This window comes from Rhizobium sp. RU36D (assembly GCF_900176345.1).
GTDB lineage: Bacteria > Pseudomonadota > Alphaproteobacteria > Rhizobiales > Rhizobiaceae > Allorhizobium.
Genome location: NZ_FWXU01000008.1, coordinates 1 through 57,671, shown reverse-complemented (window position 1 = coordinate 57,671; position 57,671 = coordinate 1). Strand labels below are relative to the sequence as shown.

At 63.2% G+C, this 57,671-nt stretch carries 48 protein-coding genes (1 of these 48 running past the window's edge); 27 read left to right on the top strand and 21 right to left on the bottom strand.

Features of this window, described 5'->3' with window-relative positions:
• Positions 1-59 carry the start of a LacI family DNA-binding transcriptional regulator gene (locus B9A97_RS12085; protein ID WP_084365595.1) on the bottom strand. Its footprint begins 967 nt before the window's first position, so 59 of the gene's 1,026 nt are visible here — the first part of the coding sequence; its start codon is at positions 57-59; the stop codon falls past the left edge of the window.
• A 334-nt stretch (positions 60-393) separates the two neighbouring features.
• On the opposite strand from B9A97_RS12085, the gene B9A97_RS12080 reads away from it, so the two are divergent.
• From B9A97_RS12080 to B9A97_RS30135, 8 genes are all read left to right on the top strand, one after another.
• Entirely contained in the window at positions 394-1,752 is a 1,359-nt protein-coding gene (locus B9A97_RS12080; protein ID WP_084365594.1) for an ABC transporter substrate-binding protein, read from the top strand.
• A 129-nt stretch (positions 1,753-1,881) separates the two neighbouring features.
• Entirely contained in the window at positions 1,882-2,892 is a 1,011-nt protein-coding gene (locus tag B9A97_RS12075; RefSeq protein WP_084365593.1) for a carbohydrate ABC transporter permease, read from the top strand.
• 1 nt (position 2,893) lies between these two features.
• Positions 2,894-4,039 (top strand): carbohydrate ABC transporter permease, encoded by a 1,146-nt coding sequence (locus tag B9A97_RS12070; protein ID WP_084365592.1) that lies wholly within the window; start codon positions 2,894-2,896, stop codon positions 4,037-4,039.
• Positions 4,040-4,078: 39 nt separating this feature from the next.
• Positions 4,079-5,740, top strand: a complete 1,662-nt coding sequence (locus B9A97_RS12065) for a beta-galactosidase BglA (protein ID WP_084365591.1) — start codon at positions 4,079-4,081, stop codon at positions 5,738-5,740.
• An 18-nt stretch (positions 5,741-5,758) separates the two neighbouring features.
• On the top strand, positions 5,759-6,850 hold the full coding sequence (gene ugpC / locus B9A97_RS12060; RefSeq protein ID WP_084365590.1) for an ABC transporter ATP-binding protein: 1,092 nt from the start codon (positions 5,759-5,761) through the stop codon (positions 6,848-6,850).
• Between the two features lie 185 nt (positions 6,851-7,035).
• Complete coding sequence (locus B9A97_RS12055) at positions 7,036-7,392, top strand: hypothetical protein (protein ID WP_084365774.1); 357 nt, start codon at positions 7,036-7,038, stop codon at positions 7,390-7,392.
• Positions 7,393-7,540: 148 nt separating this feature from the next.
• Complete coding sequence (locus B9A97_RS12050; RefSeq protein WP_084365773.1) at positions 7,541-8,245, top strand: SDR family oxidoreductase; 705 nt, start codon at positions 7,541-7,543, stop codon at positions 8,243-8,245.
• Between the two features lie 204 nt (positions 8,246-8,449).
• Positions 8,450-9,844 carry a tlde1 domain-containing protein gene (locus B9A97_RS30135; RefSeq protein ID WP_244564196.1) on the top strand — a complete coding sequence of 465 codons (1,395 nt, stop codon included), beginning with the start codon at positions 8,450-8,452 and terminating at the stop codon, positions 9,842-9,844.
• Positions 9,845-9,846: 2 nt separating this feature from the next.
• Here B9A97_RS30135 and B9A97_RS12040 read toward each other — a convergent pair whose 3' ends face one another.
• Positions 9,847-10,290 carry a hypothetical protein gene (locus B9A97_RS12040; RefSeq protein ID WP_084365588.1) on the bottom strand — a complete coding sequence of 148 codons (444 nt, stop codon included), beginning with the start codon at positions 10,288-10,290 and terminating at the stop codon, positions 9,847-9,849.
• Positions 10,291-11,051: 761 nt separating this feature from the next.
• On the opposite strand from B9A97_RS12040, the gene B9A97_RS12035 reads away from it, so the two are divergent.
• A complete protein-coding gene (locus B9A97_RS12035) occupies positions 11,052-11,441 on the top strand; it encodes a hypothetical protein (protein WP_084365587.1) in 390 nt (129 codons plus the stop codon).
• Here the strand turns inward: B9A97_RS12035 and B9A97_RS12030 are convergent.
• A complete protein-coding gene (locus B9A97_RS12030; protein ID WP_084365772.1) occupies positions 11,428-11,928 on the bottom strand; it encodes a winged helix-turn-helix transcriptional regulator in 501 nt (166 codons plus the stop codon). The genes B9A97_RS12035 and B9A97_RS12030 overlap by 14 nt on opposite strands.
• A 224-nt stretch (positions 11,929-12,152) precedes the next feature.
• Here B9A97_RS12030 and B9A97_RS12025 point away from each other — a divergent pair, with 224 nt between their 5' ends.
• Entirely contained in the window at positions 12,153-13,391 is a 1,239-nt protein-coding gene (locus B9A97_RS12025) for an MFS transporter (protein WP_084365586.1), read from the top strand.
• A 186-nt stretch (positions 13,392-13,577) separates the two neighbouring features.
• On the opposite strand, the gene B9A97_RS12020 is transcribed toward B9A97_RS12025, so the two are convergent.
• From B9A97_RS12020 to B9A97_RS12010, 3 genes are read right to left on the bottom strand one after another with little or no spacing between them, the layout of a single operon-like run.
• Positions 13,578-15,833 (bottom strand): xanthine dehydrogenase family protein molybdopterin-binding subunit, encoded by a 2,256-nt coding sequence (locus B9A97_RS12020; RefSeq protein ID WP_084365585.1) that lies wholly within the window; start codon positions 15,831-15,833, stop codon positions 13,578-13,580.
• Positions 15,823-16,881 carry an FAD binding domain-containing protein gene (locus B9A97_RS12015; protein ID WP_084365584.1) on the bottom strand — a complete coding sequence of 353 codons (1,059 nt, stop codon included), beginning with the start codon at positions 16,879-16,881 and terminating at the stop codon, positions 15,823-15,825. The genes B9A97_RS12020 and B9A97_RS12015 overlap by 11 nt, the downstream gene beginning before the upstream one ends.
• Positions 16,878-17,390 carry a (2Fe-2S)-binding protein gene (locus B9A97_RS12010; RefSeq protein ID WP_084365583.1) on the bottom strand — a complete coding sequence of 171 codons (513 nt, stop codon included), beginning with the start codon at positions 17,388-17,390 and terminating at the stop codon, positions 16,878-16,880. The genes B9A97_RS12015 and B9A97_RS12010 overlap by 4 nt, the downstream gene beginning before the upstream one ends.
• 188 nt (positions 17,391-17,578) lie before the next feature.
• Here B9A97_RS12010 and B9A97_RS12005 point away from each other — a divergent pair, with 188 nt between their 5' ends.
• Positions 17,579-18,157, top strand: a complete 579-nt coding sequence (locus B9A97_RS12005) for a TetR/AcrR family transcriptional regulator (RefSeq protein WP_084365582.1) — start codon at positions 17,579-17,581, stop codon at positions 18,155-18,157.
• Between the two features lie 512 nt (positions 18,158-18,669).
• Here the strand turns inward: B9A97_RS12005 and B9A97_RS12000 are convergent.
• Both B9A97_RS12000 and B9A97_RS11995 read right to left on the bottom strand, forming a co-directional pair.
• Positions 18,670-19,302, bottom strand: coding sequence for a TetR/AcrR family transcriptional regulator (locus B9A97_RS12000; RefSeq protein ID WP_084365581.1), 633 nt, complete (start codon positions 19,300-19,302; stop codon positions 18,670-18,672).
• Positions 19,286-20,722: an amidase gene (locus B9A97_RS11995; RefSeq protein WP_084365580.1), complete on the bottom strand. Its 1,437-nt coding sequence runs from the start codon at positions 20,720-20,722 to the stop codon at positions 19,286-19,288. The genes B9A97_RS12000 and B9A97_RS11995 overlap by 17 nt, the downstream gene beginning before the upstream one ends.
• Positions 20,723-21,008: 286 nt before the next feature.
• Between B9A97_RS11995 and B9A97_RS11990 the strand changes: the two genes are divergently transcribed.
• Entirely contained in the window at positions 21,009-22,361 is a 1,353-nt protein-coding gene (locus tag B9A97_RS11990; protein ID WP_084365579.1) for a cytochrome ubiquinol oxidase subunit I, read from the top strand.
• Positions 22,362-22,372: 11 nt separating this feature from the next.
• Entirely contained in the window at positions 22,373-23,380 is a 1,008-nt protein-coding gene (locus tag B9A97_RS11985; RefSeq protein ID WP_084365578.1) for a cytochrome d ubiquinol oxidase subunit II, read from the top strand.
• 119 nt (positions 23,381-23,499) lie between these two features.
• On the opposite strand, the gene B9A97_RS11980 is transcribed toward B9A97_RS11985, so the two are convergent.
• Positions 23,500-24,855, bottom strand: coding sequence for a metallophosphoesterase (locus B9A97_RS11980; protein WP_084365577.1), 1,356 nt, complete (start codon positions 24,853-24,855; stop codon positions 23,500-23,502).
• A 295-nt stretch (positions 24,856-25,150) separates the two neighbouring features.
• Here B9A97_RS11980 and B9A97_RS11975 point away from each other — a divergent pair, with 295 nt between their 5' ends.
• The gene (locus B9A97_RS11975) at positions 25,151-28,081 is read left to right on the top strand and encodes a pentapeptide repeat-containing protein (protein ID WP_084365576.1); all 2,931 of its coding nucleotides are present in this window, start codon (positions 25,151-25,153) and stop codon (positions 28,079-28,081) included.
• Here B9A97_RS11975 and edd read toward each other — a convergent pair.
• The 5 genes from edd to B9A97_RS11950 all read right to left on the bottom strand — a co-directional run bounded on the left by edd (position 28,075) and on the right by B9A97_RS11950 (position 35,154).
• Complete coding sequence (gene edd, locus B9A97_RS11970) at positions 28,075-29,892, bottom strand: phosphogluconate dehydratase (RefSeq protein WP_084365771.1); 1,818 nt, start codon at positions 29,890-29,892, stop codon at positions 28,075-28,077. The two genes, B9A97_RS11975 and edd, sit on opposite strands and share 7 nt — an antisense overlap.
• Before the next feature lie 245 nt (positions 29,893-30,137).
• Positions 30,138-30,836, bottom strand: coding sequence for a 6-phosphogluconolactonase (gene pgl, locus B9A97_RS11965; protein ID WP_084365575.1), 699 nt, complete (start codon positions 30,834-30,836; stop codon positions 30,138-30,140).
• 5 nt (positions 30,837-30,841) lie between these two features.
• Positions 30,842-32,320, bottom strand: coding sequence for a glucose-6-phosphate dehydrogenase (gene zwf / locus B9A97_RS11960; protein WP_084365574.1), 1,479 nt, complete (start codon positions 32,318-32,320; stop codon positions 30,842-30,844).
• Between the two features lie 100 nt (positions 32,321-32,420).
• Positions 32,421-33,707 (bottom strand): NAD(P)/FAD-dependent oxidoreductase, encoded by a 1,287-nt coding sequence (locus B9A97_RS11955; protein WP_084365573.1) that lies wholly within the window; start codon positions 33,705-33,707, stop codon positions 32,421-32,423.
• 10 nt (positions 33,708-33,717) lie between these two features.
• A complete protein-coding gene (locus B9A97_RS11950) occupies positions 33,718-35,154 on the bottom strand; it encodes a glutamine synthetase family protein (protein WP_084365572.1) in 1,437 nt (478 codons plus the stop codon).
• Positions 35,155-35,283: 129 nt separating this feature from the next.
• Between B9A97_RS11950 and B9A97_RS11945 the strand changes: the two genes are divergently transcribed.
• Both B9A97_RS11945 and B9A97_RS29780 read left to right on the top strand, forming a co-directional pair.
• On the top strand, positions 35,284-36,465 hold the full coding sequence (locus tag B9A97_RS11945) for a BaiN/RdsA family NAD(P)/FAD-dependent oxidoreductase (RefSeq protein ID WP_280164081.1): 1,182 nt from the start codon (positions 35,284-35,286) through the stop codon (positions 36,463-36,465).
• A 150-nt stretch (positions 36,466-36,615) separates the two neighbouring features.
• Positions 36,616-36,759, top strand: coding sequence for a hypothetical protein (locus tag B9A97_RS29780; protein ID WP_179145276.1), 144 nt, complete (start codon positions 36,616-36,618; stop codon positions 36,757-36,759).
• Positions 36,760-36,789: 30 nt separating this feature from the next.
• Here the strand turns inward: B9A97_RS29780 and B9A97_RS11940 are convergent, their stop codons facing one another.
• On the bottom strand, positions 36,790-37,131 hold the full coding sequence (locus B9A97_RS11940) for a hypothetical protein (protein WP_084365571.1): 342 nt from the start codon (positions 37,129-37,131) through the stop codon (positions 36,790-36,792).
• Between the two features lie 88 nt (positions 37,132-37,219).
• Here B9A97_RS11940 and B9A97_RS11935 point away from each other — a divergent pair, with 88 nt between their 5' ends.
• Entirely contained in the window at positions 37,220-38,092 is an 873-nt protein-coding gene (locus B9A97_RS11935) for a LysR family transcriptional regulator (RefSeq protein WP_084365570.1), read from the top strand.
• On the opposite strand, the gene B9A97_RS11930 is transcribed toward B9A97_RS11935, so the two are convergent.
• The 3 genes from B9A97_RS11930 to aceA all read right to left on the bottom strand — a co-directional run bounded on the left by B9A97_RS11930 (position 38,060) and on the right by aceA (position 41,196).
• Positions 38,060-38,914, bottom strand: coding sequence for a CPBP family intramembrane glutamic endopeptidase (locus B9A97_RS11930; protein ID WP_084365569.1), 855 nt, complete (start codon positions 38,912-38,914; stop codon positions 38,060-38,062). The genes B9A97_RS11935 and B9A97_RS11930 overlap by 33 nt on opposite strands.
• 433 nt (positions 38,915-39,347) lie before the next feature.
• On the bottom strand, positions 39,348-39,596 hold the full coding sequence (locus B9A97_RS11925; protein WP_084365568.1) for an SMc00767 family acetate metabolism repressor: 249 nt from the start codon (positions 39,594-39,596) through the stop codon (positions 39,348-39,350).
• Between the two features lie 310 nt (positions 39,597-39,906).
• On the bottom strand, positions 39,907-41,196 hold the full coding sequence (gene aceA, locus B9A97_RS11920) for an isocitrate lyase (RefSeq protein WP_084365567.1): 1,290 nt from the start codon (positions 41,194-41,196) through the stop codon (positions 39,907-39,909).
• 238 nt (positions 41,197-41,434) lie between these two features.
• On the opposite strand from aceA, the gene B9A97_RS11915 reads away from it, so the two are divergent.
• The 5 genes from B9A97_RS11915 (at position 41,435) to B9A97_RS11895 (ending at position 47,123) form a co-directional block, all read left to right on the top strand.
• On the top strand, positions 41,435-42,862 hold the full coding sequence (locus B9A97_RS11915) for a helix-turn-helix domain-containing protein (RefSeq protein WP_084365566.1): 1,428 nt from the start codon (positions 41,435-41,437) through the stop codon (positions 42,860-42,862).
• 146 nt (positions 42,863-43,008) lie between these two features.
• Entirely contained in the window at positions 43,009-44,109 is a 1,101-nt protein-coding gene (locus B9A97_RS11910; protein WP_084365565.1) for a polyamine ABC transporter substrate-binding protein, read from the top strand.
• 86 nt (positions 44,110-44,195) lie between these two features.
• Positions 44,196-45,350, top strand: a complete 1,155-nt coding sequence (locus tag B9A97_RS11905; protein ID WP_084365564.1) for an ABC transporter ATP-binding protein — start codon at positions 44,196-44,198, stop codon at positions 45,348-45,350.
• Between the two features lie 12 nt (positions 45,351-45,362).
• Positions 45,363-46,301: an ABC transporter permease subunit gene (locus tag B9A97_RS11900; protein WP_084365563.1), complete on the top strand. Its 939-nt coding sequence runs from the start codon at positions 45,363-45,365 to the stop codon at positions 46,299-46,301.
• A 9-nt stretch (positions 46,302-46,310) separates the two neighbouring features.
• On the top strand, positions 46,311-47,123 hold the full coding sequence (locus tag B9A97_RS11895) for an ABC transporter permease (protein WP_084365562.1): 813 nt from the start codon (positions 46,311-46,313) through the stop codon (positions 47,121-47,123).
• A 119-nt stretch (positions 47,124-47,242) separates the two neighbouring features.
• Here the strand turns inward: B9A97_RS11895 and B9A97_RS11890 are convergent, their stop codons facing one another.
• Both B9A97_RS11890 and B9A97_RS11885 read right to left on the bottom strand, forming a co-directional pair.
• On the bottom strand, positions 47,243-47,689 hold the full coding sequence (locus B9A97_RS11890; protein ID WP_143530426.1) for a hypothetical protein: 447 nt from the start codon (positions 47,687-47,689) through the stop codon (positions 47,243-47,245).
• A 144-nt stretch (positions 47,690-47,833) separates the two neighbouring features.
• Positions 47,834-49,717, bottom strand: a complete 1,884-nt coding sequence (locus B9A97_RS11885) for an AsmA family protein (RefSeq protein WP_084365560.1) — start codon at positions 49,715-49,717, stop codon at positions 47,834-47,836.
• A 161-nt stretch (positions 49,718-49,878) separates the two neighbouring features.
• Between B9A97_RS11885 and B9A97_RS11880 the strand changes: the two genes are divergently transcribed.
• The gene (locus B9A97_RS11880; RefSeq protein ID WP_084365769.1) at positions 49,879-51,831 is read left to right on the top strand and encodes an acetoacetate--CoA ligase; all 1,953 of its coding nucleotides are present in this window, start codon (positions 49,879-49,881) and stop codon (positions 51,829-51,831) included.
• Between the two features lie 218 nt (positions 51,832-52,049).
• On the opposite strand, the gene B9A97_RS11875 is transcribed toward B9A97_RS11880, so the two are convergent.
• Positions 52,050-53,723, bottom strand: a complete 1,674-nt coding sequence (locus B9A97_RS11875; protein WP_084365559.1) for an ABC transporter permease — start codon at positions 53,721-53,723, stop codon at positions 52,050-52,052.
• 371 nt (positions 53,724-54,094) lie between these two features.
• Here B9A97_RS11875 and B9A97_RS11870 point away from each other — a divergent pair, with 371 nt between their 5' ends.
• The 4 genes from B9A97_RS11870 to B9A97_RS30010 form a co-directional block, all read left to right on the top strand.
• Complete coding sequence (locus tag B9A97_RS11870) at positions 54,095-55,585, top strand: DUF4153 domain-containing protein (protein WP_179145275.1); 1,491 nt, start codon at positions 54,095-54,097, stop codon at positions 55,583-55,585.
• A 79-nt stretch (positions 55,586-55,664) separates the two neighbouring features.
• On the top strand, positions 55,665-56,369 hold the full coding sequence (locus tag B9A97_RS11865; RefSeq protein WP_084365557.1) for a response regulator transcription factor: 705 nt from the start codon (positions 55,665-55,667) through the stop codon (positions 56,367-56,369).
• Complete coding sequence (locus tag B9A97_RS11860) at positions 56,366-57,379, top strand: sensor histidine kinase (RefSeq protein WP_084365556.1); 1,014 nt, start codon at positions 56,366-56,368, stop codon at positions 57,377-57,379. Before B9A97_RS11865 ends, B9A97_RS11860 begins: the two co-directional genes overlap by 4 nt.
• Before the next feature lie 111 nt (positions 57,380-57,490).
• Positions 57,491-57,671 (top strand): hypothetical protein (locus tag B9A97_RS30010; RefSeq protein WP_210189698.1); only part of this gene is annotated, 181 nt, incomplete at its 3' end.

Here is a 57,671-nt window from a genome sequence, read left to right as displayed (position 1 = left end):
GCTCGGCTGATCGTCGTTTGCGACAGCCCGAGCAACTGCGATAACTGTTTGAGATTCACTTTGCCTACATCCTCCGCGCTTCCCGGACCTCCAGTCCTAGCTGTTCCTCGCGGCCCCCAAAGCGCTTGGAATATTTACCAACCGCAACGGGGCTGACAACGAAAAACTTGAATCCGGGACACAAATGCGTGGGCTGATCGACCGCGATTTTTGACGTGAGTCAAGCCCACTCTGGCCCCGAAGCGGCCTTCTGTGACGCAAATATAAAAGTGCTTGACTCTCTTTCGTCTGGGATGAAATGAGTAGGGAGCCAAAGCGCTTTGAGTTCTTGCCGCTTTCTTTCGTGCAACGAACTGTTAAGATCGCCACAGATTGTGATGGGAGGTAAATCACATGAAGAAATCTCTGCTACTGTCCGCCGCCGCATTCGCCCTTCTTGCCGGCACGGCAAGTGCTGCCGATTTGAAGTTCCCGATCGGCCAGGACAAGAAGTTCAACTGGGCCAGCCTTGAAGAATTCAAGAAGGCCAACGACTTGAAGGGTCAGACGCTGACGATCTTCGGGCCGTGGCGCGGCGAAGACCAGGCGCTGTTTGAAAGCGTATTTGCCTATTTCGAAGATGCCACGGGCGTCGACATCAAGTATTCGTCCTCTGAAAACTACGAGCAGCAGATCGTCATCGACACCCAGGCCGGCAGCCCGCCCGATGTCGCGATCCTGCCGCAGCCCGGCCTGATCGCCGACCTCGCCTCCAAGGGCCACCTCGTGCCGCTCGGCGACGACGTGAAGAGCTGGCTGCTGGAAAACTATGCCGCCGGCCAGTCCTGGGTCGATCTGTCGACCTACAAGGGCAAGGACGGCAAGGAAGCGATCTATGCCTTCCCCTACAAGATCGACGTGAAGTCGCTGGTCTGGTACGTGCCGGAAAACTTCGAGGATGCCGGCTACGAAGTGCCCAAGACCATGGAAGAGCTGAAGGCGCTGACCGAGAAGATCGTTGCTGACGGCGGCACGCCCTGGTGCATCGGCCTCGGTTCTGGCGGCGCGACCGGCTGGCCGGCGACCGACTGGGTCGAAGACATGATGCTGCGCACGCAGACCCCGGAAACCTATGACAAGTGGGTCTCCAACGAGATCAAGTTCACCGATCCGGCCGTTCTCGGCGCGATCGACGAGTTCGGCTACTTCGCCAAGAACGACAAGTTCGTCGATGGCGGTGCCGCAGCCGTCGCTTCCACCGACTTCCGCGACAGCCCGAAGGGTCTCTTTGCATCTCCGCCGAAGTGCTACCTGCACCACCAGGCTTCGTTCGTTCCGTCCTTCTTCCCGGAAGGCACGGTCGTTGGCGAAGATGCCGACTTCTTCTACATGCCGCCTTATGCCTCCAAGCCGGAACTCGGCAGCCCGGTTCTCGGCGCCGGCACGCTGGCCATGATCACCAAGGACACGCCGGCTGCCCGTGCTTTCCTCTCCTGGCTCAAGACCCCGATCGCCCATGAAGTCTGGATGGCACAGTCCAGCTTCCTGACGCCGTTCAAGAGCGCCAACAAGGAAGCCTATGCCAATGCTCCGATGAGCAAGCAGGGCGACATCCTGCTCGGCGCCACCACCTTCCGCTTCGACGCATCCGACCTGATGCCCGGCAAGATCGGTGCTGGCGCATTCTGGACCGGCATGGTTGACTACACCGGCGGCAAGTCGGCGGCTGACGTGGCAGCCGGCATCCAGAAGGCTTGGGACGGCCTGAAGTAAGGCGCTATCCCGCCTGAAGGGACATGAACATGACGCCGGGCCGACATAAGGCCCGGCGGACTTCAAGAAGAGCTTGTCGTCAGAGCGCGGAGCATACCGACGCCGACGTTCAGCCGGGGAGGGGAATTCATGGAGCAAATACTGTATGCGCTTTTGACGATTGTCATTGGGGTGGTGGGTGCCATCGGCTTCTTCTGGGGCGCCAATGTCATTCTCGATCTGATCTTTCCAAGCCGCATTCCCGATCCCATCAAGGCGTCGCAGAACCTGCGCCGGGCAAGCCTGGTGCGGCCCTGGATCTTTCTCGGACCGGCGCTTCTTTCGCTCACCGTCTATCTCGTCTACCCGCTGATCTCCTCGATCGGCTATTCCTTCTACGACCGCGGCGGTGAGAACTTCGTCGGCCTGGCGAACTACCGCTGGATGCTGCAGGACGCCGCCTTCCGCGAGTCGATCTTCAACAACATCCTGTGGCTGATCGTCGTGCCCGCGGCCGCGACCTTCTTCGGGCTGATCATCGCCGCACTCACCGACCGCATCTGGTGGGGCAATATCGCCAAGTCGCTGATCTTCATGCCCATGGCGATCTCGTTTGTCGGCGCATCGGTCATCTGGAAGTTCGTTTACGACTATCGCGATGCCAATGCCGAGCAGATCGGCATTCTCAATGCCATCGTCATCTTCTTGGGCGGCGATCCGCAGATCTGGATCACCATTCCCTTCTGGAACAATTTCTTCCTGATGGTCATCCTGATCTGGATCCAGACCGGCTTTGCCATGGTGCTCCTGTCGGCGGCGCTGCGCGGCATTCCGGAAGAGACCGTGGAGGCCGCGGTCATCGATGGCGCCAACCCGTTCCAGATCTTCATGAAGATCAAGGTGCCGCAGATCTGGGGCACGATTGCCGTGGTCTGGACCACCATCACCATCCTGGTCCTCAAGGTTTTCGACATCGTTCTGGCCATGACCAATGGCCAGTGGAACACGCAGGTTCTGGCGAACCTGATGTTCGACTGGATGTTCCGCGGCGGCGGTGATTTCGGCAAGGGTGCCGCCATCGCCGTGGTCATCATGATCATGGTCGTGCCGATCATGATCTGGAACATCCGAAACGCGCGCCGTGAGATGGAGGGACGCTGATATGGTCAAGGGCAGCGTAAAATCTCCGCTCACCTGGTTCGTGCATCTCTCGGTCATCTTCCTGGTCGTCCTCTGGACCTTGCCGACCTTCGGCCTGTTCATTTCCTCGCTGCGCGACAAGGACCAGATCGTCGCGTCGGGCTGGTGGACGGCGCTTGGCACCTCCACGCAGAACGTGGTGTTCCGTGCGCCGGGACCGGAAGCGCAAAAGGAAGAGAACGGCCAGTTCGTCATCTCGGGCAATGTCTTCGATGGCGCCGCCGGCGGCGTCAGTGCCTTTGGCACGTCGAGCCTCAAGCCCGCCGAATATCAGGCGGGGGCCACGGCTGAACTCAAGGACGGCGAGACGCTGACGGTTGCCGAAAACGGCGATTTCCGGTTGGCCTCGCCCAAGGCCTTCGAGGGTCGCGGGCAGCGCATCTTCTTCACCGCCGAGGTGCCGCCGCGCTTCACGCTGGAGAATTACCAGACCGTTCTGAACGCCGAAGGCATCGCGCAATCCTTTCTGAACTCGATGACGGTCGCCATTCCCGCGACGATCATCCCGATCCTGGTGGCGGCTTTCGCGGCCTACGCACTGGCCTGGATGAAGTTTCCGGGCCGGGCGCTCATCCTCGCCATCATCGTCGGCCTGCTGGTCGTGCCGCTGCAGATGTCGCTCATCCCGCTGTTGAAGCTCTATAACGGCGTCGGCGCGTTTTTCGGCGTGCCCTCCAAGACCTATCTTGGCATCTGGCTGGCGCATATCGGCTTCGGCCTGCCGCTCGCCATCTACCTGCTGCGCAACTATATCGCCGGCCTGCCGCGGGAGATCATGGAATCGGCGCGCGTCGATGGCGCGTCCGACTTCGAGATCTTCCTCAAGATCGTCCTGCCGCTGTCTTATCCGGCGCTCGCCTCCTTCGCTATCTTCCAGTTCCTCTGGACCTGGAACGACCTGCTGGTGGCGCTGGTCTTCCTTGGCGGCGGCAATGACGAGCTGGTGCTGACCGGTCGCCTGGTCAACCTGCTCGGCTCGCGCGGCGGCAATTGGGAAATCCTCACGGCTTCCGCATTCATCACCATCGTTGTCCCGATCCTCGTCTTCTTCACCCTGCAACGCTACCTCGTGCGCGGTCTGCTTGCGGGTTCGGTGAAGGGCGGTTGACGGCAACCCTTCACATCTCGACTCCCACAGGACACTGAAATGACGGCGACTGCACAAGCAACGGCAACGGTAGACAAGGACTGGTGGCGCGGAGCGGTGATCTACCAGATCTATCCGCGCTCCTACCAGGATTCCAACGGCGATGGCATCGGCGACCTCAAGGGCATCACCGCCCGCCTGCCGCATATTGCTGCGCTGGGGGCCGATGCCATCTGGATTTCGCCGTTCTTCACCTCGCCGATGAAGGATTTCGGCTACGACGTGTCGAACTATGTCGATGTCGATCCGATGTTCGGCACGCTCGCCGATTTCGACGGCATGATCGCCGAGGCCCATCGTCTTGGCATCAAGGTGATGATCGACCTCGTGATGTCGCACACCTCGGACCAGCATGCCTGGTTCGTCGAAAGCCGCTCCAGCCGCAACAATCCCAAGGCCGACTGGTATGTCTGGGCCGATCCTCGGCCCGATGGCACGCCGCCGAACAACTGGCTGTCGATCTTCGGCGGTTCGGCCTGGGCCTGGGATCCGACCCGCATGCAGTATTTCCTGCATAACTTCCTGACCTCGCAGCCGGACTTGAACCTGCACAATGCCGAGGTTCAGAACGAGTTGCTCGACATGACCCGCTTCTGGCTGAAGCGCGGCGTGGATGGATTCCGCCTGGATACGATCAACTTCTACTTCCACGACAAGGAATTGCGGGACAACCCGGCGCTGGCTCCGGAACGGCGCAACGCCTCCACGGCCCCGGCGGTGAATCCCTATAACTTTCAGGAGCATATCTACGACAAGAACCGGCCGGAGAACATTGCCTTCCTGAAGCGCTTCCGTGCCGTGCTCGACGAATTCCCGGCGATTGCCGCCGTGGGCGAGGTGGGCGACAGCCAGCGCGGGCTGGAGATCGTCGGCGAATACACATCCGGCAACGACAAGATGCAGATGTGCTACGCCTTCGAATTCCTGGCGCCGGAACCGCCGACGCCCGAAAGCATTGCCGCCGTCCAGGGCGCTTTCGCCAAGGCCGCGCCTGAGGGCTGGGCCTGCTGGGCCTTCTCGAACCACGACGTGGTGCGCCATGTCAGCCGTTGGGGTGCGCATATCGCCGACCGCGAGGCCTTTGCCAAGATGATGGCGGCGCTGCTTCTGACCCAGCGCGGCTCGGTCTGCATCTACCAGGGCGAGGAGCTTGGCCTGACGGAAGCCGATATCGCTTTCGAGGACCTGCAGGACCCCTATGGCATCCAGTTCTGGCCGGAGTTCAAGGGCCGCGACGGCTGCCGTACGCCGATGGTCTGGGACAGCCACGCCCTGCATTCCGGCTTCAGCACGACGGAGAAGCCCTGGCTGCCGATCCCGGTGGAGCATAACCTGAAGGCGGTCGACACCCAGCAGGGCGTCGAGAACTCGGTGCTGGAGCAGTATCGTCGCTTCATTGCCTTCCGCCGCCAGCACCCGGCCTTTGCCAAGGGCGGCATGGAATTCCTGCCGATCCAGGGCGACGGCGAGGTTGTCGTCTATACGCGCACCCTCGGCAACGAGACAGTGCTGTGCATGTTCAACATGTCCGCGGCACCGGCCAGCGCCGATCTTCCGGAGGGGAACTGGGAGATGCTGGACGGCCACGGTTTTGAAAGCAAGTCTGATAACAAGAAGGTGGAACTGCCGGCCTGGGGCGCATATTTCGCGCGTCACGCCTGACAGCGGGAGGGAGAGGCCATGACTGGCGTCGTTTTGAAAGATATTCGCAAGGCCTATGGACAGGTGAAGATCCTGCACGGGATCGACCTGGAGATCAGACAGGGTGAATTCGTCGTCTTTGTCGGGCCGTCCGGCTGCGGCAAGTCGACCCTGCTGCGCATGATCGCGGGGCTTGAGGACATTACGTCCGGCGAGATGATGATCGACGGCCAGCGGGTCAACGAGGTGCCGCCCTCCAAGCGCGGCATCGCCATGGTCTTCCAGTCCTACGCGCTGTATCCGCACATGACGGTCTACGACAACATGGCCTTCGGCATGCGGATTGCGCATGAGAGCAAGGAGGTCATCGACCAGCGGGTGCGCAAGGCGGCCGACATGCTGCAGCTTGGCCCCTATCTGGACCGGCTGCCCAAGGCGCTCTCCGGTGGCCAGCGCCAGCGCGTGGCAATCGGCCGGGCGATCTGCCGCAATCCCAAGGTCTTCCTGTTCGACGAGCCCCTGTCCAACCTCGACGCCGCGCTGCGTGTCGCCACCCGCATCGAGATCGCCAAGCTCAACGAGAGCATGCCTGATACGACGATGATCTACGTGACCCATGACCAGGTGGAGGCGATGACGCTGGCCGACCGGATCGTGGTGCTGTCGGCCGGCCGGATCGAGCAGGTCGGTCCGCCGCTCGAGCTTTACGAGCGCCCGGCCAACCTGTTCGTCGCCCGCTTCATTGGTTCGCCGGCAATGAACATCATGCCGGCCAAGATCGTCGAGACTGGCGCTAGCACGGTGATCAGCCTCAAGGATGGTAGCCGGGTCTCGGTGCCGCTTGCGGTCGATGCTTCAGAGAACGGCAAGTCCGCAAGCTTCGGCGTGCGCCCCGAGGACCTGGCGATTTCGACCGGCGACGACTTCCTGTTCGAGGGCACGGTCGAGATTGTCGAGGCCTTGGGTGAGGTGACCCTGCTTTATGTCGCGGGTCCCGTCGAAGAGGAACCCGTGGTCGTCAAGCTGCCGGGCATTGTCGACGTGAAGAAGGGCGAGAAGCTCCGCTTTGCTGCCGACCGGACCAAGCTGCACCTTTTTGATGCAGCCGGCAAAAGCTATTACAAGAAATAGCCTGCAAACTTGAGGCCGCGTTAGGGGTAAACAGCCTGACGCGGCCATGGTGCAATTTGCGTCCGCATTCATACCAACTGTTAAATATCCCCTGCTAGTTTTCGGGGAGAGGGGTTAGCAGTTAGGGTATGTAGATGCGTCCAAAAACCGAAGGCACCAACTACTTCCAGCGCGAAGAGTCGTTCATGTACGACCGCGAGGTGAAGTTCAAGTTCGAGGACACCATGAACGCCGCCCGTATCGAGTATACGGAAAAGGGCGTCATGCATATGGCCGCCCGCCGGTGTGACATGATCCGTGTCTCGCGCAGCGGCGCGATCCTCGCGCTCAACACCAAATATTCCCTGCCGCAGCAATTCTATCTCGACCTGCCCGATGCCCGCATCACCAAGGTCGGCTGCATGCTGATGAAGACATTCGCCAACAACACGATCGAAGTCCGCTTCCTGAGGCTTTTGAACCAGAAGGAACTCGATCGCATCTTCGTCTTCTCCACCCATCCGGCCCACCGCGACAAGGTGCTGGACGTCCGGTCCTGGTGATTTCCCTCCTTTGCTGGGCCAGGCAGCGGTCTGTTTGAACCGCTGCTGGCCTGTGTTAAACCGACGCAACGCATAAACGACGCCCCGTCCGCGCATGCTGGCGGGGTTTGTTCGTTTTACCACGGCAGCGAAGGGCGGGGACGAAGGCATGAGCGATTTGAAGGTAGCGATCATCACGGCGGGCGGCAGCGGCATGGGTGCGGATGCAGCCCGCAGGCTGGCGGCTGATGGTTTCAAGGTCGCGATCCTCTCGTCGTCCGGCAAGGGCGAGGCGCTGGCAAAGGAACTGGGCGGCCTCGGGGTTACCGGTTCTAACCAGTCGAATGACGACCTGAAGCGGCTGGTCGACGAGACCATGGCGCGGTATGGCCGCATCGACGTGCTGGTCAACAGTGCCGGTCACGGGCCGCGCGCCCCCCTCCTGGAACTCACGGATGAGCAGTGGCACACCGGCATGGACGTCTACCTGATGAACGTCATCCGGCCGGTACGACTGGTGACGCCGATCATGCAGGCGCAGAAATCCGGCGCGATCATCAATATTTCGACCTATGCGACATTCGAGCCGGACCCGCTGTTTCCGACCTCTGGCGTGTTCCGCGCGGGGCTTGCGGCCTTCACCAAGCTGTTTGCCGACCGCTACGCTGCGGAAAACATCCGGATGAACAATATCCTGCCCGGATTCATCGATAGCTTGCCAGAGACGGAAGAGCGTCGCTCCCGCATTCCGATGGGCCGTTATGGCACAGTCGAGGAAATTGCGGCCACGATCTCTTTCCTGGCATCTCCCGGCGGCGGCTATATCACGGGCCAGAATATCCGGGTGGATGGCGGTATCACGCGCTCGGTCTGACAACACGGCGGCCGGACGGAGCGAATTGTCGAGAGCCGGCACGGCGTAAACCACTTGGTTACCAAATCTGTTCATACTTTAGCTCAACCGGCAATGAACGATGAAAGTTCGACGCCGGCGCGTTCGGTCGCCTCTGGCGGCATCCTGTATCTGCGGCGTGTACGGCCGCCGGCCATCAAGGCCGCGTGCGTTAGCGAGTTGAGTATGGCGTTCTCCAGTGGTGAGGCCCAGAAGGGCCGTTCTTCCCGCCGGCCGAAGTCCGGCTCGGGCATGTCCCGCAAGCTCCTCTTTGTCACCGCAGCGCTCGGCTCCTGCACGGTCGCGGCGATCTGGCTGGTGGCCACCGCAGCGACGGTGCACAGCGTGGCAAAGTCCGCATCCCCAAGCGAAAAGCCCAAGCCCAGCCTGGCCCTGGTGACACCGGCGCCGGTTCCGAGCGATCCGCGCGTGCTGGTCGTCTCCCGGCCGCAGCCCGCTGCCCCGGCAGAGCTGAGCGCCGATGCGATTACGTCTTATTGGAACCGAAAGAACGGCATCGAGCCGGTGCAGGAGGTGCAAGAGAGCCAGACGGCTGCGCTGCCGACCGCGGTCTCCGTCGCGTCCTTCGGCAGCTTCGGCAAGCCGGTGCGCCCCACCTGGCAGGAATTGAACGCCGCCAAGCAGGCCGGCCGCCTCGATATCCTGCGCCGCGCCATGGCGGCCACAGGCACGGATGAAGGCCGCACCCAGCGCCTGGCGTTTTCGGCACCCAGCGATGCCGACGCAATCCGCGTCGTCGCGACCATGGGAAGCCCTGTTCCGGCGCCGGAAGCCTCGATCGAGGTGGCCTTTGTCGGCGATCTCCTGAACAAGACCAATGGCACGGTTCAATTGGCCGAGGCCGATGACGATACCGATGGCATCATCACCGGCGCCGTGCCCCCGTCCACCGAGCTTGCAAGCCTGGAAAACCCGTTCGAGGAAGTGCTGGCGCCAGCGGCTCCCGAAGTGGACGACGCGCCGATCCCGGCCAAGCGGCCGCCGCGTGCGGCCATTCCTGAGCCGGAAGCCACCATCCCGATGCGCGCCAAGCGTGAGCCCACGCCAAAGGAAGCACCGAAGTCGCTGCTGGCCTATGCCCGCCCGGAAAACCCGCTGGATACCGACGACAGCCCGTCGATCTTCGGCAAGCGCTCCACGCTGCCGGGCCGCGCCAGCCGCATCGCCGTCTATGACATCAGCGCCGGCGTCGTGCACATGCCCAATGGCGAAAAGCTGAAGGCCTCTTCCGGCCGGGGCGAATATCGCGACAACCCGAAATTCGTGCATGTGCGCAATCGCGGTTCGACGCCGCCCAATGTCTACCACCTGAAGATGCGCGAGGCCCGGTTCCACGGGATTGAAGCCATCCGCATGACGCCGGTCAATCAGAAGATGATGTTTGGTCGCGACGGCATGCTGACCCATACCTACCTCCTGCGTCGCCGTGGGGACAGCTCCGGCTGCGTGGTCTTTGCCGACTACAACCGGTTCCTCAACGCCTTCAAGCGCGGCGAGGTGAAGACGCTGGTGGTGGTGCCGCGCCTCTCGGAACTGCCGAAATACATGGCGATGCTGTAGGGTCAAAACTCAATCAGGCCCCTGTTGCCCAGGATCAGCTTGAAATAGCGAGCCTCCGGCCGGCGCTTGCGACCGGCCGGCAGCGTTTGTCGCGGCGGGTCCATGCATTCGAAGCGGGGCAGGATCAGGCCCCCAACATCACGCATGACCTCGCGCAGCCAGCGCTCGCAGTCCTGCATCAGCTCGAAATATTCGGGATCGTCATGCGCCAGGCAGGCGGGCAGCCATGCAACGGTGTCGGGAGGCAGGCCCAGGGTTTCCCGCTCCTTCATGGCCGGCCTTTGATACTCGCTCGTCACCATCACGCCTTCGCAGGCCATCATGCGCCGGCATCGCCGCGTGTGGCAGACCGATGGGTAATCGTTCAGCGTTGCGACGCTGCGCCAATAACGTTCATAATGCTGCCGCGCCAGGCGCTCGCGAAGGTCAGGCTCGGTTTCGGTCATGCGCATTCTCCCTTGCACGGTTTCGCGATCACGCGGGCGGTTGCCCCGTGTTGTGATCATGCCGGTGGGCGCGAAGGCCCTGAACTCGCGGCCGGGACACGTCCTCATGCCTGTGAGTGAATAGTAAAGTGACACGAAGCCGTGTCCCGTTCGGTGTCTTTTGCCGTGCAACTTCGGTCTCTCTGCGCGGATGACGGCACCTTTTCCAGGGTGAGGCGGGTGGGTCCGTTTCCGGGCCTGCCGCGTCACGAAAGGCCGCTTGCGCGACCAGCTGCCGGTCCAATCATGTGTGCCTCACAGGCACGCCCCGCAGATAACTGCGAGAGGGAGACCATTTTCTGCACAGCCCCTCAAAACCCGGTCCGCGTTTCGACCTGACTTCCAGGGCACCGGCCCCGCCTCGCCGGCAACGCATCTCCGGTGTATCCGCGGCGGGACGGGCACAGTATGGCGCGGCCGACGACGGCGGGGATGACGGCTGCGGCCAATGCGCGCCTTTGATGCGTGCTGGATCAGGAAAATCAGTGCCTTGGCGAAGGGGAGGCGGCGGATTTTCTGGCGAGCGGCTGCATGTCTTGCCCGCCTGGCTGCAACCCGGGAGGGGGAAGGCCATGCGTGGGTGGCCGGGCCTTTCCTCGGCAAGGTCCTTTTCAGCGCGCCGTGCTGAAGGGCGCAGCCCGCGTTGCAGGACTATTTTTGAAACGCCATCGACGGGCTTTCGCCGATATGCTTAGTTCGACCATCACTCTCGGGAGGCCCCTATGAAAATACGCCTGTTTACCGTGACTCTCGCCAGCCTTCTGCTGACCGGCACCGCATCCACGCTTGCCATCGCCCAGACGGCGGCGGACCCGATCGAAAGCTATTGCGCGACGCTGAGCGAGGACGACCACCACGCCTCCGATGGCTACGAACTGCGGGACGCCGCGGCCATCATCCGCCAAGACCGCGCCAACTACCACCAGTTCGGGGTGCGCGATCCCGGCGACGAGAACGACTCAACCTTCAGCAGCAAGGCCAACCGTGCAAGGCTCGAACAGATGCTGAAGCGTGGCTCGATGGATCGCTCGGTGCGCAATGCCATCGTCAATGGCACGCCGGATGTGTGTATTGACGTTTACCGCAACTATATCAACGTTACCCTGATGTAGGACGTCCGGCGGTCTGCTCCGCCTGGCGGAAGGCCGCATCGAGTTCTGCCAGCACCGAGCGGGCGGGCGGTGGCGCGCCGAGATGGAGGTGGCGCAGCTCATCCATGAAGTCTGACCACATCTGCGGACCGCCGTGCTCCAGCGCCACCGCACGGGCGGCAAGCTCCGGCGCGACCGGCAGGAAGCGCGTGCCCCAGGCGCCGAGCTGCACCATGATCGGCACCAGCGCGATGGCCTTGTCCGTCAGGCTGTAGATGATCCGCTGCTTGTGGGTGGCATCCGCCGAGGCCGTAATCAGCCCTTCCTCGACCAGGCGCTTCAGCCGGTTTGCCAGGATGTTCGTGGCGATGCCTTCAAGGGAATTGCCATGCAGCTCGCCATAGGTGCGGAAATTGCCGAACATCATGTCGCGCAGCACCACGAGGCTCCAGCGATCGCCCAGGACCTCGACGGCGAGGTTGATCGGGCATCCCGACCTCTGCTCCATGATGTCATCCCCCTGCATGCGAACCCGCTCTATTTCTGGCATGTCGGATAGCAAGGCATCTTGCAATCTGCAAGCGGATTGGCTACGACTTACCAATTGCAAAATACAAGTGGTTTTGTGACCTGTTGGGAGGGCGGCGAAAAATCTTGACCGCCCTGTCGAAATCTCCAGCCGTCCTTCGTCAATGAGGGATGGAAGCCATGATGTGACGAGGAGAGGCGCATATGGAACGGCATTATGGATGGGTGGTGGTGGCAGCGGGGGCGCTGATCACCTGCGTGGCGATGGGGGCGATGTTTTCGCTACCCGTGTATCTTCAACCGATCGCCGACGAGACCGGCTGGACGCGGGCGGGCATTTCGGCGGCCATGACGGTCGGCTTTCTCGTGATGGGCGTGGCGGGCTTCGTCTGGGGCACGCTGAGCGACCGCATCGGCGCAAGGCCTGTTGTGCTGGTGGCCGCCGCCTTGCTGGTCACCGGCCTTCTGATCGCCAGCCGCTCGCGGGACCTGCTCTTGTTCCAGATCGCCTATGGCGGACTGGTGGGCGCCTCGGGCGGCGCGTTTTTCGCACCGATCATGGCGGCCACCATCGGCTGGTTCGACCGGAACCGAAGCCTCGCCGTATCGCTGGTCTCGCTCGGCACGGGCGTGGCGCCGATGGTGGTGACCCCGCTCGCGACGGTGCTGATCGAAGCCTATGGCTGGCGCAGCGCCATGATGATGACTGGTATCGCCGCCGGCGTGTTGCTGGTGCCTGCGGCGATGCTGATCCGCCGTGCGCCGGCGGTCGAGAGCGCAATGGCGACCGATGCCGGGATGGCCGAGCATGAGGCCGCAACCCCGCCAAAGGGCCGGTTTGCGGCGCTCGCCACCCCGCAATTTTTCGTGCTGGCCGGCACCTTCTTTCTGTGCTGCGCGGCCCATTCCGGCCCGATCTTTCACACTGTGAGCTACGCCATGATCTGCGGCGCGACGCCGCTTGCCGCCGCCAGCATCTATAGCGTGGAGGGCGTGGCCGGCCTTTTCGGACGGCTGGCCTTTGGCGTGGCGGCAGACCGGCTCGGCGTGCGCCGGGTGCTGGTGGCGGGGCTGGTTCTGCAGGCCATAGGCATCTACACCTATGTGCATGTGGCGGAACTGACGGAGTTCTACATGCTGGCCGTGGTGCTGGGCATGGCCTATGGCGGCGTGATGCCGCTCTATGCGGTGCTGGCGCGCGACTATTTCGGCCCCCATGTGATGGGCACGGTGCTGGGTGCGGCCGCCATGACCTCGTGCATCGGCATGGCCTTCGGCCCGGTGGGCGGCGGCTGGCTCTACGACACCTATGGCAGCTATCAATGGCTCTACATCGCCTCCGCCGCCGTGGGCTTAGGCGCCGCCGCCATGGCCCTGGCCTTTCCGCCGAAGCGGGCGGATGGGGAGATGGCGGCGCCACCGGCCGCGGGTATGGCGAGGTGATGAGGGCTGGTGCGTACACCCTTCTCCGTCATTCCGGCGAAGGCCGGAATCCAGCCACGGCGCGTCTGCGCCGTGGGAAGAGTCTTGATGCGATCAAGGACTTGATCGCGCTAGATGCCGGATCAAGTCCGGCATGACGGTGAGTTTGGGGCTTCGCCGTCCACCCGCCAGGACGATTCCCAACCCTCACAAGCCGCCGAGAATATCCTCGATGCGGATCGGGAACTTGCGGACCCGGACGCCGGTGGCGTGCCAGATGGCATTGGCGATGGCGCCGACCGTGCCGGTGATGCCGATTTCGCCCACGCCCTTGACGCCGATGGAATTGACGTAAGCGTCATCTTCCGGGATCAGGATGGCCTCGAGCGAGGGGATGTCGGCATTGACGGGCACGTGATACTCCGCGAGATCGGCATTCATGATGCGCCCGGTGCGGGGATCATGCAGCGCCTCCTCATGCAGGGCAAACGACGCGCCCCAGATCATGCCCCCGAAATACTGGCTCTCGACCAGCCGGGGATTGATGATCCGGCCCGCGGCAAAGGCGCCGACCATCCGCGTCGTCCTGATCTGGCCGAGCGTCGGATCGATCTTCACCTCGGCAAACACTGCGCCGTGCGAATACATGGCATGGGACGCGGCCGCTGCCGGATCGCGCGCGGATTGCGCCGTGCCGACGATATCCTGGCCGCCGGCGCGGGCGAGGATCTCGCCATAGCTTTCGCTGCGGCTGTCATCGTCGCGCCGGTGAAGCCGGCCACCCCGGGCGACGACGCCGATATTGCCGGCACCATACAGCGGCGAGGCGGGATCTGATGTGGCGAGGTCGGTGAGCCTCGCGATCGCGTCCTTGCCGGCACCGGCCAGGGCAGCACCGGCGCTTGCCGTGTGGCCGGAGCCGCCGGCAATGCCGCCATCCGGCAGGGTCGAAAGGCCGGAATGGAACTCGACATCATCGGGAGCGAGCCCCAGCGCCTCCGCCCCGATCTGGGCTAGCGCCGTCCAGGCGCCCTGGCCCATGTCGGCGCCGGCCGTTTCGATCAGCGCCTTGCCATGAGCGCGGATCGTCGCCCGGGCTTCCGCCGGGAACATCGGGCAGGGAAAGAGCGCCGTGCCCATGCCCCAGCCGACCAGGAAGCCATCGGCATCGCGCATCATCCTGGGTTGGAGCGGCCGCGATGCCCAGCCGAAGCGGCGGGCACCTTCGGCATAACACTCTCGCAGCGCCTTGGAGGAATAGGGGCGGCCGCTGCCGGGCTCGGTCTCGGCGTAGTTCTTGAGGCGAAACTCCAGCGGATCGACGCCGCAGGCTTCCGCCAGCTCGTCCACGGCGATTTCGAGCGCTGCCGAACCGGAGGCCTCGCCGGGCGCGCGCATCGGGCCGGGTGTGCCGATATCGAGCCGCAGGCCGCGATGCTCCGACAGGATGGCCGGGCTGGCATAGAGATGGGTGGAGGCATTGGCCGCCGGCTCCAGGAAGTCGTCATGGCTAGACGTGGCGGAGATGGCGCTGTGATGCAGGGCCGTCAGCCGGCCCTCCGCATCCGCCCCCATGCGCAGCGTCTGCCAGGTGCGGCCGCGATGACCGACCGGGCCATACATCTGCGCTCGGGTCAGCACCAGCTTGACCGGGCGCTTGAGCGCGCGGGCGGCGAGGATGCCGAGGATCTGCGGGCCGTTGATGATGGCCTTGGAGCCGAAGCCGCCGCCGAGGAAGGGCGAGCGGATCACCACATTTTCCGGCGGGATGCCGAAATAGCTGGCATAGAGGCCGCAACTCATGACCAGCGCCTGATTGGGCATGTCGAGCGTCAGCTTGTCGCCCTCCCACACCGCGACCACCGCATGGGGCTCCATGGCATTGTGATATTGCGCCGGCGTCTCATATTCCGCCTCGATGGCAACGGTGGCGGCCTTCAGCCCCGCCTCGACATCGCCGAAGGCACTGCGCGGCTGACCGCCGACGCCGACCGAGGGCGGATCGAACATCTGGCCATTGTCGAGCTCGGTGCGGGCCTCATCGACCTCGTATTGTGGATGGAGGAGGGCGGCGCCCTCCGTCGCCGCCTCCAGCGTTTCGGCGATCACCAGCGCGATCGGCTGGTTGGCATAGCGCACCCGGTCGCTCTGCAGCGCCTCGATGCGGAAGCCGAAGGGCGGCAGCTTGGCATCGGGATCATGGGAAAGCGGCGGCCGGTTGTCCGGCGTCCAGACTTCGATCACGCCGGGATGGGCCTTCGCCGCCGCGACATCGAGCGAGGTGACACGGCCGCGGGCAATGGTGGCGCCGGCATAGACGGCATAGAGCATGCCTTCGGGGTGATTGTCGGCGGCATAGGTGGCGCGGCCGGTGACCTTGAGCAGGCCATCGCGGCGGGTGAGCGGCTGGCCGGCATTGGAGCCGTAGCGGGTGGTGCTGATCGGTTGAGCGTCAGGCGACATGGCTTGCTCCCGGATGGCTGGAGAAGGGGGAGGCGGGCAGCGCCGGCATGGTGTCCGGCGTGCCTTCCGCGGCGAGCGACAGCGCGCGCACCAGAATGCGGCGCGCCAGCTCGATCTTGTGGGCATTGTCGCCCGAGGGTCTGGCATCCGCGAGCGCGAGATCCGCCGCGCGGGCAAAGGCCTCCGCTGTCGGCGGCTGGCCGACGAGAGCGGCCTCGGCCTCCCGCGCGCGCCAGGGTTTGGCCGCAACGGCACCGAGCGACAGCCGGGCCGCGGAGATGACGCCATCCTTGACCTGCAGCGCTGCCGCTGCCGATACCACGGCAAAGGCATAGGATGTGCGCTCCCGCAGCTTGAGATAGCGGGCATGGGTGGCAAAGCCGGCGGCCTCAGCGGGAAGCCGCAGCGCGACGATCATCTCGCCGGGGGCAAGCGCCGTTTCCAGATGCGGCGTGTCGCCGGGCAGCCGGTGTAGGGCATCGAGCGGGATCTCCCGCCGGCCTTGAAGCCCCTCCACCTCGACCACGGCATCGAACGCCACCAGCGGCACGCAGAAGTCCGAGGGGTGGGTGGCGATGCAGCTCTCCGACCAGCCGATGACCGCATGCATGCGGTTGAGGCCGTCCTTGGCGTCGCAGCCGGCGCCGGGATTGCGGCGATTGCAGGCGCTGGCGGGATCCTGGAAATAGGCGCAACGGGTGCGCTGCATCAGGTTGCCGCCGACGGTCGCGGCATTGCGCAGCTGCGCCGAGGCGCCGGACAACAGGGCTTCGGCGACCGCCGGAAAGGCCTTGGCGAAGCGCGCGTCATAGGCGAGATCGGCATTACGGACCATGGCGCCGATACGCACACCGCCATCGGCACGCCATTCGATCTGGTCAAGGCCCTCAAGGCCGTTGAGATCGATCAGGCGCTCAGGCCGCGATGCGCCGATCTTCATGAGATCAACGAGATTGGTGCCGGCGGCGAGGAAGGCCGAGCCCGGCTCGGCGGCCGCGGCCACGGCTTCCGCCACGGTTTTGGGCCGGATGAAATCGAACCGGTTCATGCCGCACTCCTTCCGCTGATATCGGCTGCCGGATTGCCGGCCATCACTTTCTGCGCCTCGAGCACCGCCTGGGTGATGCCCTGATAGGCGCCGCACCGACAGAGATTGCCGCTCATCAGTTCGCGCACCCGCTCCGCATCGTCGCCGGCATGGCCTTCGGAAATCAGGCCGACGGCGCTCATGATCTGGCCCGGCGTGCAATAGCCGCACTGGAAGCCGTCGCAGGCGATGAAGGCGGCCTGCACCGGATGCAGCACATCATGCTCGACCAGGCCCTCGATGGTGGTGATGGCGGCGCCGTCCAAGGTGGCCGCCAGGCTGAGACAGGAATTGATACGCCGTCCATCCACGAGTACGGTGCAGGCACCGCACTGGCCGCGGTCGCAGCCCTTTTTCGTGCCCGTGAGGTCAAGCCGCTCGCGCAGGAGGTCGAGCAGCGTCACGCGCGGGTCGTCGATCGCAATGTCTTGGCGATGACCGTTGATGGTGAGGCTGATGGAGAGTGTCATGGGGATACTCCATTCAGGTGATGTGATGTAAGGATCGGGCCGAGCGGGCGGCAAGCCCGGCAAACGGCGGAATGATGGTCTTGATGATGCAATCGGACCGCCAGGCATCTCCCTTGCAACGGGGCGGTCTTCAACTAATATACGGAGGGTGCCTCCGTTTAGCAAGTGGGCAGTGGCAGTTTTTGAAGATGGAACCGGAGAAGCAAAAAACAAGCCGCAAGCCGCGCGCGGATTCCATCAAGAACCGGGAACGGCTGCTGGAAGCGGCGACCGCGATCTTCTCCGCCGGCGGACCGCAGGCGAGCCTGGAGGCCGTGGCCCGACAGGCGGGCGTGGGCATCGGCACGCTCTACCGGCATTTCCCCACCCGCGAGGCACTGTTCGAGGCGGTCTATCGCCACGAGGTGGAGCTTCTGGCCGAGCTTGCCGAACGGCTGGTGAGGGACAAGGAACCGGTGGATGCGCTGCGCACCTGGCTGCACGCCACCATCCGCCTCGTGGCCACCAAGAAGGGCATGATCGAGGCGCTGCAGCTCGCCGCCCACGGCTCGTCAGAACTGAAAGCCTATACCTACCAACGCATGGTCGCCGCCGTCGCCCAGCTGATGACCCACGGCGCGGAGGCCGGCACGCTGCGCGCCGACATCCCCGCCGACGAACTGCTCAACACGCTGTTCGGGATCTTATACGCCCAGGGACCCGCCAACTGGCAGCCGGCCGTGATGCGCATGGTGGATGTGTTTGTGGATGGGTTGAGGGTGCGGTGAGGGCGCTTTTCGCCCTCAGCGTGATGACAAAGCCTGTATTCTCCTCCGGTCATCCTCGGCCTTGAGACGAGATCCATAAATTTCAAGGAGTTATGGATGGTCAGGTCAAGCCCGACCATGACGGAGGAAGAATTGCAAAGGTGTTGTCTCGGCGGGGACCTCTAAAGTCCCGTCATTCCGGCGAAGGCCGGGATCCAGCGACGGCGCGTCTGCGCCGTGAAAGGAGTCTATCGCGATCAAGGACTTGATCGCACTAGATACCGGCTCGGGGGCCGGCATGACGGATAAGTTTGCGGGCTACGGATAACATACACGTTGCTGAACTGATGGTTTGTCAGCAGTCTGGGGGCGCTTTGCGCTTGATTTCGTGTCCCAGGGACATCTCCTCAGGCGCAGAGCGGCGGACCCGCGCTACGGCAGGTCGGGTTGATTCGGAGAAATACGCCCTGCTGTAGACTTTCGTTTCACATGTCTTTGTCCCAAAACCGGGGCCTACTTTTGGGAGACATGCTTTAGTTGGCGGTTGGAGCCGATCTCGCGTCCAGCAGTTCCTGCAGGCCGGCGAGCTGATAGGTCCAGAACGCGGCGAAGGCGCTTCGAATGCTGTCAGGATCTTCAAAATGATCGAGTATGGCGACGATCATGTCAGCGGTGTTTGCGAACAGGGTCCTGAGCACAAAACGGGACTCCGGCGTCACCGCGCCCGGTCCTCTGGTGCGCATGACCAGCTCGATTGCCAGCCGCTCCATCTCATAAACAAATCGCGGGCGAACCTTGCTGAATCGGGTTCCATCAACGGGCCTGAACAGGATCAAGACCTGCAATCGATGATCAATCCAAAATGACAACAGGTCTGCGGCAGCCGTCGATTGCCGGTTTTGCGCCGAAGACCAGGCTTCAAAATTGGTCAGTTCTCGAACCCTTCTGCGCATCAGGCGAAGAAGGCGCGCTGCAAGTGAGGGCGTGACGATCGCATCCAGCAGCGCATTCTTGTTCGGATAATACTTATAGATATTGCTGGTCGCCATGCCGCACGCGTTGGCGACCTCTGCCAGAGTGGCGACCTCGTAGCCCTTCTTAGCGAAGATCGTCGCGCCGGCAGTCAATATCCTTGCTCGAACTTCTTCTTTAAGGCGCTGCGGCATCAAGTCGGTCCATCAGTTGCTTCAAACGCGGCTGCCAAGGAAGTGCCTCTTCCAATTCGAAGGCAAGCGAGAGAAGAACGTCGTCTTGACCGTGGCCCGCAGCAAAATGGCACCCCATCGGTAAGCCGTCTTCATTCCAGAATAGCGGAACAGACATGGCGGGCCAACCCGCGACAGAAGCGGGGAATGTGTATTGGGCCACGCTTGCGATAAAGGCGTTGAGCGCCTCGAAGTCCTTGTCGCCAGTGAATTTGCCCAGTTCGAAAGCCGGGAACGGGACAGTGGGGCACAAAAGAACATCATAGCCAGAGATCGCCGCGTCGAGATCGTGCGCAACCCGCCGCAGCGTCTGAGACGCGGCGTCCAGCGCGGATACATCCACCCCTCGGCCGTGGCTCGCCAGCGCCTTCGTGTACCTCTCCAGTTTATCATCGGCAAACGCGTCGCCAAATATAGACCGGAAATAGTCTAGCGCGTTGGAAACCGAGGCCCCACCCAGAGCAAAAAACGCTTTTGCCGCAGCATCCATATCCACACCGGGAGGAGTGACGTCTACGACAGAATGGCCAAGAGCCTCACACGCCCTGACGGCGGTCAAGACTGCGTCCTTTGCATCTTGCTCCGGCGAGAGGCCAGAACTGCTCGTGGTGTGAAAACCAATCCGAAGCCGGTGATGCCTCTTCTTGATGGCGTCCTGGGTGGGCAACTTCATTTGCCAACTGCTGCGCTCGGTCATTTGCAACCAGCTGAAGCTGTCGCGCACCGAACGCGTGACACAATGCTCGCTCAGAAGCTGCGCCATGGGCATGTCTTCCGGGAGGCCGTTCGATACGGTGCGTCCCCGGCTGGGCTTGAACCCGAACAGCCCACAGAAGGACGATGGTCCCCGAATCGAACCACCCCCGTCCGAGGCGTGGGCTATCGGAACCATGCCCGAAGCAACCGCGGCAACTGCGCCGCCCGAGGAACCGCCGGCCGATAGCCTGAGGTTCCAGGGATTGGCGACGGGAGGGCGGCAGACAGACTCCGTGGTGCCCAGCAGACCGAGTTCGGACGTCGCACTCTTGCCGACAACCACAAGACCTGACGCGTCCAACGCGTCGGTATAGGGCGAACCCATGGGAACCTTGAATGGCGGAAGGAAGTCGCCGCCCATGCTGAGCGGCAATCCCGGATAGGCGAGAACGTCTTTGATGAGAGTAGGGACGCCGGCAAAGATACCCTCCTGCGCGACAGACTTGGCCTTTGAGCGGGCAAGGTCAACATCGAGCGATACGACCGCATTCAGCAAAGGGTTCAGCCGCTCCATTCGGGAGAGAGCCCCTTCCATAAGCTCGGTCGGCGCTATCTGTTTGGTACGCACGAGCTCCGCCAGCGCGGACGCGTCCAGCGTTGTCATAAGCATATCCATGTCGGGCATTCCGGTTGCCTCCAAAAGAGAATTGCATATTCTCTTTTGGAATTCATTCGTCCAAAAAAGTCAAGTCCCGGTTTGGCGGCGTTGCGAGAACCTGGGCTTCAAGACCCACCGCCACCGCAGCACGTGCGTCCCTTGGTGTGCCTTCCCACGCCATTCCAGACCCGCCCCATGCGCAAATTGTCGCTAGGGCAAATCGTCCAATCGTTTTCGGGGCCGTGGCCGCCCATTTTCTTGTCCGAATGAAACGGCGGACGTTTGCGTCCGCGGACCAAGGAAAGGTGGAGTTATGGACGCCCTCATGCTGGCGCGCATTCAGTTTGCGGCCAACATTTCATTTCACATTCTCTTCCCGACGATGACGATCGCGCTGGGCTGGATGTTGCTGTTCTTCAAGTTGCGGTTCAACGCCACGAAGGACGATAAATGGATGGACGCCTATCGCTTCTTCGTGAAGGTCTTTGCGCTGTGTTTCGCGCTCGGCGTTGTCTCGGGCATCACCATGTCCTTCCAGTTCGGCACCAATTGGCCGGGCTTCATGAACACGGTGGGCAATATCGCCGGGCCGCTGCTGGCCTATGAGATCCTCACCGCCTTCTTCATGGAGGCCACCTTCCTCGGCATCATGCTGTTCGGCTTCAACCGTGTGCCAAACCGCATCCATACGCTGGCCACCGTGCTGGTGGCGGTCGGCACCACGCTCTCGGCCTTCTGGATCCTGGTGCTGAATTCCTGGATGCACACGCCGGCAGGCTTCGAGATGCGCGACGGTGTGGCCTACGCCACCGACTGGTGGGCGATCATCTTCAACCCCTCCATGCCCTATCGCCTGGTGCATATGCTGCTCGCCTCGGGTCTCACGGCAGCCTTCCTCGTTGCCGGGCTTTCGGCCTACCGGCACCTGCGCGGCGACCGGGCGCCTGGCGTGATGGCGGCGCTGAAGACCGGCGTCTATACCGCCGCGATCCTCATTCCCCTGCAGATCCTGGCCGGCGACATGCACGGGCTGAACACGCTGGAACACCAGCCGGCCAAGGTGGCGGCGATGGAGGGCATCTGGGAGACCGAGCAGGGCGCCGACCTCAGGCTCTTTGCCATTCCGAGCGAAGAAGAAGGGCGAAATCTGTTCGAGATCACCATTCCGAACCTCGCCAGCTTCATCCTGACCCATGACTGGAACGGCGAAATCCGCGGGATCAACAGTTTCGAGGGCAATCACCCGCCGGTGGCGCCGGTGTTCTATGCCTTCCGCGTGATGGTCGGCATGGGCATGGCCATGCTGGCGGTCTCCTGGATCGCGGCCTGGCAGCTTCGCCGTCGCGGGCAGCCGCAAAACTGGCTGGCCATCACCCTGGTCGCCATGACATTTTCCGGCTGGGTGGCGACGCTGGCCGGCTGGTACACGACCGAAATCGGCCGCCAGCCCTGGCTGGTGCAGGGCGTGGTGACGACGGCCCAGGCGGCGGCGACCAATGTCAGCGCCGGCATGATCGGCTCGTCGCTGGCGCTCTACCTCTCGGTTTACGCCATTCTGATCGTCGCCTTCATCAGCGTGATCTTCTACCTCGCCCGCAAGGCCGGCAACCGGCTGGAGGCCAGCGAACCGGCCCGCGCGCCCACCATGCTCGCCCCGGCGGAATAGGGAGAAAACCCATGGAATTGTTCAGCAATCAGGAAGCCATGGCCGTCATCTTCGCCGGCCTGATGGGGCTGTCGATCCTCGCCTATGTCATTCTCGACGGCTATGACCTGGGGGTCGGCATTCTGATGTCGCGCGCCGATGACGGAGAGAAGGACCAGATGATCGCCTCGATCGGGCCCTTCTGGGATGCCAACGAAACCTGGCTGGTCCTCGGCGTCGGGCTGCTGCTCGTCGCTTTCCCGCTCGCCCATGGCGAGATCCTTTCGGCGCTTTATATCCCGACGGCGCTGATGCTGGTGGGGCTGATCCTGCGCGGCGTGTCCTTCGACTTCCGCGCCAAGGCCCGCGACAAGCACAAGCATCTGTGGGACGGCGCCTTCATTGGCGGATCGCTGCTGGCCTCGCTGTCCCAGGGCTATATGCTCGGCCTCTATATCCTGGGCTTCGAGACGGGCCTGGCGGCCTTCGCCTTCGGCCTGCTGACAGGTCTCTGCCTCGTCGCCGGCTATGTGCTGGTCGGCGCCTCCTGGCTGATCATGAAGACGGAAGGCGCGCTGCAGAAGCGGGCGATCGCCTGGGCGAAATGGGGGCTCTGGGGCACGGCGGCCGGCATGGCGATGATTTCGCTCGCCACCCCGCTCGCCAGCCCAAGGATCTTCGACAAGTGGTTCACCCTGCCGAACCTCTTGCTGCTCGCCCCGATCCCGCTGATGGCGATGATGCTGGTGGCGCTGACGGCCTTTACCCTGGCCAAGCTGCCGAAACCGGAGGACCGCTATGCCTGGGTGCCCTTTGCCGGCAGCGTGGCCCTGTTCATCCTCGGCTTTCAGGGGCTGGCCTACAGCTTCTACCCCTATCTCATCCCGGACCGGCTGACGATCGTCGATGCCGCCGCCGCCCCCGAAAGCCTCGCCATCATCCTGGTCGGCGCGCTTTTCGTGCTGCCCTTCATCATCGGCTACACCGTGTTTGCCTACCGGGTCTTCTGGGGCAAGGTACAGAAGCTGAGTTATTATTGAGCGTCGCTCATCGTCTCCGTCGTCCTCGGGTCAAGCCCTGACATGACGACGGAGTGACGTGCCCAGGCGATCGCCGACCTTGGCGGGGCAAAGGAAAGGCCGGGATTGCTCGTTCCCGATCAGGCCTTGCCGAGCGCTTCCAGCACCAGCGGCTTGAGCTTGAGGTCGGGGACCTCGGTGAAGGCGATATCCTCGCGGCCGAAATAGGCTTTCCGGTTGATCGCCGACCAGTCGTTGCAGGCAATGACGTAGCGGTCCTTGGCTGGCTGCTCTGCCGGGGCGGCGTAGAGGAAATCGCCGGTGCGCTGGTCAAGCTGCGTGTCGCCGTCCTGGTTGCAGCGCGCCAGGATGGCGGCAAGGCCGGCGGCATCCACCTCCGCCGTCATGATCTTGCCTTCAAAGCGCAGCGCCGCATTGTAGTCGAACCGCCTGACATCGCCCGCCGGAAGGCCGGTGCCGAAGGAGGTGTGGCCGATAAAGGCGATATCGGCCTTGGTTCTGGCGGCAATCGCGGCGGCGGCAAAACGGGCGGTCTCGCCCAGCGTCATAGCCTTTTGCGTGCGGGCAACGACGGCGCGATCCTCTTCCGTCAGGTGCTTTTCCATGACGGCGGCGATCAGCGCATCGAGGGAGGCGGAGGTCGGGGCGTCCCGCTCCACCGCCACGCGCTGAAGATCAGCCGCAGCACCCGGGGCGGTGATCGTTGCCACCGTCATCAGCGAAGCCCAGGAGCCGGTATGCACATAGCGGGTGGCGCCCTGCTCATGGGTGAGCGTCAGGTGGTCATGGCCGCCGATCACAAGCGTGCCATCCGGCAGGCCAGGCAGGATGGCGCGGTCGGCCACCACGCCGGCATGGCTGAGCACGATATTGATGCCGTCGGTGGTGAGGATCGAGGGCAGGTTGGCGCTTGCCCATTCCACCGGTGCCGGGATCTCCAGCATCTCGCGGGTCGCCTTGGGATAGGTGTTGATGGCCGGGGTGGCGAGCGCCGCGACATTGACGGTCACGCCGCCCAGCGTGAGTTTCGCCGAGGCCGGCGCAAAAGGCTTTGATGTGCGCTTGTCGGTGATGTTGCTGACGACGGTGATGCCGAGGGCATCGGCCTTTTCGACGAAATGCGCGAGGTCGTTGTCAAAATCCGGCTCGTGATTGCCGATGTTGAAGACGACGGGGGCGAGCTTGGCAAGCGCGCCGAGGAACGCCCAGTCGATCTCGCCGCCCGAACGGGCCGCCACCCCATTGCCGATCTCGAACAGATCGCCATTGAACAGGATCAGCGGCTGGCGGGAGGCGGCTACGACGCGCGCCTCAATGGCGGCCAAAAGCTGCGACATGCGCTCATAGGCCGAGTGCAGGTCCGACAGGATGATGGCCTCAATACCGGGCTCTGCGGTCATAGCTCTCACAGGCAGAAGCGGCACCATTGCGGCTGATGCTAGCAGCTGAAGGACGGAACGGCGGCGAAGGGTCATCGCAAATATCTCCTATAAACAATGCGCACACCCCTAGGCACCGCCTGCTACAAAAAGATGACGTCTCGACAGCTAATTTTGGTCCGTGCGTTGGGGTGTTTCACATCCAAACCCCGCCACCGATGCTTCATCCCGGCCTCAATAAAGCACGCTGACGCCCTGATCCGCTAGTCCGGCGACGCGGCGAAGCGGGCGTTGCGGCCAGTCGCCAAATAATAGTCGCAGGAACCCTCGATACAACCTTCACAAAGATTAACGGCGTCGCTAGCCTGCCTTAGATAACGAGGGGGCAGCCGTGGAACTGACGACTGAATCTGGAAAGCCGTCCTGGAAGATCAAAGAGCCGCTGTTGGAGCTGATAAAGGCGGCGGGATCGCTTTTACTATTCGACGGGAGTGGCGCGGTGGATAACTTCGTCGATGCGGTGGCCGCGCTTGGGCGCGAAGAGCCTAGCGAGATGCAGACCGCGCACCGTTTTTGGCGCACAGTGCTGTTGCACGCGATCACGGATGTGGTTGCGCGCAACAAGCTCGCGGACAGAAAGACCGATGAGCAGCGAATGATGAGCGCGGTCGACATGTTTGCGCCGGTCCTGCAGCAGCCGATGTCCTACAATGCCGAATGCCTGGAAGAGCCGACCAATCTCGCGCCTTACAGGACCTTGCGCGACAATGTCTGGGACATCGCCATTGCGCTGCAGCCCGGCCAGAACCATGACAAGGCCAAGCTGGCGATCCAACTGGACACTGCCTTGCGCGAGGCGGTGGCCAAGGTGTGGCTGGACGCCAAGAGCGCCGATTTCCGCGCGTATGTGCACAACGCCCTGAGCGGCCCTGTATTCACCGGTGTCGAGCGCCGCCAGGCCTGGCAGCGGCACTATGCCTGGATCGATCACAAGCTGAGCAAGAAGGCGCTTTTCGGCCAGGAGGACACCGGCATCACGCTCAGGGATGTCTATGTGCCGCTGCGCTGTAATCACCATGAGGAGGTGCCGGTCGAAGGCGAGAGGGATGAAGCGCGCACGCCGTCACTGGAGAAGAAGACACGCCGTGTCGCCCATGTCGGCTGGCTGCACGAGACGCTCTGGGCCTGGCTTGACGGATTGGCGAAGCGGGGCAGGGCCGGTGAGGCGCGGGATTGCCTGCGCGTCGTTGCCGGCGTTCCGGGCAGCGGCAAGACGGTGTTTTCCCGCACCTTCGCCTATGACGTGGCGATGTCGGGCCGGTTTCAGGTGGCCTATGTCGAACTGCAGCACATGGCCTTCAAAAGCGATCTTGAAGACCGCATCCGGGACTATTTCAAGCCTCGGACCGACGGTGCCGGCCTCGGCGGCGATGTCTTCGACATGGTTGACGTCGAGGGCACGTCGCCCGTGCTGTTTGTCTTTGACGGGCTCGATGAACTGAGCCGCAGTGATGAGGCGGCGAAAGAGGTTTCCCGCAAGTTCCTGCGCGACCTCAGGGAACTGCTCGGGCGGCTAAACCGAAACGGGTTACGCGCGGCCGGCCTTGTGCTTGGCCGCTCCGCCGCTGTCGAGGAGGCCCGGGCAGAGGCAGACCTGAAGCTGCGGGCGATTCTGCATGTTATGCCCCTGAAAGTGCTGGACCGGCAATGTCTTGAGATCGGTTATCGCTTTCATGGTGGGAAAGTGGATCAGGAGGATATCGTCGATCCTGACGGTCTCGCCGGACGAGACGACCGTCCGCAATTCTGGGCGCGCTGGCTGGCGGCGGCGAGGCAGTCTGGCGATGCCGAGGCAAAAGCGCTGAATAACAGCCAGTTGGACGACCTGACGGCCGAGCCGCTGCTGTTCTACCTGCTGATCATCTCTGGCTATGCCGAGCAGGATGCCGACAAGGCGGCGGATAACCGCAACCATGTCTATCGCGAAATCTTCCGTCGCGTGCACCAGCGCGACAAGGGCAAAGATGTTCTCGGGCATGCCTCCAGTGTCCGTCTCGATGAAGACGGTTTCTTCCATCTGATGGAATGCCTGGCCCTTGCCATCTGGCAGGGCGGCGGCCGCACCGGATCGAAAAAGGGTTTCGAGGACTATCGCGACGCCCATGCCCATGAACGTGAGGAAGAGTTCGAGAAGGCGGATTTTGCCCAAATGCGCAATGTCGCGCTGCAATTCTACACCCGCGCCATTGGCGATAGCGACCAGGGCTTTGAATTCGTTCACAAGAGCTTTGGCGAATATCTCGCCGCCTGCGCGATCCTGCGCGCGGCCCAGGCGCTTTCGGCGCAGCACAGGAGAAAGTCGGAGGATTTCTGCACCGCCTGGGTCAAGCTGTTCGGCGCCCAGCCGGTCACGTCGGAAATTCTTGGTTTTCTGCGCGACGAAGCGCGGTTGCTGGCGGGCGATGAAGCGATCAAACTGAAGGAGAAGCTGACCCGATACATGAACTGGGTGCTGGCGTATGGCATGCCGGCCCATCGCGACCGCCATGCAAGTTTCCGTATGGCCGAAACCCACCAGCGCAATGCCACGGGGACGCTGCTGGCCTGCCTAAATGCGCTGGCCGGCGCGATTTCCGTGGGCAGTGGTGAAGCCGCGATTCGGCTTGTCTGGCCCGATGAAAGTGCCGCCCGCCGGCTGATCGAGATGCTGCAGATCACCCATGACCGTACGACCGCGCACCATCTTTGCCTCGGTTATCTGGATTTCGGTGAATCCAACGATCTATCATATTTGGCTCTGACGGGAGTAAATCTGATTGGGGCGCATCTAAGCATAGCAAACTTGAGGGGGGCATGCCTGATCGGGGGAGATATAATGGGCGCGAACCTGAGCGGAGCTAATCTCGCTCACTCGAAATTGATCCTAGCGGACTTTAGTACAGCTAGCCTTGTAACGGCGGATCTGAGCTGGGCGATCCTAAACACCGCGTTATTGAACGGGGCGGACTTAAGGGGGGCGGACTTAAGTAGGGCGGACCTCAGCGGGGCGGACCTGAGCGGGGCGGACCTGAGCCAAGCAAACACCAGTAGCGCAAATTTTTCCGGCTCGCTGATTGTTTTCGCTGACCTCCAGGGTGCAGAAGGCGTGACCGACATTCAAATCAATTCCGCGTTCGGCAACATCAAGACCCAGTTGCCGACGGACATGGCGCGCCCGGACCACTGGTCGACCAGCGAGGATGTCGAGGAACTTTACGAGGAATGGCGCCTCTGGCTCGCTGGACGGGACAGCGAGCCGGAGGAGCCAGCCGATCCTCAATAAAGCACGCTCGCGCCCTGGTCCGCCAGTCCCGCAACCCGGCGAAGCGGGGCGAATAGTTCGCGGCCCATGCCGAATTCGTTGGCGCTGAGGTCCGGCTTGGCGGGCAGGCGGGTGGCGAAGTCGGCGGCGTCGGCCAGCACTTCGATTGTGCCTGATATGGCATCGAGGCGGATGATGTCGCCATCCTTGATGCGGGCGATGGGGCCGGCGTCGACGGCTTCGGGGGTCAGGTGGATCGCGGCGGGGACCTTACCCGAGGCGCCGGACATGCGGCCGTCGGTCAGGAGCGCCACCTTGTGGCCGCGGTCCTGGAGAATGCCGAGCGGGGTGGTCAGGCGGTGCAGTTCCGGCATGCCATTGGCCTTCGGGCCCTGGAAGCGCACGACGGCGACGAAATCGCGGTCGAGCTTGCCGGCCTTGAAGGCGGCCTGCAGCTCTTCCTGGTCGTGGAACACCACAGCGGGCGCCTCGATGACATGGCGCTCCGGCTTGACGGCGGAGACCTTAATGACGGCGCGGCCGAGATTGCCGGTCAGCATCTTCAGGCCGCCGGTCGGCTGGAACGGCTCCTCGACGCGGGCCAGTACCTTGGGATCGCCGCTGATTTCTGGCGCCGGTTCGCGCGAGACGGTGCCATCGGCAGCAAGCCGGGCCTCGGTCGCATAGGCGGCCAACCCCTGGCCATAGACGGTGCGAACATCGTCATGCAGATAGCCTGACTTCAGGAGCTGCTTGATCAGGAAGCCCATGCCGCCGGCGGCGTGGAAGTGGTTCACATCGGCAAGCCCGTTCGGATAGACGCGGGCGAGCAGCGGCACGATGTCGGAGAGATCGGAAATATCCTGCCAGGTGAGCTGGATGCCGGCGGCGCGGGCCATGGCGACGAGATGCAGCGTGTGGTTGGTGGAGCCACCCGTGGCATGCAGGCCGACCACGCCATTGACGATCGAGCGCTCGTCGATCATCTCGCCGACCGGCGTGAACTCGTTGCCAAGAGCGGTGATCGACAGCGCCCGCTTGGTCGCCTCGCGGGTCAGCGCCTCGCGCAGCGGCGTGCCGGGATTGATGAAGGAGGCGCCGGGCATGTGCAGGCCCATGATCTCCATCAGCATCTGGTTGGAATTGGCCGTGCCGTAGAAGGTGCAGGTGCCCGGACCGTGATAGGACTTGGATTCGGCCTCCAGCAGCTCGGCGCGTCCGACCTTGCCCTCCGCATAGAGCTGGCGCACGCGGGTCTTTTCGTCATTCGGCAGGCCCGTCGTCATCGGCCCGGCGGGTACGAAGACCGAGGGCAGGTGCCCGAAGGTGAGCGCCGCGATGAACAGGCCCGGCACGATCTTGTCGCACACACCGAGGAAGACGGCGGCGTCGAACATGTTGTGGCTGAGGCCAATGGCTGCCGACATGGCGATGACGTCGCGCGAGAACAGCGACAGTTCCATGCCCGGCTGGCCCTGGGTCACGCCATCGCACATGGCCGGCACGCCGCCCGCCACCTGGGCCACGCCGCCGACGGCGGCTGCCGCCTCGCGGATGATGGCCGGATAGGTCTCGAACGGCTGATGGGCCGACAGCATGTCATTGTAGGAGGTGATGATGCCGAGATTGGGGACGGCGTCGCCGGCAAGCGCTGCCTTGTCCCCGGGGGAACAGACGGCAAAGCCATGGGCGAGATTGCCGCAGGAGAGCACCGAGCGATGCACGCCCTTGGAAACGGCGGCGCGAACCCGGTCGAGATAGACTTCCCGGCTCGGCTTGGAGCGCTCGACGAGACGGGCGGTGATGGCTTCGATGCGATGGTCGGCGGACATGTCACAATCCTTGGTGTTTGCAACCAGGGCAGCCTTGCAACGGGATATTGCCGGGCCGCTCATGGTCTGGCCAAATCGGAACGCCTCGAACGGCTCGTAACCGCTCGCGGCGTCATGGGGCCGGATGCCGGCCTGCTGCCGAGGCAGCAATTCTACAACAGGTCCTGACCATATGCAGCGGCATTGCGTCCGGACTTGCTAAAATATTAGTCGCCTTCGGCAGGGGCATGGCCCTGCCATCGGCGTCAGGGCGCCCAGTAGATCGAGACCGGCGAAGACGCATGCCGCAGCACCGCGCGGATCGGCATCTCTGCATCGGCGCCGTCGCCAAGCGCCTTGTCCAGCACCGCCTTCTTCTCGGCGCCTTCGATATGCAGCACCAGCAGCTCGGCATCATCCAGGGCTGAGAGCGTAAAGGTCAGGCGCGGCTCGCCGGCACCTTCGGCTTCCATGGCGATCACCTCAGGCGGCAGGCCGAGATCGAGCGCCCGCTCCAGATTGTCACCGCCGGGAAAGAAGGAGGCGGTGTGCCCGTCATTGCCCATGCCGAGGATCACGACATCGAAGGGCGAGCCGAGCTCGGCGGTTTCCTCCGTGGCGAGACGGCCGGCTTCTTCCGCCGTCTCGGCCTGATGGTAGAGCGGCACGAATTCGGCTGCTGCCGCGGCGTTCTTCAACAGGTTTTCTGCCACCAGAAGGTGGTTGGATCTGGGATTGTCCGCCGGCACGAAACGCTCGTCCACCAGAGTGATGGCGACCTTTTCCCAATCCAGCGCGCGGGTGGAGAGCGCCTGGAAAAACGCCTTGGGCGTCGAGCCGCCGGAAACCGCCAGCACCGCCTGGCCGCGGGCGTCGATCGCCGCGGCAAGGGTTGCGGCAACCGCATCGGCCAGGCTTTCGGCCAGGAGCTTGCGATCATCGAATGTCTTGAGGTGCGATACCATGAGCCTCAATCCATCTCGTGCCAGGTGCGGCCGTCACGCTCGATCAGCGCGATGGCCTGGCTCGGACCCCAGGTGCCCGAGGTGTAGCCCTGGGCACGCTGTCCGGTTTCCTCCCAGCCGCGCAGGATCGGGTCGATCCACTTCCACGCCGCTTCCACTTCGTCGCGGCGCATGAACAGCGTCTGGTTGGAACGGATGACGTCCATCAGCAGGCGCTCATAGGCATCGGGATTGCGCACGTCGAAGGCCTGGGCGAAGCTCATGTCGAGCGAGACATGGCGAAGGCGCATGCCGCCGGGACCGGGATCCTTGATCATCAGCCACTGCTTCACGCCCTCATCCGGCTGGAGGCGGATGACCAACTGGTTGGCCTCGATGCGGCCGGCGCTGTCGCCGAAGATCGAATGCGGGATCGGCTTGAACGAGATGACGATTTCCGACATGCGGGTCGCCAGCCGTTTGCCGGTGCGCAGGTAGAACGGCACGCCGGCCCAGCGCCAATTGTTGATCTCGGCCTTGATGGCGACGAAGGTCTCGGTGTCGGAAGGACTGCCGAGCTCATCGGTGTAGCCGGTGACCGGACCGCCTGCCGAGGCGCCGGCGCGATACTGGCCGCGCACCGTGTGCTTTTCGACCTCGCCATCGGTGATCGGCTTCAGGCTGCGCAGAACCTTGAGCTTCTCGTCGCGGACGGCTTCCGCTTCCATCGAGGACGGGGCTTCCATGGCCACGAGGCAGAGCAGCTGCAGGATATGGTTCTGCACCATGTCACGCAGGGCGCCGGCCTTGTCGTAATAGGTCACGCGGCCTTCAAGGCCCACTGACTCGGCGACCGTAATCTGCACGTGGTCAATATGGGCGGAGTTCCACAGCGGCTCATAGAGCGCATTGGCAAAGCGCAGCGCCATGAGGTTCTGCACTGTCTCCTTGCCCAGATAGTGGTCGATGCGGAAGATCTGCTCTTCCTTGAACACCTTGCCGATGGTGTCGTTCAGCACCTGCGCGGAGGCGAGGCTGCGGCCTATCGGCTTTTCCACCACGATGCGGGTCGACTTGGTGATCAGCTTGTGCTCGCGGATCTTGTCGGCGATATCGCCGAAGATGGCGGGCGAAACGGCCAGATAGAAGGCGCGCACGCAATCCTTGCCATTGCCGCTATCAAGCAGTTCCTTGAGCTGCGGCCAGCCCGTATCCCCCTTGGCATCGACGGCGACGTAATAGACCCGGGCACAGAATTTCTGCACCTCGGCCTCGTTGAATTCGCCAGACTTCAGATGCTCCTTCAGCGCATCCTCGGTGTATTTGCGATACTCGTCATGGGTCATCGGCGTGCGCGAGGCGCCGATGATGCGCGTCGGTTCCGTCAACTGGCCGGCAAGCTGGCGGTGATACAGCGCCGGCAAGAGCTTGCGCTCTGCGAGGTCGCCGGTGCCGCCGAACACGACATAGTCAAAGGGTTCCACGGGAATGATCTGGCTGCTCATACGGGGCGTCTTCCTGTCCGCAATGTTGACGACATCTGTAATCTAATCGATTTAAAAAAGCCATACCTTCGGCTGTGAAAACCTGGCGTGTCTTTTTCAATCAGAGCCGATCGCGAAGCGCGTACCAGGTGAGCGCAAGGAAAAGGAGGGGGCTCCTGAACCGGGCTCCGCCCGGAAAGGCGGGAATTTTAAGCTCCTTGAAGAGGTCGAGTTCCTGCCCCTGTCCGAGGATCGAATCGGCGTAGAGCTTGCCACTATAGTTCGACAACATGACGCCGTGACCAGAGAAACCGCCAATTGATGTCACGCCCGGCATGACCTCGCGGGCAAAGGGCTTGCGCGGAAGCGTGATGCCGACGGAGCCGCCCCAGGCATTGACCATCTCGATGCCTTCAAGCTCGGGATAGATTTCGGCGATCTGCCGGCGGATATGCGTGGAAATGTCGCGCGGGCTGTCGGAGGTATAGGCCTCCCGCCCGCCGAACAGCAGCCGTCCGTCGCGGCTCTTGCGGAAATAGCGGACGACGAAGCGCGAATCGGCCACCGCCTCCGAGCCTGATATGACCGAAGGGAATTTGTCGAGCGGCACGGTCGCGCCGATGAAGGAGCGGATCGGCATGACATGGGCCGCCGTGACCGGCTCGAGATTGCCGATATAGGCATTGGTGGCGATCAACACGCGATCGGCCGTGATCGTACCGGTGGGTGTGTCGATCAGCGTCTTGCCGCCCGCCTGGCGGATTGCCTTGGCCGGTGTCATCTCGTGGATGCGCGCGCCGGCCGCGGCCGCCGTGCTGGCCAGGCCGACCAGAAGCTTCAGCGGATGAATATGGCCGGTGCCGGTGTCGCGCACGCCATAGTGATAGCGCGTCGATCCAAGCCTCTCCTGGGTTTCGCCGCGATCCATGAAGGAGATGTGCGGATAGCCATAGCGCTCGGCCATGATCTCGGCATCACGCCGATAATCGGCCTCCCAGCCGGGCTTGTGAGCGACATTCAACTGTCCTGGGATGAATTCGATATCGATCTCGTGCTGACGGGCAAAGTCGAGCAGGTAATGCTTGGCATTCTCCGCTAGGGCAAACAGCGCCTTCGACCGCTCGAAACCAAGCTCGGCCTCGAGTTCGCCCGGCCAGGCCCGCTGGCCGGTGCCAAGCTGGCCGCCATTGCGCCCTGAAGCGCCATCGCCAAAGCGATGCGCCTCGATCAACACCACCGAGACGCCTGCCTTGGCGAGGTTGAACGCGGCCTGCAGGCCGGTATAGCCACCGCCGATGATGGCGACATCGACGGAGACCGACCCGTCGAGCGCCGGATAGTCGGGCCGCTCGCCGACGGAAGCCTGATACCAGGAGAGACCGGGCGCGATGGGGCTTTGCCACGTCATGGCCGGCACCTCACACGTTGAGCAGCAGGAATTCGCGCTCCCAGGGGCTGATCACCTGCATGAAGGTCTCGAATTCCCCGCGCTTGACCCCGGCATAGAGCCCGATGAATTCCGCGCTCAGCACCTCGGCCAGGGCCGGATCGGATTCGAGCTGCGACACGGCCTCCAAGAGGCCGCGCGGCAGGTCGATCGAGCCTTCATTGGCCGTATCCTCGGTCGGCAGGGTGGGCTCCAGATCGTTCATGATGCCGAGCAGGCCGCAGCCCAGCGAGGCCGCGAGTGCGAGATAGGGATTGCAATCCGAGCCCGGCAGGCGGTTTTCGATGCGGCGGGCGGCCGCATCCGACACCGGCACGCGGAAGGCCGTGGTGCGGTTGTCATAGCCCCAGGCATTGTTGACCGGCGCCGACATATCGGGCGTCAGGCGACGATAGGAGTTCACATAGGGTGCCATCATCACCAGCGACTTCGGCACATATTTCTGCATGCCGCCGATGAACTGGAAGAACTCCTTCGACGCCGAACCATCGGCATTCGAGAACACGTTCTTGCCGGTGTTGATCTCCACCACCGACTGGTGGATATGCATGGCCGATCCCGCCTGGCCCTGCATGGGCTTGGCCATGAACGTGGCATAGATGCCGTGTTTCAGTGCGGCCTCGCGAATGGTGCGCTTGAACATGAAGACCTGGTCGGCGAGCTCGATCGGATCGCCATGACGCAGGTTGATTTCGAGCTGCGCCGGGCCTTCCTCATGGATCAGCGTATCGATCTCCAGCCCCTGGGCGGCGGAGAAATGGTAGATATCGTCGATCAACTCGTCGAATTCGTTGATGCCGGCGATGGAATAGCCCTGGCCGCCAAGGATCGAGCGGCCGGACCGGCCCTTCGGCGGATGCAGCGGATAGTCCGGGTCGTCGTTCATGGCGACGAGGTAGAATTCGATCTCCGGCGCGACCACGGCCTTCCAGCCGCGCTTTTCATACATGCGCACGACATTCTTCAGCACGTTGCGCGGCGTATAGGGCACATTTTCGCCGGTCGAGCCGACGATATCGCAGATCACCTGGGCCGTGGGATCGGTTTCCCAGGGCACGACGGAGAGGGTGGAGAGGTCCGGCACCAGCTTCAGGTCGCTGTCGCGCGGCTCGTAGCGGAAATTGCCGCTCTCTTCGGGATAGTCGCCCGAAATCGTATGGCGATAGAGCGCCGAGGGCAGCGCCAGCGAGGTGTTGGAGGTGAATTTCGACGACGGCATCATCTTGCCGCGCGGCACGCCGGCGAGATCGGGCGTGATGCATTCGATATCCTCGATTCCACGGGCCCGCAGCCAGGCGGCGGCCTCCTTCCAGTTTTTCACGCCGCGCAGATCTTTGGGATCCGGGGGGACGCTCACCTTCTTGGCCGCGGCACCTTTGGGTCTCAGCATCGTCTTTCTGGGGGGCATGTCTCACCGGTTCGGTTTTGTGGGAGCCCCATCATATCCGCTGAACGGGAATTGGCGAGGGGGAAAGCGCCATTGACTTTGTGAGCGGCATCGAAAAGACAGGGAAAAACCGCTTGTAGGAGACGGCCCTTGGCTGACAGTGTTGACGTCGCGATCATCGGCGCCGGAGCCGCCGGCATGATGTGCGCGATTGCCGCCGGACGGCGCGGACGCTCCGTGCTGGTGCTCGACCACGCCAAGGCGCCGGGCGAGAAGATCCGCATTTCAGGCGGCGGGCGCTGCAATTTCACCAATATCCATGCCGGGCCGAAGAACTATATCTCCGCCAATCCGCATTTCGCCAAATCCGCCTTGGCCCGCTACACGCCGCAGGATTTCATCGCCATGGTCGATCGCCACAAGATCGCCTGGCACGAAAAGACCCTGGGGCAGCTATTCTGTGACAACAGCGCCCGCGACATCATCCAGATGCTGCTCTCCGAAATGCAGGCGGTGGGGGCGGTGCTGAGGCTCTCCACCGAGATCTCGGCGGTCGAGAAGGCCGAGGACGGTTTTCGGGTGGTCACGGGCGAGGGCGTGATCCGTGCCCGCGCGCTGGTGGTGGCCTGCGGCGGCAAGTCGATCCCAAAGATGGGGGCGACCGGCTTTGCCTATCGCATCGCCGAGCAATTCGGCCTGGGGATTGTCGAGACCCGACCGGGCCTCGTGCCGCTGACGCTCGACCCCGCGCTGCTGGAGGCGACGTCTGCTCTGTCCGGCCTCTCGGCGGAGGCGGAGATCGGCCATGGAAAGACACGGTTTCGCGAAGCCATGCTCTTTACCCATCGCGGCCTGAGCGGGCCGTCGATCCTGCAGATCTCCTCCTATTGGCGGGAGGGCGACGAGATTGCGCTCTGCCTGGAACCGGACACCGATATGCTGGCCGCGCTGAAGGCGGCACGCGCCGACAATGGCCGTCAGACGCTGGCCACGGCGCTCTCGACCGCGCTGCCGAAGCGGCTGGCGCAGTTTTTTGCCGAGCGCTCCGGCTTGACGGGACCGATCGCCGACCTCTCTGACCGCAAGCTCGGCGCCGTGGCCGACGCAATCCAAAAATGGTCAGTCAAGCCGGCGGGATCAGAAGGCTATCGCACGGCCGAGGTGACGCTTGGCGGCGTGGATACGGCAGCGCTTGATTCGAAATCCATGGAGGCAAAAGCGGTGCCCGGCCTCTATTTCATCGGCGAATGCGTCGATGTGACGGGCTGGCTGGGCGGTTATAACTTCCAATGGGCCTGGGCATCGGGCCACGCGGCGGGCATTTGCGCCTGAAACAGAGCCACATTGCCGCATTCTCGCCTTTAGCACTTGTTAATACGCCTGCTTCATGCTGACATGACAGTTCGATGACTTTGCGCGGTTCACCGTCAGGGGAACTCACCGGGTCTTCGAGGACCCGCTTGAGCTTGAAGGACCGTTCATATGGAAAGATCAAAGCGCCGCGCCCGTGCCATCGCCATCGCGAAGACGGAAGATACCAATCGCCTGCAGATCCGGCTTCTGACGCTCGCTTCGGCCGTCTGCGTCGCCGCCGTGTTTGCTGTCGCAGCGCTCCAACTCATCTGATACCGGCGCATCAGGGCAGATCCGCCTGTCTCAGGCGGCCTGCCCCTGTTGATGCGAGGCGAGCGCCTGCGCACCACATTGCGTGTGCGGCGCGATCACGCGGCACGCGGATGCCGCGACCTCCTGGGATCCCGACTGGGATGCGCCGTAGGTGCAAACGTCTTTGGCCGCCGGTTTCGCTTGCGCCGATGCCAAAACGTCAACCTTGCGCCATGTGGCGCCAAACTGCGCTACGGCCTTTTTGACCCGTTGCAGCGGGCTCTCCCGGAAGCTCTCATAAAATGCCTCCTCTGCCTTCCGGTCGATCGGTCGGCTGCGCGGCGTGGTGTTGCGATCGAGTGCGGCGACTGCGAGATAATAGAGATCAAGCATGATGCATCCTTTCGTGCTGGGGATGCTCTCTATCTATAACTCCAAATCTGCTCTATGAACGCTCGGGTTTGCAGCCTGTGTTTCAAAAATGAAAAACCCATCCTGGGAATCCTACCAATTGTTTCTCGATGTCGCCCGCAGCGGCGGGCTGACCGGTGCTGCCGCGGCAACGGGCCTCAGCCCCGCGACGCTGGGCCGCCGCATGGTGGAACTGGAACGGCAGACGGGCCGCGAACTCTTCCTGCGCAGCCAGGCGGGATACCAGCTGACCGCGGATGGTCATCGACTGCTGGAGCAACTGGCGGAGATGGAAGGGGCGGCGCGCCGCGTCGAGGCCTGGCGCGGCAATGCCGTGGCCTCGGCCCTGGTGCGGCTGGCGCTGGGCACCTGGAACGCCTGGCTGATCGCCGAGAATTTCCCTGCCATCTGCGGCCCGCGCGACGATTTCCGCATCGACATGTTCATTGCCGAGCAGCGCGCAAGCCTCGCCCATCGCGAGAGCGATATCGGCATTCGCGCCTTCGAGCCGGAGGAGCTGAATCTGGCAGCCGTGGCGACCGGTGATGTCGCCTATGCCGCTTACCGCGCTCGCAATCCCGATCCCGCCGGGTCCGAGCGCTGGCTGGCGGTCGATACCGAAAACGCCATCTCGGCCTATCTGCGCTGGCCGCACCAGAACAAGGCCGAGCTGATCGTTGCGACCGTCAACCGGCCGCGCTCGCTGAGGGACTTGGCGCTGGCCGGCGCCGGCATCGCCGTCATGCCCTGCTTCGTCGGCGACCTGGAGCCGCGGCTGGAGCGGGTGGGCGAGACGATCCCCGAGCTCAAGCATCGCCAGTGGATCGTGATGAACAATGACGACCGCCACCGTCGCGAAATCCGCACCGTGGTCGACCGTATGGTCAAGCTGTTCGAGGCCCACCGGGAGCTATTCGAGGGACGACGGCCGAAACAGGGGTGAGGGCGGTGTGGCGATATCAGGCGCATTTGGCCCGATGCGATAGCAGCGATAGGCCGCCGCCAGCCCCGCGATGGTGATGATGCCGCCCATGATATTGATGCCGAGCGGCGTCACGGCCGGGTTGACCATGGCAAGATCGATGGCCGCGTGAAAGATGGCGACCGGGATGAGCGAGCCGCGCGACAGGACGAGGAACAGCGTCAGCAGAACCGACCCCGTGGCGAGGCTGACGACCCAGCCGGCAAGGCCTGACAGCCCGAGCGCGGTATAGGTCGGGGTGGAAACCAGCAGCGGCAGATGCCACACCGCCCATGGCAGCGTCATCAGCAGCGAGCAGGCCAGCGCGTTGAACCGTCGGTTCAGGATCGGGATCGCCAATCCGCGCCAGCCGATCTCCTCGCCGAAGCCATAGAAGACGACGCTCGCCGCCACCCATGCCGCGGGAGACAGATAGGGATATTCGTGGGATTGCAGCGCCTGCTCCAGAGGTGGCCGCGTGCCCATGGCAAGCCATTGCCCGAGCAGTCCGACGACGCCGATCGCCAGCGGCAGAAGGATCGCCGCCATGAGGGCGGTCATCAGCACCGAGCCAATCGACAGCCGGGCCGCCAGCATCCGTGTCGTGACCGGCGAGAACGGCAGGCGGCTGACCATGAGGGCGGCCAAAGCGGGGCCAAGGCTGCCGAGGAGATGCAGGAAGGAAGGGGCCTCGGGCAGATAGCCGAGCTTGGCCAGCGCCAGCGGCGCCCAGAACACCCAGCTGATGGCCAGCGCGAGGAGATAGAACAGAATGAGGGTGAGGACGGGGCGTTGATGAGGCATGGCGCGCGATCAGGGTATGAACGCTGATGCTAGCACGGGCGGAGATGGATGTCGCCGGTGGATGATGTTGGCGGGTGCGTAGTTCAATGCTACGTGGAGCCCCTTTCCAGGGCGTAACGTGAAGCGAGACCGAACCTCCACTTGTATAACGGGAGGTTCGGCATACCGCTCTAGCCAGTTCTCAAGCGCCGAATACACAGAACCCCGTCATTCCGACGAAGGCCGGAATCCAGCCACGGCGCGTCTGCGCCGTGAAAAGAGTCTTTCGCAATCAAGGACTTGATTGCGCTGGATGCCGGCTCGGCGGCCGGCATGACGGTTGATCTTGGACTCGTGCCGCCAACCACGGAGGCCTCCGACTGGTCCTGCGCAAAAGCCCAAAGGCCCGGCCAGGGTGGCCGGGCGCAGAGGTGGCGGTGGATCTGGTGCCCGCTCACGCGGCGGCGTTGGTGGCCTTGGTGACGATGACCGGGATCATCAGGTCGCCCCAGTTGCCGTCGCCGCCGTGATGGCGGGCGGAGCGGACGAGTTCGACCGAAACGCCGGCCTCGACGGCCTTCATGATGGAATGGTTCAGCCGGTGCAGGTCGTTGGCCAGCATGCGGATCGTGGCCTGCTGGTCCGTGTTCATCGCGGATGCCTGCTCTTCGGCGCGTTCTTTGACTCGGGTCTGTGGGGTCATGGGTATTTCTCCTCTTTGTCGGGGGTTTTTGAAGGGTATGCGTAGTCTGGGGCACTCCCCAGATTGGGGAGAGATTGTTCGAAAGCTCTCTTCCGGAATTACGCTGCCATCCAGCAAACCGGTGGCGGTGAAACTCCTTCTTCTCCCCAGCGGGGAGAAGTGCCGAGCGGATGCGAGGCGATGAGGGGGTCGCACACGCCACGCATTGGGGCTTCGCCACCCCCTCATCTCAGGCGCAACTTGTTGCGCTGAGGCCTTCGGCCACCTTCTCCCCGATGGGGAGAAGAGGGAGCCAATCGGCCTCGCTTCATCACTCCGCCGCGGGGCGGAACTGTTCGTGCTCGGTCGATTCATGCATGGCGGTGGTCGAGGACTGGCCGCCGGTGATGGCCATCGACACGGCATCGAAATAGCCGGTGCCGACTTCGCGCTGGTGCTTGGTGGCGGTGTAGCCGTTGATCTCGGCGGCGAATTCCGCCTCCTGCAGTTCCGAATAGGCCGCCATCTGCCGGTCCTTGTAGCCGCGGGCCAGTTCGAACATGCCGAAGTTCAACTGATGGAAGCCGGCCAGCGTGATGAACTGGAACTTGTAGCCCATGGCACCCAGTTCGCGCTGGAACTTGGCGATGGTCGCATCATCAAGGTTCTTCTTCCAGTTGAACGACGGCGAGCAGTTGTAAGCGAGCAGCTTGCCGGGATGGACCTTGTGCACGCCCTCAGCGAACCGGCGGGCCTGATCGAGATCCGGCTTGCCCGTCTCGCACCAGATCATGTCGCAATGCGGCGCATAGGCGATGGCGCGGGCGATGCAGGGTTCCAGCCCGTTCTTGACATTGTAGAAGCCCTCGACCGTGCGGCCGGCGTCATAATCGACGAAGGGACGGTCGCGCTCGTCGATATCAGAGGTCAAGAGCTTGGCGGCCTCGGCATCGGTGCGGGCGATGACCAGCGTCGGCGTGCCCATGACATCGGCGGCCAGACGCGCGGCATTGAGGTTGCGGATATGGGCGGCCGTCGGGATCAGAACCTTGCCGCCGAGATGGCCGCACTTCTTTTCCGAGGCCAGCTGGTCTTCGTAGTGAACGCCCGCAGCGCCGGCTTCGATGAAGGCCTTCATGATCTCGAAGGCATTCAACGGTCCGCCGAAACCGGCTTCCGCGTCGGCAACGATCGGCGCGAACCAGGTGTCGACCGACAGGCCCTTGCCCTCGGAATTTTCGATCTGGTCGGCCCGCTGCAGGGTGCGGTTGATGCGGCGCGCCAGCTCCGGTGCGGCATTGGCCGGATAGAGCGACTGGTCGGGATACATGGACGAGGCGGTGTTGCTGTCGGCGGCAACCTGCCAGCCCGAGAGATAGATCGCCTTCAGCCCGGCGCGAACCTGCTGCATGGCCTGGTTGCCGGTCATGGCGCCCAGTGCGTTGACGAAATCTTCCTCGTGGATCAGCTTCCACAACCGGTTCGCACCCATCTCGGCCAGCGAATACTTGATCTCGATGCTGCCGCGCAGGCGCTGGACGTCCTCGGCCGTATAGGGGCGCTCGATGCCGTCGAAACGGCCCTTCGGTGCGCCGGGGACGAGATTGTAAAAATCAGTCATAGAAATGCTCCCTATTGTCTGCGCTTGCCGAGCGAGGCCTTCTCTCCGCCGTCGCTTGACGATCTGTGATGTCATGTAATTTACATCGCATCGCAAAAACGTCCATGGAATTCGCGATATTCCTGATTTCAAAAGGGTTAGGATGTCTTGTGTTTGACAAGGCGCTCATGTAAAATTGTCAAAACTGTAAATATCCTGATTTACCTGTTTCGAAGCTGCTGCTGTAAAAAGGTGTCAAATGGCGGAACACAAGATCTTTGCCGGGCCGCGCGTCCGCCGCATCCGCAACGGGCTAGGGCTGACGCAGACGGCGATGGCGGAGGGGCTCGGCATTTCGCCCTCCTATCTCAACCTGATCGAGCGCAACCAGCGGCCGCTGACCGTGCAACTGCTGCTGAAACTCGCGGCGGTCTACAAGGTGGATCTCGACGAGTTGCAGGGCGAGGCGGGTGGCGTCGTCAGCCAGCTGCGCGAGGTCTTCGCCGATCCGCTGCTGCAGGGCGAACTGCCCGGCGATCAGGAACTGATCGAGGTGGCGGAAGCAGCCCCCAATGCGGCAAGCGGCATCGTCAAGCTCTACCGCGCCTATCGCGAGCAGGCCGCGCGCCTGTCGGATCTCGCCGATCTCCTGGCGCGGGAGGGGCATGAGACATCCCTGTCATCGGCGCGGCTGCCGAGCGACGAGGTGCGCGAGACGCTGGAGCGCCGGGCGAATTTCTTCTCGCTGATCGAGGACGCGGCCGAACAGTTCCATGCCGGGCTTGGACTTGCGGCGGGCGACGATCTCGCCACGGCGCTGAAAGGCTGGCTGCGCACCAAGCACGGGATCGTGGTGCGCACGCTGCCGATCCACACCATGCCGACCCTGCGCCGCCGCTACGACCGCCATTCCATGCGGCTGTTTCTGTCCGAGCGGCTGTCGGCCTTCGACCAGTTGCGCGAGCTGGCGATGGAGGTGAGCCTGCTGGCGCTCGGCGAAGAGATCGCCGCCGAACTGGACGCGCTTGGCTTCTCGACTGGCGAGGCCAAGCGTCTCGGCCGGTTCGAACTGGCACGCTATGCCGCCCATGCCTTGATCATGCCCTATGGCGCCTTTCTCGCCGCGGCCCAGCGGGCGCGCTATGACATCGACATGCTGCGCTCGCGCTTTGCCGTCTCCTTCGAGCAGGCGGCCAACCGGCTGACCATGCTGCAGCGGCCGGGCGCCCAGGGCATCCCCTTCTTCATGCTGGAGGTTGACAATGCCGGCCACGGCTTCCGCAAGGCCGGCGCCCAAGGGTTCCCCCAGGCGAAATTCGGCGGCGGCTGTCCCAAGCTCAGCCTGCATGCGGCCTTCGCTCAGCCGGGCCAGGTGCTGGCGGAAGCGGTGGAAATGCCTGACGGGACCACCTTCCTCACCATCGCCCGCACGCTGGAAGGGCCGCAGGCGGGCTTTGGCGAGCGGGTGCGGCGCACCGCGCTGCTCGTCGGTTGCGACATCGCTTTTGCCGGCGACATCGTTTACGGCGCGACCGCGATCGGCAGCGGCCAGCCGCCGCTCCCCATAGGTGCCGCCTGCCGTTTGTGCGAGCGCCAGGGCTGTCTCGCCCGCGCCGAGCCGCCCGTCACGCGGCCGCTCGGACTGGACGAAATGGTGACGGGATTGAGCGCTTTCGACTTTCAGTGAGGCGCGACAACGCAACTGCACAATGGATGGCAAGCGCCGCCATATTTCGCTTGTCGCTTGCCGATTTCCTTTCTAGTCTGTGAAAAAACAAAGGGAATAGGTTTGGAGGGGCGATCAACGCCCCCTGACTGGAACAGGAGAAAATCATGAAAGCCGATCTGATTCGCCTGGCCTCCGTGGCCGCCCTGGCGCTCGGTTTCGCGGGCGCCGCAAGCGCGCAGGAGCGGACCGTCAACGTCTATAACTGGTCGGATTACATTGACGAATCCGTGCTGGCCGACTTCACCAAGGAGACCGGCATCAAGGTCGTCTACGACGTCTTCGATTCCAACGAGATCCTGGAAACCAAGCTTTTGGCCGGTGGTTCCGGCTATGACGTCGTCGTGCCGACGGGTCCGTTCCTGGCCCGCCAGATCCAGGCCGGCGTCTTCCAGAAGCTCGACAAGTCCAAGCTGCCGAACCTCGCCAATATGTGGCCGGATGTCATGACGCGGCTGGCGAAATACGATCCCGGCAATGAATATGCCGTGAACTATATGTGGGGCACGACGGGCATCGGCTACAATGTCGCCAAGGTGAAGGCGGCCCTCGGTGACGACGTGAAGGTCGAGAGCTGGGACTTCATCTTCAAGCCCGAAAATGCGGAGAAGCTGAAAGCCTGCGGCATCAACATCCTGGATGCCTCCGACGAGACCTTCGCGATTGCCATGAACTATATCGGCAAGGATCCCGACAGCAAGGCGACCGCCGATCTGGAAGCGGGCGGCGAGGTCTATTCCAAGATCCGGCCGTCGGTGAAGACCTTCAACTCCTCGGCCTATATCGACGATCTCGCCAATGGCGATATCTGCGTGGCGGTCGGCTGGTCGGGCGACATCCTGCAGGCCAAGGCCCGTGCGGAAGAGGCCAAGAACGGCGTCGAGGTCAATTACGTGATCCCGAAGGAAGGCACCTATATGTGGTTCGACAACCTGGCGATCCCCGCGGATGCCAAGAATGTTGCCGAGGCGCATGAATTCATCAACTTCCTAATGAAGCCCGAGGTCATCGCCAAGGCATCCAACTATGTTCAATATGCCAATGGCAACCTGGCTTCGCAGAAGCTGATAGACGAGTCCGTGTTCAAGAACCCCGCCGTCTATCCGACCGAGGAGACGATGAAGAAGCTCTTCACCATCTCGCCCTATGGCCCCAAGGAGCAGCGCGTGCTGAACCGGGTCTGGACGCAGATCAAGACGGGCAGCTGATACCGTCATTCAATTCCGGGCGGGCTTGACCCGCCCGGTTTCGTTTTGGGGCGTTTCATTCTTTTTTCCAGGGATATGGGTGGGCAATGGCGAAGTCACTGGGACCGGTAAAGCGCAAATTTTCTCCCTGGACCGATCCGGCCGCCGTGCCCTTCATCCGCTTCGAGAATGTCACCAAGCGGTTCGGCGACTTCGTGGCGGTCTCCAACCTGACGCTCGACATCTACGAGCGCGAATTTTTCTCGCTGCTCGGCCCATCGGGCTGCGGCAAGACCACGCTGATGCGCATGCTGGCTGGCTTCGAGGATCCGACCGAAGGCCGCATCCTGCTGCAGGGCAAGGATATCTCCGGCGTGCCGCCCTACAAGCGGCCGACCAATATGATGTTCCAGTCCTACGCGCTGTTTCCGCATATGAGCGTGGAAAAGAACATCGCCTTCGGCCTGGAGCAGGACAAGCTGCCCAAGGGCGAGATCGATGCGCGGGTGCAGGAAATGCTGAAGCTGGTGAAGCTGGAGCAATTCGCCAAGCGCAAGCCCAACCAGCTCTCGGGCGGCCAGCGCCAGCGCGTGGCGCTTGCCCGGTCGCTCGCCAAGAAGCCGAAGGTGCTGCTGCTGGACGAACCGCTTGGTGCGCTTGACCGCAAGCTGCGCGAGGAAACCCAGTTCGAGCTGATGGACATCCAGACCAAGCTCGGCCTGACCTTCCTGATTGTCACCCACGACCAGGAAGAGGCGATGACGGTGTCGGACCGCATCGCCGTCATGGACAAGGGCGTGATCGTGCAGGTGGCGACGCCCGCCGAAATCTACGAGGCACCGAACTCGCGCTATGTGGCCGACTTCATCGGCGACATCAACATCGTCGAAGGCCAGTTCGAGGGCGAAGTGGCCGGCGGCCACCAGGGGATTGCGCTGGTTTCCTGCGATGGCTTCAAGGTCGCGGTCGACCAGGATTGCCAGGTGCCCGCGGGCAGCAATGTTGCCTTTGCCATCAGGCCGGAAAAGGTGCGCATTTCCACCGAGCCGCCCGCCGATACCAGCGCCAACGCACTGCATGGCGAGGTCTGGGATATCGGCTATCTCGGCGATTTCTCGGTCTTCATCGTCAAGCTGGATGATGGCCGCATGTTCCGCGCCGCGCAGGCCAATATCTCCCGCCTCGTCGACCGGCCGATCACCTTTGGCGATATGGTCTGGCTGAGCTGGCCCACCGATGCCGGATTGGTTCTCACACGCTGAAGGGAGCGCGCCATGGTACACGTGACAACGTCATCCGCGCCGGCACCTGCGGTGGTCCCTCCGGCAGACACCGGCGGGTTTGCCAAGTGGCTGATCGTCGGGGTGCCCTTCCTGTGGCTGTTCCTGTTCTTCCTCGCGCCGTTCTTCATCATCTTCAAGATCTCGCTGTCGGACACGGCGATCGCCATGCCGCCCTATACGCCCATCTTCGATGGCTTCGGTGCGATCTGTGAGTTCTTTTCCGAGCTTGATTTCGAAAACTACATCTTCCTGACGGAAGACGCGCTCTATACCAATGCCTATCTGTCATCGCTGCGCATTGCGGTCATCTCGACCTTCCTGCTGCTTCTGATCGGCTATCCCATGGCGCTGGCCATGGCGCGGGCACCGAGCTCGATCCGCCCGACGCTGATGATGCTGGTGATCCTGCCGTTCTGGACCTCGTTCCTGATCCGCGTCTATGCCTGGATCGGCATCCTCAAGCCCGAGGGCCTGCTGACGCTGGTGCTGCAGGGCATCGGGCTCTATGGGCCTGACGAGCAGGTGCAGATCTTCCGCACCGAGATCGCGGTCTTCATCGGCATCGTCTATTCCTATCTGCCCTTCATGGTTCTGCCGCTCTATTCGGCGCTGGAAAAGCTCGATGGCACCCTTCTGGAAGCGGCAAGCGACCTGGGTTGCCCGCCCTGGAAGGCCTTCTGGCGCATCACCTTCCCGCTGTCGCTGCCCGGCGTTATCGCCGGATCGATGATCTGCTTCATCCCGATCACGGGCGAATTCGTCATCCCCGACCTTCTGGGCGGTGCCGAGACGCTGATGATCGGCAAGACACTGTGGACCGAATTCTTCTCCAACCGTGACTGGCCGCTGGCTTCGGCCGTCGCCGTGATCCTGCTGCTGCTGCTGGTGGTGCCGATTGCCATCTACCAGAACCAGCAGCAGAAGGTGTGAGGGCGAGCCATGAAGAGCAGCAAGTTCGATCCCGTCATCCTCACGCTCGGTTTTGCCTTTCTCTATATCCCGATCGTCATCCTCGTCATCTATTCGTTCAACGAGTCCAAGCTCGTCACCGTCTGGGGCGGCTTCTCGCTGAAATGGTATCGCGAGATGTGGTCCAACGAGGGCTTGATGTCGGCCGCCTGGGTCACCATCCGGGTCGCGCTGTTGAGCGCCACCATCGGCACGGCGCTCGGCATGCTGGCGGCGCTGACGCTGGTGCGGTTCGGCCGTTTTCCGGGGCGCCTGCTGTTTTCCGGCATGATCTATGCACCGCTCGTCATGCCCGAGGTGATCACCGGCCTGTCGCTGCTGCTCTTGTTCGTGGCCATCGGCCTCGACCGCGACATGATGACGGTGACCATTGCCCATACCACCTTCACCATGTGCTATGCGGCAATCGTCATCCAGTCGCGCCTGTTGACCTTCGACCGCAGCCTGGAAGAGGCAGCGCAGGATCTCGGTTGCCCGCCGGTTCGCACCTTCTTCAAGATCACCCTGCCGCTGATCCTGCCGGCGGTGCTGTCCGGCTGGGTGCTGGCCTTCACCCTGTCGCTCGACGATCTCGTGATCGCGAGCTTCACCACGGGGCCGGGCGCCACGACGCTGCCGATCAAGATCTACAGCCAGGTCAGACTTGGGGTGACGCCGGAAATCAATGCCGTCTGCAGCATCCTGATCGGCATCGTCACCTTTGGCGTCATCGTCGCGTCGATCACCACGAAGCGCCGGGAATTGCAGCGCCTGCGCGACGAACACGCGGCGATCCGGGGTTAGCCAACGCTTGCAAAGGCGGTTGGCCAGCGAAATTGGGGTCTTTGTCGGCACCACTCCCTCGCGATGCACCCTGTTCTTGCGGGGGCGGGCGCCATTCTGTGACTTACCGATCGCAGAGGCTATTTGAACATGTCCGGTGTGTAGGTGCCGTCGCTTTCGATATCTTTGGCGCGAAGTTGCAGCCAGTAAAGATATTGGTGGATCGATGTCGTTTGCTCGTCGCCGTTGCCGGAAAAGAAGCTGTATTTCTCCGCTTCGCCGCTCTGTATCAGATCAGTGATATAGCTGATCCTTCCGGGGATCTGATCGTCCGACAGCTCAGTAACGTTTGTTAGCGTCCAGCTATTGGCTTGGCTGATCTCATCTAGCTCAGGTCGTTGTGCCCTTTCCGCTGCAAGTTCTGCGGCAACATTCGAGACGTAGGCTGCACGTCTGGCGAGCTCAGCTTTGACTTCTGGAGTCATAGGCTGGCCAGCAGAAGCGGGTAAGGTCTTTCCCTCCCTGTCAGAGAGCTTAACACCCGAATAGTATTGCATGAGACTTGCAGCTGTAACGGTGGAGCTCACGATTTTCCCTTATGGCGCTCATTGGTGAACTGGTGTGTCCAGGGGTGGCAGAGAGGCCTTGCGCGAAGCATGCTCAGGCAAAACATGGGCTTGATATTTGGGTGCCATCGGCGAGCGTGAAAAGCTCGATACTGTCGTATTCGATCACATCTTTTCCGGCGGTGCCAGGATCGAGGATAGGATCGGATCAGGCCAGGAGCCGCCGATGAAGAAGCGCAGCGGTTGGCTGTCTGAACCTGTCGCGGTGGCGTCGACCGGCGAGAGCTGGCCAAGCAGGGCCAGGCTGTTGCTGGCATAGGGGATGACGCCCGACAAGCTCAGCCGCTGGCTGTCGGTGATGAGTTCCGCCTGTTCGATCTCGGCGGTGCCATTGGCAAACTTGGCCAGGATTTCCAGCGTCTTGAAATCGATCTCGCCGTCGCCGGCATCGCTCAGGCGGAAATAGGCCCGCTCGCCCGCGAGGTTGCGGATCCCGGACAGGTCGATATCCGACAGGCTGCCTTCACTGGTGCGCAGCTGGAAGCTGCCGCCGATATCGCCCAGCCGCGTTGCCCAGAGCGGCTTTGGGCTGTGCATCAACAATTCGATCGATCCGCGGCTGTCCGGTAGCGGGCCAGTCAGTTGCAGGCGCTTGGCGATGCTCTGCAGATCGGCATCCTTGGCCGAAATGCGCAAGTTTCCGCCCTCCTCGAATCCGGCGCCGGAACCATCGAGATGGCCGGTCAGTCGGCCGCCTTCGAAACGGCTGTCGGCAATATCGAAACTCGCCTTGCCATTGCGGTTCAGGACGCTCGCCGCGACGTCCTCCAGCACGAAGGGCTGCAGGGCCGCCTGGCGCGCCGATAGCGTCAGGTCGAAATCGAAATCATCCAGCAGTCCATGTCCCTTGTCGCCTAAACCTTCACCTGACGCCGGCAGGTGCAGGGAAAACGCCCCCAGCAAGGCCCCGATATCCATGCGGTCGAATGCCAGCGTGCCGCCGATGCGCGGCTTGCCGCCTTTGGTTCGCGACAGTTCGAGGATTCCGCTGCCGGAGATGTCATTGAGGGCGAATTTTAGATCGCCGAACCGCAGGCTGTCACCGATGGTGGTCAACTGCGCCTGCAGCGAGCCCTGCTTGAGCAGGTCCATCTCCGGCAGCTGGGCGCCGGTCCAGCCGATCAGGGCCGGGATATCGGATACGTCGATCTGCAAGGCGCCGGAGAGGAAATAGCCATCCGCCAGATTGGCGAGGCCCTCGAAGGTCGCGCTGGCGACATCCGCCGTTATGGTTGCGCGCGTGCTGGCGCTGCGTCCGCCCAACAGCAGCAGCGGCTGCCGGGTGGAGAGGTCGATGCTGACGGCATGGCCGGCCATCTCGGCCCGCACGACGCCTTTCAACTCCTCGGACAGGCGCGGCCAGCTGATCTCGGCGGAGAGGCCGGACAGGCGAAGGCGTCGGCCATTGGCATCGGCGATTTCGACCGTGCCGTCTTGGACGGTGATCTTGCCGACGCGCGCATCGAGCTCGGCATTGAGCGACTGCCGGTCGCCATCCCCAGTGTCCACGCCGCGCACGGCCGCACTCAGCAGCCCCTGGTTCGACCAGTCGAGACGGCCGTCCGCGCCGCGGGTGATGAACACTTCCGGCTTGAGGAAGGAGAAATCGCGAAATACCGGCTGCCCAAGAACCGCATCATAGAGCCCGAAACGCGCGGAGAGCCGCTCGATCCGCCCGATGACCTGCGGCGCGCCCTCGATCTTGCGGGATATCGAGACCTGCGAAAGCGTGACGCGCGGCTCCGGCCAGAAGGTGATTTCCGGCACCCCGGCGATGCTGACCGCATGGCCGGTCCAGCGCGCAACCGCGCTTTCCATGGAATTGCGCACCAGGCTGCTGGAAATCAGAAACGGCGCGATGGAAACGAGTACCAGATAGAGGAAGACCAGCGCCAGCGTGACAAAGCCGAGCTTGCGCGCCAGAGGCAGCGATCGGCTGCGTCTGGAGCGGTCTGGCTGAGGCGATGTGGTCTTGAGCTTGTCTGTCATGAACTGTTTCGGCCTTGAGTGCCGGCATCTCCCGCCAGTGTCGCTGCCCTGCCCGATATAGGATTTATCGTCGCCTTGCAAATCCGGGCCTCTCGGCGGTTCGCCCGGCTTTATATTGCGATGCAACCTGATATACAGGCGGGATGTTTTTGGAGGACAACATGGATCAGCAGACGCCCCTCTGGACCCCGCGCGAGGACTTCAGCCGGCAGACCCCACTTTACCAGTTCATGCAGTGGTGTTCGCCGCGCGCGGGCAGGACGTTTGCGGACTACGATGCCTTCCACGCCTGGTCGGTGGAGGATCGCGGCGCATTCTGGTCGGCGGTCTGGGATTATTGCGGGATCAAGGGTGACAAGGGCGAGACTTTGCTGGCTCATGGCGATGTCATGCTGGAGGCGCGCTTCTTCCCCGATGCGCGGCTGAATTTCGCGGAGAACCTTCTGGCCCGCACCGGCGCTGACGATGCGATGGTGTTCCGCGGCGAGGACAAGGCGTCGGACCGCTGGTCCTGGGATCGGCTGCACCAGGCGGTGTCCCGGCTGCAGCAGGCCATGCGAGCCGCTGGTATTGGTGAGGGCGACCGGGTGGCGGCGATGATGCCCAACATGCCGGAGACGGTCGCCTTCATGCTGGCCGCCACCTCGATCGGGGCCATCTGGTCGTCCTGCTCCCCCGATTTCGGCGAGCAGGGCGTGCTGGACCGTTTCGGCCAGATCGAACCCAAGCTGTTCATCTGCTGCGACGCTTATTGGTATAATGGCAAGAAGCAGGATGTCGCCGACAAGGTGCGCGCCGTTGCCGCCAAGCTCGGCGTGCCCTCTGTGATCGTGCCCTATGCCGGCGATGCCGAGGCGCTGGCCGCAAGCCTGACCGCGGGCCAGACCCTGGACGCCTTCATGGCGCCCTTCGAGGCAAAGCCGGTCGAATTCGTGCGGCTGCCCTTCTCCCATCCGCTCTATATCCTGTTTTCATCCGGCACCACGGGCGTGCCCAAATGCATCGTGCATTCGGCCGGCGGCACGCTGATCCAGCATCTGAAGGAGCACCGCTTCCATTGCGGCCTGCAACAGGGCGAGCGCCTGTTCTATTTCACCACCTGCGGCTGGATGATGTGGAACTGGCTCGTCACCGGCCTGGCCTCCGGCGCCACGCTCTGCCTCTATGACGGGTCGCCTTTCCATCCCGATGGCAATATCCTGTTCGACTACGCCGCCGAGGAGAAGTTCGCCATCTTCGGCACGTCGGCCAAGTTCATCGATGCGGTGCGCAAGGGCGGGCTGACGCCGAAGACGACGCATGACCTCTCGAGCCTGCGATTGATCACCTCGACGGGATCGCCGCTGTCGCCGGAAGGGTTCGCCTTCGTCTATGAGGGCATCAAAAGCGACGTGCATCTGGCCTCGATCTCCGGTGGCACGGATATCGTCTCCTGCTTCGTGCTCGGCATTCCCTTGAAGCCCGTCTGGCGCGGCGAGATCCAGGGTCCGGGCCTGGGCTTGGCCATGGATGTCTGGGATGACGACGGCAAGCCGATCCGGGGAGAGAAGGGCGAACTGGTCTGCACCAAGGCCTTCCCCTCCATGCCGGTGATGTTCTGGAACGATCCCGAGGGCAAGAAATACCACGCCGCCTATTTCGAGCGCTTCGACAATGTCTGGTGCCACGGGGATTTCGCCGAATGGACCGTGCATGACGGCATCATCATCCATGGACGTTCGGATGCCACGCTGAACCCCGGCGGCGTGCGGATCGGCACGGCCGAGATCTACAACCAGGTCGAGCAGATGGAAGAGGTGGCCGAGGCGCTCTGCATCGGGCAGGATTGGGACGACGACGTGCGCGTGATCCTGTTCGTGCGCCTGGCGGCGGGCGTGGAACTGACCGAGGACCTGGTCAAGGCGATCAAGACCCGGATCCGCATCGGGGCCTCGCCACGCCACGTGCCGGCCAAGGTCATCCAGGTGGCGGACATTCCCCGCACCAAGTCCGGCAAGATCGTCGAGCTGGCGGTGCGTGACGTGGTGCATGGCCGGCCGGTCAAGAACAAGGAGGCGCTGGCCAATCCGGAAGCGCTCGATCTGTTCGCCGATCTCGAGGCGCTGAAGAGCTGATTGTTGGGCAATCGCCGCGTTTTCGGGCAGCGGCGCAACCCATGCTAACCTTTTGTTAAAGCTTTGTTTGCTAGAGCTTTACCAACTTGGGGGCCGCGATGATCGCCTCCAGGACCCCTCTGGGGTCCCACGGACATGAAACAGTCCGGTTCCAGCTCCGGTTGAGCAGCATTCCTTTTAAAGGCGGCTTCGGGCCGCCTTTTCTTTTGCCTGCGAAATTAGTGACGGGCGTCCAGCGAGCGCGACACCAGCACGACAGGGATCAACCCGGCGACGATGATGATCACCGCCGCGACCGAGGCATCCTGCACCTGCGAGCGCGAGGCGTCTTCGTAAACCAGGGTTGCCAGCGTGTTGTAGTTGAAGGGTCGCAGCAGGATGGTCGCCGACAATTCCTTCAGCGTCTCGATGAACACCAGCAGCGCCGCGGTCATGACCGCCGGCCGCATGTTGGGCAACAGCACGCCCGTCAGCGTTTGGAAGCGCGTGCGGCCAAGGGTGCGCGCGGCCATGTCGAGATGCGGCGACAGCTTATGGAAACCGGCATCGACAGTGCCCTCCGCCATGGTGAGGAACCGCACCGTCGCCGCATAGGCAATGGCAAACCCGGTGCCGGACAATAGCAGGCCGGTCGAGACGCCGAAATGGCTGCGCAGGAAGCCATCAAGCGCATTGTCGAAGGCGGCAAGCGGGATCAACACGCCGATGCCAAGCACGGTGCCGGGAATGCCATAGCCCAGCGAGGCGATGCGGCTGGCAACGCTCGTTGCCCTGGACCGGTCGCTGCGGGCCGCATAGGCCAGTACGAAGGCGAACAGCACGCAGGCCACGGCCGCCGCAGTGGAAATCGTGATGGAATGGTAAAGCGCCTTGATCAGCCGCGGCTCCAGAAACTGGTCCAGCCGCCGCAGCGCGAAGGTGGCGAGCACGGTGAAGGGCACGACAAAACCGATCAGCACGGGCAGCGTGCAGAACGCCGTGGCAGCCCAGGCCCTGAGCCCGGTGAGCGGCCGCCGCAACTGATCATGCACCATGGCCGTGGTCTTCTGGGCCGAGAAGCGCTGCTTTTTCCGGGCCTGCCGCTCCACGAACATCAGCCCTGATATGAAGACCAGCATGACGCAGGCGATCTGCGCGGCACCGGCCAGGCTGCCGCGATTGAGCCAGGTGTCATAGACCGAGAAGGTCAGCGTCTGCACGCCGAGATATTCCACCGCGCCGATATCGTTCAGGGTCTCCATCATGACCAGCGTCAGGCCGACCATGATCGCGGGCCGGGCCATGGGCATCTGCACCTTGAGGAAGACGCGGCTGGGGCTGGCACCCAGCGTGCGCGCCACATCGGCAGCGCCGCGACCCTGCATCAGGAAGACCGAGCGGCTGGCGAGATAGACATAAGGGTAGAGCACTGCGCCCATGACCAGCACGGCCCCGCCAAGCGAGCGGATATCGGGGAACCAATAGTCACGCGAGGTGTGGAAACCGAAGACGGCGCGGATCAAGCTCTGCACTGGCCCGGTGAAATCGAAGAATTCGCCGAAGGCATAGGCCGCGAGATACGAGGGGATGGCAAGCGGCAGCACCAGCGCCGGTGACAGCAGACGCCGCAGCGGAAAATCGAAGGTGGCCACCAGCCAGGCAGTGAGCACGCCGAACAGGGCGGTGACGCTGCAGGTCAGCGCCAGCAGCGAGAGCGTTCGCCCGGTGGCGCGGGGCATGACATTGAACAGCATGTGACGCCAGTTCTCGGCATCGCCGGAGAAGGCGATGACGACGATGGCGATGATCGGAATGGCCACGATCGCCGAGACGATGCAGGCCGCAAGCGTCAGGCGTCCGACCGCGCGATTCCGCGTCCTGGCATGCGATGAAGCAATCACCGGTGTCGTCAATGCCCAATATCTCCGTCGTCCCGTGACGGTGCCGCCCCGGCTGGAGGCTGCACCGTCAAGCGCTGTAGCCGAAAGCGCGGGCGAAGGAAACGGTCAACGCCGCCGCAGGCCGGATCTCGCCCGACCAACCGCATCTGCAAATTCCCCAGAAGCTGCTGATCTCCTGCACAAAAACTGCAATCGGCTCAGCCATGGTGCCACCATGATGAACGAGACACCAATTCCCCTCACGCCAAAAGTGCCACTGCCGCAGCGCCTTCTCAGTGATGGCTGGTGGCTGGCCGATCCGCCGGGCGCATCAAGCCCACCTTCGCTGCATGCGGCTTCGGCATCTGGCCGAAACGACTTCCGACATCAACAAGGAAATGAGAATGGACATTGTGCAGAACGCTTCGGCAGGCAAGGCCATGCGGATCCGGCAAAGGCCGGTCCTGCTGCTCGGCCTGATCGTCACCGCCGACTATCTGTTGTTTCGCCATGAGAATGGGATCAACCTTTTCCTGATGATCCTCGGCCTTTGCGGGGTGCTGGTGTGTCAGGCGACCATGAGGCGCAGTGGGCGCCTGACCCTGGTCATGGCAGCAGCGACGGTTGTTGCGGCTCTGCCGCTGGTGGAGGCCCATACGGTCAGGGCGTTCATCGTGGCGGCGATCGGCCTGGTGTTGACGGCGCTTGCCGCCGCGCGCCTGATGCCGGCAAGCACTGCTGCGCTGCCTGGCCATGTCGGGCGTTACCTCGGCGCGATACCGATGCGGATTGTCTCCGCCTGCGGCCGGCTGATGCTGCCGCGCGATCCGCTCGTGACGGGTGGGAACCTGACGCGGACCATCAAGCTGTGGCTGATGCCCGTGGGCATGACGATCATCTTCCTCCTGCTGTTTGCCAGTGCCAATCCGGTGATCGAAAGGGTGCTGGCCTCGATCGACCTAGCCTTCCTGCTCTCCCTGCTGGACCTGGAGCGGATGACCTTCTGGATCCTGATGGCGGGCCTGATCTGGCTGCTGCTGAAGCCGCGTCTCAGCCGCCGCGGCAAGCGTGCACCGATGGTGGCGGTGTCGGATCGCAGGCTGGTCAGCGACGCCTCGCTCATTCGCGCATTGCTTATGTTCAACGGCATCTTTGCGCTGCAGACGGTGCTCGATGCCACCTATCTCTGGGGTGGCGTGGCACTGCCTGATGGCATGCCCTATGCCGAATACGCCCATCGCGGCGCCTATCCGCTGCTGGCAACCGCGCTGCTGTCGGCTCTGTTCGTGCTAGTGGCGATGCACCGGGAAAGGACGGGGGACCAGGCCGCGCTCATCCGCGTGATGGTCTATGTCTGGCTTGGCCAGAACATGCTGCTCTGCATTTCCTCGATCCTGCGGCTCGACCTCTATGTGGAAGCCTATTCGCTGACGGAACTGCGGATTGCCGCCGGCATCTGGATGCTGATGGTGGCGGTGGGGCTTGGCCTCATCATGCTCAGGATACTCTGGCGCAAACCAAACCAGTGGCTGGTGACGGCCAATCTCGCGCTGCTGCTGGGCGTGTTTTACGTCACTGCCCCGGTCGATTTCGCCGCTGTCATCGCCCGGTTCAATATCGAAAACAGCCGGGAACTCGGCGGAACGGGCGCCTCGCTCGATATCCATTATCTCGGCTCGCTGGGGCCGACGGTCATACCCGCCATCGATCATTACCTCGAACATCCGCGTGTGATGCAGACCGGTCCGGACAGTCAGGCGACATTGGATCTGCGCCGCGCCCGCGATCTGCTGGCGTACGAATTCGAGGAACGCAGCCACGCATGGCAGTCCTGGACCTGGCGGGCGCAGCGGCTTGCCGACTATCTGGCAGCGCATCCGGCTGTTGAAAAATAGGCAGGCCTCGCGCAAAACAGGGGCTCAGGCACCGCAGCCGCGAGCGGCGGTTGCCGGGATCGCAGGAAGGGGTTAGCGCATGCAGCGGATTCTCGTGGTCGATGACGAACCGCATATCCGCGATGTCATCTGCTTTGCGCTGGAGCGGGCCGGCATGCGGCCCCTGATTGCCCGCAATGGCGGGGAGGCGCTGACCGGCTTTCGACAGGCGCGGCCGGACCTGATCATCCTCGATATCGGCATGCCCGAACCCGATGGGCTGGAGGTCTGCCGCCAGATCCGCCGCAGCTCGGCGGTGCCGATCCTGTTTCTTTCGGCGCGGGACGAAGAGATCGACCGCATCCTCGGCCTGGAGATTGGCGGTGACGACTACGTCACCAAACCCTTCAGCCCAAGGGAACTGGTGGCAAGGGTCAAGGCCATCCTCAAGCGCACTGGTGGTCGGGGCATTGAGGCCCACGTGGAGGCGACGATCACCGCCGGCCGTCTCTGCCTCGACCGGGATAGCCGCACTGTGACGACCGCGGACAGGCCGGTCGCGGTGACGGCACTCGAGTTTGGCATACTCGAGGTCCTGCTGTCGCGTCCGTCCACCGTCTTCACCCGCGAGCAGTTGATGGAGGCGGCCTATGGCAGCGGCACCTATGTCGCGGATCGCACCATCGACAGCCATGTCCGCAATATCAGGGCCAAGTTCCTGGCAGCCGGCGATGATGCCGTGATCGCCACCGTGCATGGCGTGGGCTTCCGCTTCGGCGGCGACAGCAGGGAGAAGGCGCCATGACGACACCGCAGGTGCGCCCCAAATGGCGCCCGCCGCTTGCCCTGATCGTCTATGCCATCCTGATCACCGTCATGGCGCTGCCCTTCCTCATCGTCCTCTGGTTCCGCGTGCTGGAACTGGAGGCGGGCCGGCTGGCCCCGGCGGAGGCGGGCGCGCTGCTCGCCGCGCTGGCGGTGACGCTGGTCATGGGCTATGTCCTGACGCGCACCATCACCGCCCCGATCAATGCCCTGATTGCCCGCACCGAGGACATAGCCCGACGCGGCCGCTCGGCGATCAAGCCGCCGGACAGCCACGGCACGCGCGAGATCGCCGTGCTGTCGCAGGGTTTTATGGATCTCGCCGGCCAGTTGGTGGACCGCACGGACTATATCCGCACCTTCGCAACTCATGTATCTCATGAGCTCAAGTCGCCGCTGACGGCCATTCGCGGGGCAGCGGAACTGCTGCGCGATGACGGCCCGGATCTGCCCATGACGCCGGAGCAGCGCCGGCACTTCCTTGACAACATCATCGCCGATGCCGATCGGCTGGGACGGCTGCTGAACCGGCTGCGGGACCTGGCCCAGGCCGAAGCGCCGATCGCTGAGGGTGAGACCCGCATGACGGAGATCCTGCCGCATCTTGCGGCCCGCAGTCCCGCCCTGGATATCCAGATTGTCGGTGACGGCGACGCAGTGCTGGCACTGCCGCTCGAAACCGCCTGCATCATCCTCAGCAACCTGGCACAGAATGCTGTCGAGCATGGGGCAAGCACTGTCGTCGTCGATGTTGCCACCTCCCGCCGCTGCGCCATTATCCGGGTTTGCGACAATGGCAGGGGCATTACCCCTGGGGACAGGGCCCGCATCTTCCAGCCATTCTTCACCACCCGCCGCCAGGAAGGTGGCACCGGGCTTGGCCTCGACATCGTCCGCGCCATGCTCAGCGCCCATCAGGGAACGATTGCGCTAGAGGACGGTGAGGCGCCCGGCGCCTGCTTCCGCATCACCCTGCCGCCGGCGCGGTAGGTGTCCTAAAACCAGTTGCAATTTTTGGGATACAAGAAGACGACCGTTGCGAGGCCGTGTACCCCCCTCTGTCCTGCCGGACATCTCCCCCTCAAGGGGGGAGATCGACTCTTGGCTTATGCCTTGCCAGGAGCTATCGGCGCATGGTCTTTTTGCAGGGGAGCGGGCGATGTCGCCTGGTTGATCTCCCCCCTTGAGGGACCGTTGCATAAAGCCGAGTTTTTGGGATTTTGGTTTTTGCAGACGGCGGTTCTGTGGCCCGGCTGTTGTTTTGCCGGGCATTTGGGGTGTT

What these genes read in the sequence shown, in the direction of transcription:
- B9A97_RS11900 (WP_084365563.1), top strand. Translation starts at nt 45,363, where the DNA reads ATGGTACACGTGACAACGTCATCCGCGCCGGCACCTGCGGTGGTCCCT.
- pgl (WP_084365575.1), bottom strand. Translation starts at nt 30,836, where the DNA reads ATGGTATCGCACCTCAAGACATTCGATGATCGCAAGCTCCTGGCCGAA.
- B9A97_RS12015 (WP_084365584.1), bottom strand. Translation starts at nt 16,881, where the DNA reads ATGAACCGGTTCGATTTCATCCGGCCCAAAACCGTGGCGGAAGCCGTG.
- zwf (WP_084365574.1), bottom strand. Translation starts at nt 32,320, where the DNA reads ATGAGCAGCCAGATCATTCCCGTGGAACCCTTTGACTATGTCGTGTTC.
- B9A97_RS12020 (WP_084365585.1), bottom strand. Translation starts at nt 15,833, where the DNA reads ATGTCGCCTGACGCTCAACCGATCAGCACCACCCGCTACGGCTCCAAT.
- B9A97_RS11950 (WP_084365572.1), bottom strand. Translation starts at nt 35,154, where the DNA reads ATGCCCCCCAGAAAGACGATGCTGAGACCCAAAGGTGCCGCGGCCAAG.
- B9A97_RS11990 (WP_084365579.1), top strand. Translation starts at nt 21,009, where the DNA reads ATGGACGCCCTCATGCTGGCGCGCATTCAGTTTGCGGCCAACATTTCA.
- B9A97_RS11980 (WP_084365577.1), bottom strand. Translation starts at nt 24,855, where the DNA reads ATGACCCTTCGCCGCCGTTCCGTCCTTCAGCTGCTAGCATCAGCCGCA.
- B9A97_RS11910 (WP_084365565.1), top strand. Translation starts at nt 43,009, where the DNA reads ATGAAAGCCGATCTGATTCGCCTGGCCTCCGTGGCCGCCCTGGCGCTC.
- B9A97_RS11915 (WP_084365566.1), top strand. Translation starts at nt 41,435, where the DNA reads ATGGCGGAACACAAGATCTTTGCCGGGCCGCGCGTCCGCCGCATCCGC.
- B9A97_RS11880 (WP_084365769.1), top strand. Translation starts at nt 49,879, where the DNA reads ATGGATCAGCAGACGCCCCTCTGGACCCCGCGCGAGGACTTCAGCCGG.
- B9A97_RS29780 (WP_179145276.1), top strand. Translation starts at nt 36,616, where the DNA reads ATGGAAAGATCAAAGCGCCGCGCCCGTGCCATCGCCATCGCGAAGACG.
- B9A97_RS12070 (WP_084365592.1), top strand. Translation starts at nt 2,894, where the DNA reads ATGGTCAAGGGCAGCGTAAAATCTCCGCTCACCTGGTTCGTGCATCTC.
- B9A97_RS12000 (WP_084365581.1), bottom strand. Translation starts at nt 19,302, where the DNA reads ATGCCGCAGCGCCTTAAAGAAGAAGTTCGAGCAAGGATATTGACTGCC.
- B9A97_RS12005 (WP_084365582.1), top strand. Translation starts at nt 17,579, where the DNA reads ATGGAACCGGAGAAGCAAAAAACAAGCCGCAAGCCGCGCGCGGATTCC.
- ugpC (WP_084365590.1), top strand. Translation starts at nt 5,759, where the DNA reads ATGACTGGCGTCGTTTTGAAAGATATTCGCAAGGCCTATGGACAGGTG.
- B9A97_RS12040 (WP_084365588.1), bottom strand. Translation starts at nt 10,290, where the DNA reads ATGACCGAAACCGAGCCTGACCTTCGCGAGCGCCTGGCGCGGCAGCAT.
- edd (WP_084365771.1), bottom strand. Translation starts at nt 29,892, where the DNA reads ATGTCCGCCGACCATCGCATCGAAGCCATCACCGCCCGTCTCGTCGAG.
- B9A97_RS11930 (WP_084365569.1), bottom strand. Translation starts at nt 38,914, where the DNA reads ATGCCTCATCAACGCCCCGTCCTCACCCTCATTCTGTTCTATCTCCTC.
- B9A97_RS12065 (WP_084365591.1), top strand. Translation starts at nt 4,079, where the DNA reads ATGACGGCGACTGCACAAGCAACGGCAACGGTAGACAAGGACTGGTGG.
- B9A97_RS11935 (WP_084365570.1), top strand. Translation starts at nt 37,220, where the DNA reads ATGAAAAACCCATCCTGGGAATCCTACCAATTGTTTCTCGATGTCGCC.
- B9A97_RS12055 (WP_084365774.1), top strand. Translation starts at nt 7,036, where the DNA reads ATGTACGACCGCGAGGTGAAGTTCAAGTTCGAGGACACCATGAACGCC.
- B9A97_RS30135 (WP_244564196.1), top strand. Translation starts at nt 8,450, where the DNA reads ATGGCGTTCTCCAGTGGTGAGGCCCAGAAGGGCCGTTCTTCCCGCCGG.
- B9A97_RS11995 (WP_084365580.1), bottom strand. Translation starts at nt 20,722, where the DNA reads ATGCCCGACATGGATATGCTTATGACAACGCTGGACGCGTCCGCGCTG.
- B9A97_RS12035 (WP_084365587.1), top strand. Translation starts at nt 11,052, where the DNA reads ATGAAAATACGCCTGTTTACCGTGACTCTCGCCAGCCTTCTGCTGACC.
- B9A97_RS12075 (WP_084365593.1), top strand. Translation starts at nt 1,882, where the DNA reads ATGGAGCAAATACTGTATGCGCTTTTGACGATTGTCATTGGGGTGGTG.
- B9A97_RS12080 (WP_084365594.1), top strand. Translation starts at nt 394, where the DNA reads ATGAAGAAATCTCTGCTACTGTCCGCCGCCGCATTCGCCCTTCTTGCC.
- B9A97_RS12010 (WP_084365583.1), bottom strand. Translation starts at nt 17,390, where the DNA reads ATGACACTCTCCATCAGCCTCACCATCAACGGTCATCGCCAAGACATT.
- B9A97_RS12030 (WP_084365772.1), bottom strand. Translation starts at nt 11,928, where the DNA reads ATGGAGCAGAGGTCGGGATGCCCGATCAACCTCGCCGTCGAGGTCCTG.
- B9A97_RS11885 (WP_084365560.1), bottom strand. Translation starts at nt 49,717, where the DNA reads ATGACAGACAAGCTCAAGACCACATCGCCTCAGCCAGACCGCTCCAGA.
- B9A97_RS11925 (WP_084365568.1), bottom strand. Translation starts at nt 39,596, where the DNA reads ATGACCCCACAGACCCGAGTCAAAGAACGCGCCGAAGAGCAGGCATCC.
- B9A97_RS11860 (WP_084365556.1), top strand. Translation starts at nt 56,366, where the DNA reads ATGACGACACCGCAGGTGCGCCCCAAATGGCGCCCGCCGCTTGCCCTG.
- B9A97_RS11895 (WP_084365562.1), top strand. Translation starts at nt 46,311, where the DNA reads ATGAAGAGCAGCAAGTTCGATCCCGTCATCCTCACGCTCGGTTTTGCC.
- B9A97_RS11870 (WP_179145275.1), top strand. Translation starts at nt 54,095, where the DNA reads ATGGACATTGTGCAGAACGCTTCGGCAGGCAAGGCCATGCGGATCCGG.
- B9A97_RS11955 (WP_084365573.1), bottom strand. Translation starts at nt 33,707, where the DNA reads ATGACGTGGCAAAGCCCCATCGCGCCCGGTCTCTCCTGGTATCAGGCT.
- B9A97_RS12025 (WP_084365586.1), top strand. Translation starts at nt 12,153, where the DNA reads ATGGAACGGCATTATGGATGGGTGGTGGTGGCAGCGGGGGCGCTGATC.
- B9A97_RS11865 (WP_084365557.1), top strand. Translation starts at nt 55,665, where the DNA reads ATGCAGCGGATTCTCGTGGTCGATGACGAACCGCATATCCGCGATGTC.
- B9A97_RS12050 (WP_084365773.1), top strand. Translation starts at nt 7,541, where the DNA reads ATGAGCGATTTGAAGGTAGCGATCATCACGGCGGGCGGCAGCGGCATG.
- aceA (WP_084365567.1), bottom strand. Translation starts at nt 41,196, where the DNA reads ATGACTGATTTTTACAATCTCGTCCCCGGCGCACCGAAGGGCCGTTTC.
- B9A97_RS11940 (WP_084365571.1), bottom strand. Translation starts at nt 37,131, where the DNA reads ATGCTTGATCTCTATTATCTCGCAGTCGCCGCACTCGATCGCAACACC.
- B9A97_RS11905 (WP_084365564.1), top strand. Translation starts at nt 44,196, where the DNA reads ATGGCGAAGTCACTGGGACCGGTAAAGCGCAAATTTTCTCCCTGGACC.
- B9A97_RS11985 (WP_084365578.1), top strand. Translation starts at nt 22,373, where the DNA reads ATGGAATTGTTCAGCAATCAGGAAGCCATGGCCGTCATCTTCGCCGGC.